The organism is Pseudomonas reactans, from assembly GCF_013387025.1.
Taxonomy (GTDB): Bacteria; Pseudomonadota; Gammaproteobacteria; order Pseudomonadales; family Pseudomonadaceae; genus Aquipseudomonas; species Aquipseudomonas reactans.
This window is the reverse complement of the sequence record NZ_JACAQP010000002.1, coordinates 68437-112480: the sequence shown is the minus strand read 5'-3', so window position 1 is coordinate 112480 and position 44044 is coordinate 68437. Positions and strand designations below refer to the sequence as shown.

The following is a 44044-nucleotide window of genomic DNA, read 5'->3' as shown; positions in this document are numbered from 1 at the left end:
GCGGGCTTGCTCGCGAAGACGGAGTGTCAGTCAACAATGCTGTGACTGATCAACCGCTTTCGCGAGCAAGCCCGCTCCCACATTTATCTGTGCACTCTCATAAATGGGAAACTATTTGACATATTTGATTTGTGATCACATATTGAGGCCATAAGAACGACAACACAGGTTTTGCCTCATGACAGATGGTCCGCTCCTCCTGCCTACCCTGCGCCAGGTGTCCCGCGATACCTTGCAAGACCAGGTCTACCGCCAGATCCGCGAAGCCTTGATGAGTGGCCGTTTCCAGCCTGGCCAGAAACTCACCATCCGCGGCCTCGCCGAAGCCCTCGGTTCCAGCCCCATGCCGGTGCGCGAAGCGCTGCAACGCCTCAGCGCTGAAAACGCCTTTGAAGTCACCGAAACCTCCCGCCTGCGTGTGCGCCTGATGACGGTCGAGCGCCTGCGCGAAATCCGTGATGCGCGGGTCGCTCTTGAAGGCTTGCTCGCCGAAAAGGCGGTGTTGCTCCTGCAGAAAGCCGACCTCGATGAAATCACCGATCTCTGCCAACAGATGCAACACGCCGCCGACGAAGTCGACGTGTCCCGCTACCTGTGGACCAACTTCGCCTTTCACCGGCGCATTTACGCCGTGGCCCAGGCCGAGTTGACCATGGCCGCCGTGGAAAATTTCTGGCTGCACATGGGCCCGTGCTTTGCGCTGGTCGCCCCGGATAAAGCTCACCTGCAACGCTCGATGGAAGCGCACACGCGCATTGTCGAAGCCCTGGCTGCCCGCGATGGCGCCGGCGCACGCGCAGCGGTGACCGATGACATCATGCAGGCCGCCGACTCCCTGGCGCGCCTGCTCGTCAAGAACGACCGTTCGCGGTCGTCTGCTTCAGGAGGTAAACGTGCATGAGTGTCCTACAGCGGCTGCAGCCCTATCCTGGGTTACGTGTGTTGATTTCCGGCGGGGCTGCCGGCATTGGTGAAGTGCTTGCGGCGGCGTATCTGGAAGCCGGTGCACAGGTGCATGTGTGTGATGTGAGCGAGCCGGCCCTGGCCGCGTTCCGCGACAAATACCCAGGCACCGTCGCCACCCGCGCGGATGTCAGTGATGCCGCGCAGATCGAGGCGGTGTTCAAGGTGCAGCGCGAGCGTTTCAGCGGCCTCGATGTGTTGGTCAACAACGCCGGGATCGCCGGGCCTACCGGCGGCATCGATGCGATCAGCGACGCCGAGTGGCAAGCCACCATCAATATCAATCTCACCGCGCAATACCGGTTTGCCCACCACGCCGTGCCGATGCTCAAGGAATCGTCCCACGGCCATATGCTGCATATCGCCTCGGTGGCGGGGCGCTTGGGTTACGCGTGGCGCACGCCCTATGCGGCGACCAAATGGGCGATCGTCGGCTTGATGAAATCCCTGGCCTCGGAGCTGGGCGAGAGTGATATCCGCGTCAACGCCTTGCTGCCCGGTATCGTCGAAGGCCCGCGCATGGACGGCGTGATCCGCGCGCGTGCGGAGCAGGTCGGCGTGCCCGAAGCCGAGATGCGCCAGGAATACCTCAACAAGATTTCCCTCAAACGCATGGTCACCGCCGAAGACGTGGCCGCCATGGCGTTGTTCCTCTGTTCGCCCGCCGCACGCAACGTGACCGGCCAGGCGATCAGCGTCGACGGTAACGTCGAGTACCTGTAAGCCACGGAAGAACACATCGCGCTGTACCCAGGATTTTTTTCATAAGAATAAAAGTCGGAGATTCGTCATGTCCAAAAATCGTCCTGTCATCATTACGTGCGCCGTTACCGGTGCGATTCATACGCCGTCGATGTCACCGCATTTGCCGATCACCGCCCAGGAAATTGCTGACGCCGCCATCGGTGCCGCCGAGGCTGGCGCTGCGATTGTGCACCTGCATGCCCGTGACCCCAACGACGGTCGCCCCAGCCAGGACCCGGCGTTGTTCGCCGAGTTCCTGCCGCAGATCAAGGCCGCCAGCGACGTGGTGATCAACATCACCACCGGCGGCGCGCCGACCATGGGCGTGGAAGAACGCCTGCAGCCAGTGATGCAGTTCAAGCCGGAACTGGCTTCGCTGAACATGGGCTCGATGAACTTCGGCCTGTACGAAATGCTCAACCGCTTTACCGACTTCAAGCACGACTGGGAGCGGCCGTACCTGGAGGAAAGTGATGACCGGATCTTCCGCAACACCTTCCGCGACATCACCCACATTCTCAATTCCTGCGCCGAAAACCGCACCCGTTTCGAGATCGAGTGCTACGACATCGGCCACCTCTACACCGCCGCGCATTTCCTGGAACGCGGCCTGCTCAAGCCGCCGTTGTTTATCCAGTCGGTGTTCGGCTTGCGCGGCGGCATCGGCGGGCACCCGGAAGATTTGGCACACATGCGCCGTACCGCTGACCGTCTGTTTGGCGACGACTACGTGTGGTCGATCCTCGGCGCCGGGCGTGGGCAGATTCCGCTGGCGACCATGGGCCTGTCCATGGGCAGCAACGCGCGCGTGGGGCTTGAGGATTCGCTGTGGGACGGGCCGGGCAAACTGGCGGCGTCGAATGCCGATCAGGTCCGGCGCATTCGCACGGTGATCGAAGCGCTCGGGCACCGCGTCGCCACGCCGGATGAAGCGCGGGAAATTCTCGGGCTCAAGGGGCGCGATCAGGTCAACTTCTAACCCACAACTGAGGTCGCGTCCTGGGTGTATTCACCGATCCACTGTAGGAGCGAGCTTGCTCGCGAAAAACTCCAAGACATCGCATTACACCAGGCAGCACGCGTTATCGTTGATGTTTTTCGCGAGCAAGCTCGCTCCTACAAGGGGATATCCCATCAGGGCGCGGCCGTCATCCCGCACAACAACAATAAGGGGATCACCATGCGTATCGAAGTGCTTGTCGACGTCAAGACCACCCTGGGCGAAGGCCCGGTGTGGGACGTCGAGCAACAACGCTTGTATTGGATCGACAGCGCCGACGGCCGCATCTTGCGATGCACCGACGACGGTCGCGAGCTGCGTGCCTGGGAGGTGGGCCAGAAAATCGGCTCCATGGCCCTGCGCCACGACGGTGAGTCGGCTATCGTCGCCCTGCAAAACGGCGTGCACACCCTCGACCTCAAGAGCGGTGAACTCAACCTTGTCATCGACCCGGAACCGCACCTGCCGAACAACCGCCTCAACGACGGCAAGGTCGACCGCCAAGGCCGTTTTATCTTCGGCTCCATGGACACGTTGGAAGACAGCGCCAGCGCCAAGCTTTACCGCCTGGACGCCAACCTGAGCCTGCACACCCTGGACGAAGGCATCATCGTGTCCAACGGCCCGTGCTGGAGCCCGTCGGGTGACACCTTCTACTTCTGCGACACCTGGTCCGGCGAGATCTGGGCCTACGACTATGGCCTGGCCACCGGCAACGTCAGCCACCGTCGCACCTTCGCCAAGGTCGATACCTCCGGCGGTGGCGCCGCCGATGGTTGCACCGTGGATGCCGAAGGCTGCCTGTGGCAGGCGCTGGTCTACGCCGGGAAACTGGTGCGCTACACCCCCGACGGCCACGTCGATCGCATCATTCAGATGCCGGTGAAAAAGGTCACCAGCCTGACCTTTGGCGGGCCGAACCTGGACACTCTGTTTGTGACCTCCATGGCCAAGCCGCCGCTGCCGCGTTTTCCGGCAGACGGCCAGCAGCGCGGAGCGCTGTTCGCCATTACCGGGTTGGGCGTGCAAGGAATAGCCGAGCGACGGTTCGCCAGCTAGCGCGTGTGTGTGACAAGGCATATTCCTTCGCAACCTTGTGTCAGTGCGCGCCCTCGCGCGCCTGGAGAGGCCCATGGCAACTATCAAAAAAGCGTCCCTGCGCAGTATTCACCGGCATTCCTGGGTGTCGCTGCTGGTCTGCTGGATGATCTGGATCCTCAACGCCTACGACCGTGAGATCGTGCTGCGCCTGGGGCCGACCATCTCCAAGCATTTCGACTTATCCGCCGACCAATGGGGCACCGTGGCCACGGTGGTGATGCTGGCCCTGGCGCTGCTGGATATTCCCGGTTCGATGTGGAGCGACCGTTACGGCGGCGGCTGGAAACGTGCGCGCTTCCAGGTGCCGCTGGTGCTGGGCTACACCGCGATCTCGTTTCTGTCCGGCTTCAAGGCGCTGAGCGGCAACCTCGCCACCTTCATTGCCCTGCGCGTCGGCGTCAACCTCGGCGCTGGCTGGGGCGAGCCGGTGGGCGTGAGCAACACCGCCGAATGGTGGCCGGTTGAGCGTCGCGGTTTTGCCCTGGGCGCGCACCATACGGGTTACCCGATTGGCGCGATGCTCAGCGGTATCGTCGCGAGTTTTGTCATCACCGTGTTTGGTGAAGAGAACTGGCGCTATGTGTTCTTCTTCGCGTTCGTGGTGGCGTTGCCGTTGATGATCTTCTGGGCGCGCTATTCCACCGCCGAGCGCATCACTGCACTGTACGTCGACATCGCCGCCAAAGGCATGACCCCGCCGGACAACGCGCCGGCCAGCCAAGTCAAAGGCGAGGCCTGGCGTACATTCCTTGCCACCTTGCGCAACCGCAATATCGCCCTCACGGCCGGCAATACGATGCTCACCCAAGTGGTGTATATGGGCGTCAACATCGTGCTGCCGGCCTACCTCTACAACATCGCCGGATTGTCCCTGGCCGAGTCGGCGGGGATGAGCGTGGTGTTCACCCTCACCGGCATCCTCGGGCAATTGGTGTGGCCGTCGCTGTCGGACATCATCGGCCGGCGCACCACCCTGATCATCTGCGGTGTGTGGATGGCGGCGAGTGTCGGCGCGTTCTACTTCGCCAACACCCTGACGTTGATCATCGTCGTGCAACTGCTGTTCGGCCTGGTGGCCAATGCGGTGTGGCCGATCTACTACGCCGTGGCCTGCGACTCGGCCGAACCGTCAGCGACGTCCACCGCCAACGGCATCATCACCACCGCGATGTTCATCGGTGGCGGCCTGGCGCCGGTGCTGATGGGCAGCCTGATCGCCATGGGCGGCGGCTGGACCACGTTGCACGGCTACACCGTGTGTTTCTTTGTGATGGCTGGTTGCGCCCTGGGCGGCGCACTGCTGCAACTGTTTTCCCATCGCCCCCAGGCGTTGGCTATGCAACTCGACTCCTAGAACAACACCGATGCGCCCCCCAGCCCGGCTGGCGGGGCGCCAAGAGGAATTGCCGATGACTACCGCGACTTCCGCCCGCACCCCGCAGGCGCTGAACAAACTGATGTTCGTCAAGTTGATGCCCTTGCTGATCATCGCCTACATCCTGAGCTTCCTGGACCGCACCAACATCGCCCTGGCCAAGCATCATCTGGACGTCGACCTGGGCATTTCCGCCGCGGCGTACGGGTTGGGCGCGGGGCTGTTTTTCCTGACGTATGCGCTGTCGGAAATCCCCAGTAACCTGATCATGCACAAGGTCGGCGCGCGATTCTGGATTGCGCGGATCATGGTGACCTGGGGCCTGATCTCGGCGGCCATGGCCTTTGTGCAGGGCGAGACCTCGTTCTACGTGCTGCGCCTGTTGCTGGGCATTGCCGAAGCCGGACTCTTCCCCGGCGTCATGCTCTACCTCACCTACTGGTTCAACCGCGAACAGCGGGCACGCGCCACCGGTTATTTCCTGCTCGGTGTGTGCTTTGCCAACATCATCGGCGGCCCGGTGGGCGCGGCCTTGATGCGCATGGACGGGATGCTCGGTTGGCACGGCTGGCAGTGGATGTTCATGCTCGAAGGCCTGCCAGCGGTGGCGTTTGCCTGGGTGGTCTGGCGCAAATTGCCGGACCGTCCGAGCAAGGCGCCGTGGTTGTCGGCCGAGGAAGCGCGCGGCATCGAACAGCGCATTGCCCAAGAAACCGAAGAGGGCGCGGGCGAGGGTGGTCACTCGTTGAAAAACTGGCTGACCCCGCAAATCCTGCTGGCGATCTTTGTGTACTTCTGTCACCAGATCACCATCTACACGGTGATCTTTTTCCTGCCGAGCATCATCAGCAAGTATGGCGAACTGAGCACCATGAGCGTCGGCCTGCTGACCTCGTTGCCATGGATCGCGGCGGCACTCGGAGCCTTGCTGATTCCGCGTTTTGCCACCACGCCCGGGCGTTGCCGGCGGTTGCTGATCACGGGGCTGTTGACCATGGCGTTGGGCCTGGGCATCGCGTCGATATCGGGGCCGGTGTTCAGCCTGCTCGGTTTTTGCCTGTCGGCGGTGATGTTCTTTGTGGTGCAGTCGATCATCTTTCTGTACCCGGCTTCGCGCCTCAAGGGCGTTGCGCTGGCGGGCGGGCTGGGTTTCGTCAACGCCTGCGGGCTGCTCGGCGGGTTTGTCGGCCCCTCGGTGATGGGCGTGATCGAGCAAAGCACCGGCAATGCGATGAACGGCCTGAAGGTGATTGCGCTGGTATTGGTGGTGGCGGCTATTGCGGCGCTGCGGTTGCGCATGGGGCACGAGCCTGAGCGTGGCGCACAGGCCAGCGAAGCGTCCTACACGTAGACGCCGGCAACGCGGCTTTCTACACTGCGGCTTGTCTTGGGGAAAGGGGCAGGCGCCGATGAATCGCAATGAATTACGCAAGGCCGACATCAACCTGATGGTGGTGTTCGAAGCGCTGATGCTGGAGCGCAACGTGACGCGGGTGGCGGAGAAGTTGTTTCTCGGCCAGCCGACCATCAGCTCGGCCCTCAACCGCTTGCGTACTTTGTTTAATGACCCGCTGTTCATTCGCGTCGGCCACCGCATGGAACCCACGGCGCGGGCCGAGGAAATCATCCAGCACCTGTCGCCGGCGCTGGACTCGCTATCCTCGGCCTTGAGCCTGACCCACGATTTCGACCCGTCCATCAGCACCATGACCTTTCGCATCGGCCTGTCCGATGATGTCGAGTTCGGCCTGTTGCCACCGTTGCTGCGTTCCCTGCGCCAGGAAGCGCCGCAAGTGGTGTTTGTGGTGCAACATGTGGACTACTGGCGCATCCCGGATCTACTGGCCTCTGGCGATATCACCGTCGGCATCACCCAGACCCGTGGCCTGCCGGCAAATGCCAAGCGCAAGCTGCTACGCCATATCCGCCCGCGCATCCTGCGTGCCGATGCCTCGGAAACACCGCTGACCCTCGACGAATACTGCTCACGCCCTCACGTGCTGGTGTCCCACACCGCCAACGTGGCAGGGTTCGCCGATGAGTGGCTGGCGGAAATCGGCCGCAAGCGCCACGTGGTGTTGTCGGTGCCGCAATACAGCGCACTGCCGGCGTTGCTCGCCGGCACCGACCTGATCGCCAGCCTGCCGGACTACACCGCCGAGGCCATGGCCGTGTCGGGCCACTTGTTCTGCGAGCCGTTCCCGTTTGAGACGCCAACCCTGGATTTGTCCATGGTCTGGCTCAGCCACGTGGACACCGACCCCGCCGAGCGCTGGGTACGCTCGCGACTGGAAGCGTTCATGAGTGATCGAGGGTTGGCGACCAAGGCCTGACTCCGTGGTATATCTAGGCATCTTCCTACGAAAGACTCGGAGCCCTCCATGCCACACCTGCACCTGGAATACACCGCCAACCTGACAGGCCTTGCTGTCGAGAAAACCCTGTTGCGGCTCAACAATGTGCTGATGGCGTCCGGGCAGTTCGGTTCCGAATTCGATATCAAAAGCCGTGCGGTCAAGGTCGAGACGTTCCAGGTGGGCACCTCCCTCGACCCTCGCGGTTTTATCGCGGTGAAGTTGTCACTGCTCAGCGGACGGTCGCCGCAGGTCAAGAAACAGTTGTCGGAAAGCCTGCTGGCGGTCTTGCAGGACTTGGGCGACTGGCCGGCGGGCGTGCAGGTTCAACTGAGTGTTTTGTTGGTCGATATGGACCGCGATTCCTACAGCAAAGTCGCGATTGGCTAAGCCCTACAACAAGCCCTGATCCGCACACACCTTCACCACCTGCTCACGAAACCAGGTATTGGCACTGTCCTGTTCACTGGTTTCGTTCCACTGCATCTCCAAGGTGAACCCCGGCAAACCGTTCGGCGCTTCGCAATGGCCGAACACCGTGGACGGCGCCAGCAACTTTTGCACGCGGCGCGGCAGAGTGACGATGAAATCGGTGCCGGTGATCATCTTCAAGGCCGCGCTGTAGCTGTTGGCGCGGGCGATCACCTGGCGCTTGTGGGCCTGGCGCGCGAGCCAGCCGTCGATCATGTTGGTGTCGGAGGTCCACGGCGTAGGGAACACGTGGCGGCGTTCGACGAAGGACTGCAGGCTGAAGGCCGGTTCCCGGGGCGCCGAGCGTTTGTCGAACACGCACACAAGGTCGTCCTCCAGCAGCATCTGGGTGCGGAAATCTTTGTGGGCGCGGTGGAAGTTGGGGCCGAAGCAAATCACCAGGTCGAGGCGACCTTCGCGCAGGTCGTCGGCGGGGATGTCGGTTTCCAGCTTCTGCACATTGACGATCACCGGCAGGTCGGCGCGGTCGAAGTTTTTCAACAGGCGCGGCAGGATCAACTGTTCGAAATACTCCGGCGCACACACGCTGAAGGTCACGGCCTGCTGCGTCGGGTCGAACGCCTGGCCACCGGCGTGGCACAGGTTGATGCTTTCGAGGATTTTCTGCACATGGCCATACATGGTGGTGGCCTTGTACGTCGGCCGCATGCCGGCGCGCGTGTTGATAAACAGCTCGTCTTCAAAACTGGTGCGCAACTTCTTCAGGCTGTAGCTCACGGTGGACTGGCTGACAAACAGCGTTTCAGACACCTCGGTAACACTGCTCTGGTCATAGACGGCGATAAACACCATCAAGTCCTGCATATCGAGCTTTCTGAGCAAGTTACTGTTTAGCATCGGTTTCGTCCGTAAACCCTTTGTACCGAATTCAGTACAAGACAGCACAAAAGCTTAACGGAACGAGCGTGCCAATAGAATGCTCTGTAGGGCGTTTCTATGTTTGGTGTGAGACAAATACTGTTTACAACACGACCTCAGCGGATATGTCGTGCGTAATGCTTTGGGTTGAAGCGCGTGACGATCAACAGCATCACTACGATCACTGCCGTGAGCGACCACCAGGCCCATTCGAAGCTGCCCAGTTGATCGCGGATCATCCCGGCGATCAGCGGCGACAGCCCGGCAATCAGGTAGCCGATGCCTTGCACAAACGCGGTGAGGCCACCGGCGCGGCGCGGGTTGTCCAGATGGTCGAGGGACAGGATCAGGCTCATCGGGAACAGGCCGCCGATGCCCAGGCCGAGCAGGCAAGGCCACAGCAGGCTCAGGTGTTGCGGGCTCAGGATCAGGCCGCAGAAACCGAGGATGATCAGCACCAGCAACACCGCAACGACGCCGCGTTTATCCTGGCGACGGTTGGCGATGGCGGGGGTGATCAGGCCGGACACGACTTCCATGGCCGTCAGGAAACCCAGCAGCAAACCGGCGTTCTGTTCACTCCAACCTTGCTCCACGTAGTACGGCGCCAGCCAGGCGAGTACGCAGGTGTAGGACGCGGTACCGAGGCCGAAGAATACCGCGAGCAACCACGCGCGACCGTTGCCGAAAAATGATTCTTGAGGGCCCGCTCCGGCTTGGGGCAGTGGCGGCAACACCGAGCGCTGCGCGTACCAGAACACCAAGGCCAACAGCGCCAGCACCGCCCAGATCGCCAGGCCGATGCGCCAACTGCCGGTCTGCACCTGCACGAACGGTGCAAACGATGCGGCGAGCGCCGCGCCGCCCATGATCGCGGTGACGTACAGGCCCATGAACAGCGAAACATTGTCACTGAACCGCGACTTGATCAGCGCCGGCATCAGCGCCTGGATCAGCGCAATCCCCAAACCGGCGGCGATGGCGCTGACAATCAATTCCAGTGCTGAATCGAGGAACAGCCTCGACAACGTCGCCACGCCAATCACCAGCAGCGACACCACGATGCTGCGGTGCTCGCCAAATCGCTTGGCCACGCCCATGCCAAAAAACATCGCCAAGCCCATGGCCATCACCGGCAACATGGTCAGCAACGCAGCACTGCTGAAACTCAAGGGCACCTCGCCACGAATTGAGGACAACAGGGGGCCGACAGCGGCCATTGAGGGGCGCAGGTTGAGGGCGACCAGCACGACACTGATCATCAGCCAGACGGCGGTGGTGGGTTTGGTTTGGATGGTTTCCATGGGACGGCCTTGAGTGAACAGGGGCGAATCAGGCCACGGGCGGGAAGAGGGGGCAAATGAGAAAGTCGCAGGGGCTATCTAAAAATTGCGGATGCCTTTGTGGCGAGGGAGCTTGCTCCCGCTGGGGCGCGAAGCGCCCCCCAGATTTTAGGGCCGCTACGCAGCCCAGCGGGAGCAAGCTCTTTCGCCACAAAAGATCGTTATCGGCTAAAGGGACCGGATCACATGCTTGATCTCCTGAAACGCCGCCAACCCCCACGGCCCCAACTCACGGCCAATGCTGCTCTGCTTGTAACCGCCCCACGCGGCCTGCGGGAAGATCACCTGCGGTGCGTTGATCCACACCAGCCCGGCCTGCAAGGCATTCGCCACACGCTCGGCCGTTTCATGGCTGGCGCTGACCACACTCGCCACCAGGCCGAAATCGCTGTCGTTGGCCAGGGCAATGGCCTCGGCTTCGGAGGTGAAGCGTCGTACACAGAGCACCGGGCCGAAGATCTCTTCGTTCCACAACGCGCTGTCCAGCGGTACGTCGGTGAACACGGTCGGGCGGATGAAAAAGCCCTTCGGCAAATCTGCCGGGCGATCGCCGCCGCACAGCAAGCGTGCGCCATCTTCAACACCGCGCTGGATATGCCCGAGCACGCGCTGATATTGCACGCGGTTGATCAACGCGCCCATTTCCACGTCATCGGCAAATGGGTCAGCCACGCGAATGCCTTCAGCCCGTGCCTGCACACGTTGCAGGAATTCATCCGCCAGGCTGTCAGCTACCAGCACGCGACTGGTGGCGGAACACATCTGCCCAGCGTTGAAAAATCCACCGCCACAGGCCAGCTCCACTGCCAGGTCCAGATCGGCATCGGCCAACACCAGCAGGGAAGATTTGCCGCCCAGTTCCAGGCTCACGCCCTTGATGGTTTCGGCCGCGCGCTGCATCACCTGCACGCCGACGGCGTTGCTGCCGGTGAAGGAAATCTTCGCCACGCGGTGATCCGCCGCCAGCGGCGCACCCACTTCCAGGCCCGTGCCGCACACCAGGTTGAACACCCCGGCCGGCAAGCCTGCCTCGGCGATAATCCGCGCCAGTTGCAACTCCGCCAACGGCGTCACTTCCGATGGCTTGAGTACCACACAGCAACCGGCCGCCAGCGCCGGGGCGAGTTTCCACGCGGTGGTGACCATCGGGAAATTCCACGGCACGATCAGCCCGACCACACCGCACGGCTCACGACGCAGGCGTGCGCTGAAGTCCGCGCTGGGCAATGCCACCGGGCTATCCTGGCTGGCATCCATCGCTTCGGCCACGCTGGCGTAATAGTCGAAGGTGGCGATCACATCGTCCACATCCATCGCGGCTTCAAACAGCGGTTTGCCGTTGTTGCTCGATTGCAGGTGCATCAGCTGTTCGCGCTGCTCGCTGACGCCTTGGGCGATCTTGCGCAACAGCATGGCGCGGTCGCGGCCGGTGCTTTTCGACCAGTCGATGAACGCGGCGCTGGCGGCGTCGACCGCCTGGGTGACCGTGCTCGCATCGCCGACGCTGACGTGGGCCAGCACGGCTTCAGTCGCAGGGTTGATCACCTCAAGCGAGGCCAGTCCGGCACGCCATGCCCCATTGATATACACACCGTTCAATACCGCGCTCATTCCGCCACCGCCTTCATCCACAGCCCCTGTTCGATTTCAATCAGCGTCGGCCCTTGGCGATCAGCCGCAGCGCGTAGTGCCGCACGCAGCGACTCAACCCCTTGAATGCTGTCGGCGGCGCAACCGAGTGCCTTGGCCACCCCGATAAAGTCCGGCGTGTAGATGTCCACGCCGACCGGTTCGATGGCGCGGTTGACCATGTATTTCTTGATCTCTTCATAGCCCTGGTTATTCCACAGCAGCACGATCACCGGCGTGCGCGCTTCCACGGCGCTGGCCAGTTCCGGCAGGGAGAATTGCAGGCCGCCGTCGCCGATCAGGCACACCACCGGCTGCCCATCGTCACGCCCCAGCCAGGCGCCAATGGCGGCAGGCAAGGCATAGCCCAAGGTGCCGTAGCCGGTGGACGAGTTGAACCAGCGGCGCGGGTGGTCGAGGTTCAGGGTCAGGTTGCCGCTGTACACCGGTTGGGTGGAGTCGCCCACCAGTACGGCGTTGGGCAATTCTTCGAGGACCGTATTGAGGAACAGGGTTTGCGCGCGGGTGGCGGCGTCCCAGCTCGGGGTCAGTTCTGCCCACAGGCGCGCTACGCGTTCAGTGCCCCACGCGTTGTTACGCGGTGGCAAGGGTTTGCTGCTCAGTTCGGCCAGCAAGGCCTCTGCGGCGATTTGGGCATCGGCCACCAGCGCCACTTGCGGTGAATAGTTACGCACGGTTTGGTCGGGGTCGATATCGATGCGCAGCAGCGCGCCGGGAATCTCGAAACCACCGGCGAAGGTCACGTCGTAGTCGGTTTCCGCCAGCTCGGTGCCGATGGCCAGCACCACGTCCGCTTCGGCCACCAGTGCGCGGGTGGCGACCAGGGTCTGGGTCGAGCCGATCAGCAGTGGGTGGTGGCCGGGCAGCATGCCTTTGGCGTTGATGGTCAGGGCCACCGGCGCGCCGAGGGCTTCGGCCAGTCGGGTCAGTTCCGGCGCTGCGTCGATGGCGCCGCCACCGGCCAGGATCAAGGGTTTCTTGGCGGCTGCTAGCAACTGGCTCATCTGCTTGACCGCCGAAGGCGCGGCACCGGCACGCGCCACGCTGATAGGCTCACTGCCCAGTAGCGCGTCGGCATTTTCCACCAGCACATCCAAGGGGATTTCGATGTGCACCGGGCGCGGTCGCCCGGCCTGGAACAACGCAAACGCCCGCGCCAACACGCCGGGCAGCTCCGCCGCCGACATCAGGGTATGGGAGAACGCCGCCACGCCGGCCATCATCGCGCCCTGGTTCGGCAGCTCATGCAGCTTGCCGCGCCCGCCGCCCAATTGGCTGCGCGACTGCACGCTGGAGATCACCAGCATCGGGATCGAGTCGGCATAAGCCTGGCCCATGGCGGTGGTGATATTGGTCATGCCGGGGCCGGTGATGATGAAGCACACGCCAGGTTTGCCGCTGGTGCGCGCGTAACCGTCGGCCATGAAGCCGGCGCCCTGTTCGTGGCGCGGGGTGACGTGACGGATGCTGGAACGGGCCAGGCCGCGGTACAACTCCACGGTGTGCACGCCGGGGATGCCAAACACCTGGTCCACGCCGTAGCCTTCCAGGAGGTTGACCAATACTTCGCCGCAGGTCGCCATACAGATCGCTCTTATTGTTGAGGTAAGGCGTTATTGGACCGGCTGGCCCGTAGCGGCAACAATCGATAAAAAGTCATACTAGCCATGTTCTCACGTCATGGCTGCGCCTCGATGAAACGCCTCCCACCGCTGCCCGCGTTGCACACCTTCTGGGTCACGGCCCAGTGCTGCAACTTCACCCGTGCTGCCGAGCAACTTCACATCACCCAAGGCGCGGTGAGCCGGCAGATTGCCGGGCTGGAAAGTCATTTGGGCTATGCGCTGTTCCAACGCCAGGCGCGGGGTTTGAGCCTGACCGACGAAGGCCGAGAATGGTCATTGCGCGCACAGCAGGTGTTTGGCCTGCTCGGCGAAGCGGTGGAGCAGATCGGCAGTCGCCGCCAGACCTTGCAACTCAAGGCGTCCACCTGTGTGATGCGCTGGCTGCTGCCGCGCCTGATGCAGTGGCAGAAGGAACGCCCGGACGTGCCGGTTGAACTCACCACCACCGTGGCCTACACCGTGGACTTTCGCCGCGAGCAATTTGACGCGGCGGTGATCTATGCGCCCATCGCCGAGCAATCGGCCGAGGCGCGGCATCTGTTCGATGAGCAGCTCACGCCGGTCTGCGCACCGGCACTGCTCGCGGGCTTGCACAAACCGCAAGATTTGCAACAACAGGTCTTGCTGCACCCCACGCGGGATGAACGGGATTGGGCGTTGTGGCTCAAGGCGGCGCAGACGCGACTGGGCAATTTGAGCCAGGGCCATCATTTTGAAACGCTGGACCTGGCGATGACGGTGGCGTCGCAAGGTTCCGGCGTGGCGATTGGCGACAGTGCGTTGATTGGCGAGGATTTGAAGGCGGGGCGGTTGGTTATGCCGTTTGAGTTAAGGGTGCCGACGGGGATGGGGTATTACTTGGTGTATCCGCCGGGGACCGAGCCTTCGGCTGGGCTTGAGGCCTTGATGAACTGGTTAGTGAGCCAAGCGCAACAGTCGTAACACCCGAGATCAAATGTGGGAGCTGGCTTGCCTGCGATAGCGGTCGATCAGTCAGTACATCATTGACTGACACACCGCTATCGCAGGCAAGCCAGCTCCCACAGTTTTTAACCGCGTTGCCTCAGTAACCTACGGTGAAACGCTGGCGTGAGTGTTTCGGCGATTCAACTTCGTCGATCAACGCAATCGCATAGTCAGCAAAACTGATCCAACTGCGACCTTCACTGCTCACCAACAAGTCATCCTGGCCCACCCGGAATTGACCGGTGCGCTCGGTCTCGACGAACTCCGCCGACGGCGACAGGAACGTCCAGTCCAGTTCCTTCTCCTGGCGCAGTGCGTCGAGAAACGCCGCACCTGCCGTGGCTTCGGCTTTGTACTCCTCAGGGAAACCCTCGCTGTCGATCACCCGACCGCCACCTGGCAGCAACAGTGAACCGGCACCGCCCACCACCAGCAGGCGTTTCGCCCCGGCTTTTTTCACCGGCTCGATCACGGCGCTGGCGGGCAGGGTGGCGAAGTGCGCCGCGCTGATCACCACGTCGCTGCCACTCACCGCCTGTTGCAGGGCGTTGGCATCCAGGGCGTCGACTTGCTTGACGGTGACGCCAGGGCGTACGGCCAGCGTGTCGGTATTGCGTGCGATGGCGGTGACGGTGTGCCCACGACGCAGCGCTTCTTCCAGCAGTTGGCTACCGGCACGGCCGGTGGCACCAATGATTGCAATCTTGCTCATGACGTTCTCCAGTACGTTAGGGTTTGAAACGGTTCACCACTTCATTTCGCCCTTGGCGACTTTGGCGCTCAGTTCCAGCGAGCTTTCGTCGGCGAGGGTGGGGTAACGCTTTTTCATGGCTGCGATCAGCGCGGCAGAATCCTTGGCCTTGGCGGTCTCGGCGTCGAAGGCCTTGATGTAGTCGGCGGTAAAGGCCACGGATTTCAGGGATGGCGTGCCCAGGTAGTGGCCAGGCACCACGGTGCGCGGCTTCAGCTGTTCGATGCGTTGCAGGGTGGCGAGCCAATCCTTGTGGGACTGCGCGCTCTGGGTATCGGCCATCCACAGGTGGATGTTTTCGGAGACGACTACGCCACCGACCACGGCCTTGATCGACGGGATCCACACAAAGCTGCGATCCGGCTGTGGGCCGTCCAGGCCGATGACCTGCAGTGGCTGGCCTTCCAGGCTCAGGCTGTGGCCTTCGAGGATCTGCGGCACGATGGTTTTAGACGGCTTGTCGGCGCCCATTTTCGGGCCCCAGAACTCCAGCTTGCCGGCCACGGTGGCCTTGATGTGGTCGACCACCGGTTGTGGCGCCAGCACCCTGGCGTCGGGGAAGGCGGCGGTGAGGGTGTCGAGGCCGAAGTAGTAGTCCGGGTCGCCATGGCTGATGTAGATGGTGGTGAGGTGCTTGCCGCTGGCGCGGATCTTCTGCACCAGTTGCTCGGCCTGGCCTTTGCCGAATTGGGCGTCCACCAGGATCGCGTCCTTGGCGCCGCTGACCAGCACCGAGCTGACCGGGAAGATCGCGGCTTCGCCTGGGTTGTACACATCCAGCTTCAGGTCGGCCGCAGCCGCATGGGCGGCGAAGGCCATGGCGGCGGTGGCCAGGGTCAAGCGCTTGAAGGTTGAGAACATCGGGCAGCTCCAGCAGCGGTAAAGGATGCACAGAGCTTAGTTGCACAAAACCAGACTAAAAATGCGATGCTGGGACATAGTTTGTTTCTGAAAGTGGACAGATCATGGATCGTCTTCAAGCAATGCGCGTGTTTGTCACGGTGGTGGACCTGGGCAGCCAGTCCGCCGCCGCCGATCATCTGGACCTGTCGCGGCCGGTGGTGTCGCGTTACCTGGCGGAGCTGGAAGACTGGGTGGGTGCGCGTTTGCTGCACCGCACCACGCGCAAGCTCAGCCTGACGGCGGCGGGCAGTGAAACCCTGCCACGCTGTCGGCAATTGCTGGAATTGTGTTGCGACATGCAAGCCGCCGTCAGCGAGCCCGATGAAGCGCCTCGTGGTTTGCTGCGCTTGAGCGTCAGCACCTCGTTCGGCCAGGCGCAATTGGCCCAGGCCATTGCCGAGTACGTCAAGCGCTACCCGCTGGTGACGGTCGACTTGCAGATGCTTGACCGCACGGTGAACCTGGTGGATGAGCGTATCGACCTGGCCATCCGCACCAGTAGCGACCTGGACCCCAACCTCATTGCCCGGCGCCTCACGGTGTGCCGCTCGGTGGTGTGTGCCTCGCCGGCCTACCTTATGGAGCATCCGGCGCCGCAGAAGGTCGAAGACTTGGCGCGGCATAACTGCGTGACTCATGCGTATTTCGGCAAAAGCCTGTGGCATTTCGAAGAGGCCGGTGAGCCTGTCTCGGTGCCGGTGCACGGCAATATCACTGGCAATGAGTCCAGCACCTTGTTGCGCGTGACGCTGGCCGGGGCAGGGGTGTCGTTGCTGCCCAGCTACGAGGCCGGTGATTACATCCGGCGCGGTGAACTGGTGCGCCTGCTGCCCGACGCCGAGCCACGGCAGATGAACATCTACGCGGTGTACGCCTCGCGCAAACACATGCCGTCGGCGTTGCGCAGCCTGTTGGATTTCCTGGTGCTGCGGTTCCCGGAAGAGCCGGCGTGGGATGTCGGGCTCTAGGCGGGGATCAACCTGTTGAATGTCGTCCGATAATGGCAACTTGGGCTGGTTGACCTATGCTTTAGACAGCACCCTGTAGATCCGCAGAGGTCTGTGCCATGAGCATTAAAACCAGAAAGTACCTGATGATTTTCAGCCTGTGCGCCATTGCCAGCGCACTTTACGGGACCGCCGCCTACCGTGTGGAGCAGACCCGTATGCAGCCGACCTTTGCGATCAGCTGCCATCAGGATCAATGTGTTCCCCACACCGGTAGTTTCAGCGCGCTCAGGTAGCCGATTGTTCGGCTTTCAACTGCTCGCGAAACGCCTTGGGTGAGAACCCGACCCGTCGGCGAAACAGTCGAGAGAAGTTGGTGGGATCGGAAAAACCCAATACCTCCGACATTTCATTGATGGTCATGCTGGTGTACGTCAGCAGGCGTTTGGCTTCCAGCAATTGGCGGTCATGCATGATCTGCAGCGCAGGCTGCCCACCCAACTCCCGACACGTGCCGTTAAGGTGTGAGACCGAGATGCCCAGCTTGTGGGCAAGATCCTCGATCTTCGGGTGTTCGCGGTAATGCTGCTCGACCAACTGGGTAAAGCGCCGGAAGTATTCACGCCCCCGTGGCGCCCGTGGGTGACGGCGCTGGATGGCCTGGCGGCTGATCCATACCAGCAACACGCTGACCAACGCGTGCATCATCATGTCCCGTGCCGGTTGTTCATCGGCGTATTCATCCTGCAAGCGGGCAAACTGGCTGTTCAGGTAATCACTGTCTTTGCCCGCCGGATAACTGCCGAGTGTCTGCAAACCGTCCACGGTGGTGCCCAGCTGGGTTTGCAGGTGGCTGACCAACGGCGCCGACAGCGTCACTACGTAGCCTTCGACGTCCTCAGGAAAACGGAACCCGTGCACGCACAAGGGGGGCAGGACTTGCAGGGTCGCTTCGTTCAGGGTGGTGCGCTGGCCTTCGATTTCCAACTGTGCCTGGCCTTTGTGCACGTAGAGCAACTGGCACAGATCCGCGTGCCGGTGGGGTTGGATTTCCCACTGGTATTCCCGACTGCGCCGGGAAATGGTTTCGCAGTGCAACAAATCGGGGGTGGGCCATTGCTGGTGTTCCCCGTAAAGCTTGAAGACCGGAATTGCGGTTTTGGTCATGGTTTCAACCCGATACTCGGAAGAGTGGTGCGGTAATCGCCCCGATTGGCAAAAAGCGCAGGCTTTGGCGCAGTTTTCACCTTCTTATGCCGCTCACTCAAGTGAAAAATGTCAGCAACAAGACCAATGACAACTCTTTCACCCGATCCGTTCGAGTGGAACTTGCGGGCCATAAAAATAATGAAAGCGCTGAAAACCCAAGTCGCCATTATCGGCGCCGGTCCTTCCGGGCTGCTGCTCGGCCAGCTTCTGCATCAGGCAGGGATCGAGACCCTTATCCTAGAGCGCCAGAGCGCCGATTACGTGCAAGGCCGCATCCGTGCCGGGGTGCTGGAACAAGGCATGGTCGACCTGCTGCGGCAGGCGGGTGTCAGTCAGAGAATGGATAGCGAAGGCCTGGTGCATGATGGTTTCGAGTTGGCGCTGAACGGCCAGTTGACCCACATCGACCTCAAGGGCCTGACCGGCGGTCAATCGGTGATGATCTACGGCCAGACCGAGGTCACCCGCGACCTCATGGCCGCCCGTGCCGCTGCCGGTGCCACCACCCTGTATGAAGCGCGCAACGTGCAGCCTCACGATCTCAAAACTGATCGACCCTGGCTGACCTTTGAACATCAGGGCGAATCCTTTCGCCTGGAGTGCGATTACATCGCCGGTTGCGACGGTTACCACGGCGTCGCGCGCCAATCGATCCCGGCTGAATCGCTCAAAGTCTTCGAACGGGTCTACCCGTTCGGCTGGCTGGGCATCCTCGCCGACACACCGCCCGTTCACCCTGAGTTGGTCTACGCCAAACACCCGCGTGGTTTCGCGCTGTGCAGCATGCGTTCGCCAACGCGCAGCCGTTACTACCTGCAGGTGCCGGTGGAGGAACCGATTGACGAATGGTCCGACGCCCGCTTCTGGGATGAACTGAAAACCCGCCTGCCCAGCCACCTTGCAGAACACCTGGTCACCGGTCCATCGATCGAAAAAAGCATCGCACCGCTGCGCAGTTTTGTGGTGGAACCCATGCAGTACGGGCGCCTGTTCCTGCTCGGCGATGCGGCGCATATCGTGCCGCCCACCGGCGCCAAGGGCTTGAACCTGGCGGCCAGTGATGTGAGCACCCTGTACCGGATCTTGCTCAAGGTCTACGGCGAAGGGCGCGTGGATCTTCTGGAGCGTTACTCCGCCATCTGCCTGCGGCGGGTGTGGAAGGCCGAGCGGTTTTCCTGGTGGATGACCTCGATGTTGCACCAGTTTCCCGAGGCGGATGGTTTCAGCCAGCGCATCGCCGAGAGTGAACTTGACTACTTCATCCACTCCGAGGCGGGGCGCAAGACCATCGCAGAAAATTACGTCGGGCTTCCTTACGAAGCTATCGAATAGCCTGCTATCGTATCGAGCATTGCCGTGGGCCGCCTTTTCCCACGGGCCTTGCTCGAAGGTCTTGCCGTGACGCACCTCAATCAGCCTGCTCCGCCACTGCCCGCTGTGCGCAGTATTCTCGCCTCATTGATGATGGCGATCTTCCTGGGGGCGCTGGACCAGACCATTGTCGCCGTGTCCATGCCCGCTATTTCCGCCCAGTTCCACGACGTCAACCTGTTGGCCTGGGTCATCTCCGGCTACATGGTGGCGATGACCGTGGCGGTGCCGATCTACGGCAAGCTCGGCGACCTGTACGGGCGGCGGCCGATGATGCTGATTGGCATGGGCCTGTTCACCCTGGCCTCGCTGTTCTGCGGCATGGCGCAAAGCATGGAGCAACTGGTACTGGCGCGGATCCTCCAGGGCATCGGCGCTGGCGGCATGATTTCGGTGAGCCAGGCGATCATCGGCGACATCATCCCGCCCCGCGAACGCGGCCGCTACCAAGGCTATTTCAGCAGTATGTACGCGGTGGCCAGCGTGGCCGGGCCGGTACTGGGCGGCTACATGACCGAGTACCTGTCGTGGCGCTGGGTGTTCCTGATCAACCTGCCCTTGGGCGCCGGCGCCTGGTACGTGGCCCATCGCACGCTGGTGGGGCTGCCGGTGCCGCAGCGCAAGCCGATCATCGATTACCTCGGCACTGTGCTGATGATCATCGGCTTGACCGCCTTGCTGCTGGGCATCACTGAAATCGGCCAGGGCCATCACTGGCGTGACAATCAGGTGCTGGGCCTGTTGGCCTGTGCGCTGGTGGCGTTGACGGTGTTTGTCTGGCACGAGCGCCGGGCGCGGGAGCCGTTGTTGCCGATGCATTTGTTTGCCAACCGCAGTGCGGTGTTGTGCTGGTGCACGATCTTTTTCACCAGCTTCCAGGCGATTTCCCTGACGGTGCTGATGCCGCTGCGGTATCAGACGGTGACCGGTTCGGGTGCGGACAGCGCGGCGTTGCACCTGTTGCCGTTGGCCATGGGCTTGCCGATGGGGGCTTATTTTGCCGGGCGCATGACTTCGGTGACCGGGCGTTATAAACCGATGATCCTCAGCGGCGCATTGCTGAGCCCCTTCGCGATTCTCGGCATGGCCTTGAGCGCGCCCCAGGCGGTGGGGCTGACGGCGCTGTTCATGCTGCTGTGTGGAATCGCCGCTGGCATGCAATTCCCGACGTCCCTGGTGGGCACGCAAAACTCGGTGGAACAGCGCGATATCGGCGTCGCCACCAGCACCACCAACCTGTTCCGTTCCCTGGGTGGGGCGGTGGGGGTGGCGTGCATGTCGGCGCTGTTGCTGGCGCTGTTGCAGGATTCCAGCTTCGCCCACCTAGCCAGCGGCGCGTTGGTGGCCGAAGGCAGTTCCGGCAACGTGCTGCTCGACGGCCTCAACGCCGCCCCCGGCCCGGCGCAGGATGCCCTGCGCGGGGAGTTGGCGGTGACGTTCCGGCATTTGTTGATGGTCAGTGCGACGGTGTCACTGCTGGGGCTGGCGGCGGCAATCGCGATGCCCAATCGGGTGCTGCGTGGCCGTGAAGACAAGGCCAAGTAGTCTCAAGGGCTGTAATAACCCACCGCCACCATGAAATGCCCGGCCTTGCGCACATACGCATGCTTGTTCTCGACCTTGTCGGTCAACGGGTTTTTCCAGCGGTATTTGTATTCGCCCTGATCCTGCTCGGCCATCAACTTGAGGATCGGCTCGCCCACCGGCTTGCCGTCCGGGTCCTTGATCTTGCTGAAGTCGGTGTTGACCAGTCGCAGGTTGGTGCCATGGGCTACATAGCGCTGGGTATCGAGGTCCACCACGAATACATAAAGGTCATCCTGCAGGAAACCGCCCTGCAATGAGTTGATGGCCTTGAGTGTGCCGGTTTCATCCTTGAGCAAGGCGGTTGCCGCCTTGTTGCGCAGGGCCCGGGCCTGTTCCGGCGTGGCCCGTGGCAGGTAATAACCCACCGCGAGGATGCGTTCGCCCACACGCTGATAAAACACGTGCTTGTGTTCGACCTTGCCATCGTTCCAGTTCTGCCAACGATAGTCGGCCTGCTGGATGCCCTGGCCTTCCGGCACCTTGAGCGCATCCTTGAAGGACTGGCGCAAATCCGGCCCGAGGACTTCGGATACATCGCGGCCGATCAAGGCGGAAGAGGGGCCCCCGCTGGCCAGCAGCACGCCCTTTGTGTCGACCACAAACACATAGCGGTCGTGGTCGACGAATTCGCCCTGCCGGCTGAAGGCGGCAAACGCCTTGTCGCCGTTGCTCTGGTAGTAGGCCAAGGCTTTTTCCAGCAGCGCCTTGGCCGCCTGGGCGTCTTCATCCTGAGTCGTTGCAGCGTGCACCTGGCTGAAACACAACAGCAGCAGCCAGGTGAATCGGAGCAGTCCCTTCATTACCCGTCCCTCGTTCTTGTTGATGTGACAAGAGCGTAGACGGTCGCGGGCGACTCAGAAGGGTTTGGTCGGCAGGTACTTGCCGTCCAGGGTGATCACCGCGCGGGAGCCGCCGTCCGGGTCCTCGACCTTCTTGATGTCCAGCTTGAAGTTGATCGCACTGATGATGCCGTCGCCAAACTGCTCATGCACCAGCGCCTTGAGGGTGGTGCCATAGACCTGAAGCATTTCGTAGAAACGGTACATCGTCGGGTCGGTCGGTACGCCGCCGGGGAAGCAGCCGCGCAGGGGCACGCTTTGCAGCAGGCGGCTGGCGTCCTGGTCCAGGCCGAGCTTGTCGCACACCACATCTGCAGCGTCCTTGGGCAGTGGGTGCTGGCCGAGCAGGGCGGCAGTGACGAACGCCAGGCTGAGCCCGGTGCCGTCGGTGAGGTCCTGCCAGGACAGGTTCTTGCGGGCCTTGAGGTCGATAACGGTGTCGGCGAGGGCCAGGCGTGGGGTTTGGGAGAAGTTGGATTGCAACATGGTGATGTCCTCTGGGTTGGAAATGGGGTCAGGCCGCGTGGATCTGATCGAGCAGCGACACGAATCGCCCGCTGCGGCTGTCCAGGGCGTCGATAGCGCCGGTTTCGATGTCGTACACCCAGCCGTGCAACGTCAGCCGGCCTTGTTCCAGGGCCAGGGCGACGGAAGGGTGGGTCTTGAGATTGGCCAGTTGGGCGATCACGTTTTCGCGCACCAAGTCGCTCAAGCGGGCGGCATCGGATGTGTGTTGGCGGGCGGCGTTGATCACCTTGGCCGACTCGGCATGGCGCAACCAGTTGGCCACGGCGGGCAGGTGGTCCAGGCATTTGCAGGTTGAGATGGCAGTCATCGCCCCGCAGTCGGAATGGCCGCAGATCACAATGTCACTGACCCCCAGCACCGCCACCGCGTATTCGACGGTGGCCGACACGCCGCCTGGCTCCGGGCCGTAGGACGGCACGATGTTGCCGGCGTTGCGGATCACGAACAGGTCTCCCGGTTCCTGCTGGGTCAGCAGCTCGGGGACCACACGGCTGTCGGAACAGGACACAAACAGTGTGCCCGGGGTTTGCGTGGTCGCCAGGTGTTTGAACAGGTCGCTGCGTTGGGCAAAGGCTTCGGCCTGGAATTTGCGGAAGCCGTCGATGAGATGTTGCATGGGAGGTTCTCCTTGCGTCGCTGATGGGGCAAGGATGGAAGTTTTCAGCTATAGCGTCCAAGACCGGCTTATTATGGTTTCTATTGGTCATGCCTATAGTCGGGGGCTTCGATGCTGCTGCGCCATATCCGTTACCTGCTGGCGGTGGCTGAACACCGCAATTTCACCCGCGCCGCCGAGGCGCTGCATGTGTCGCAGCCGACCTTGTCGCAGCAGATCAAGCAGTTGGAGGACACCTTGGGTGCACCGCTGCTGGACCGTTCCGGGCGCAGCGTCAGCCTGACCGACGCCGGCGAGGCCTATGTGCGCTTTGCACGGCTGGCCTTGCAGGACTTGCAGGCCGGCACCCGCGCCATGCATGACGTGCAGGACTTGAGCCGGGGCAACCTGCGCCTGGCCATGACGCCGACTTTTACCGCGTATCTGATCGGGCCGTTGCTGGCGCAGTTCAACCAGCGCTATCCGGGCATTACCGTGAGCATCGAGGAGCTGACCCAGGACCGCATGGGAACCGCCTTGGCGGAAGACGCGCTGGATATCGGCATTGGTTTTACCGGCGAGCATCTGCCGGACATCGAGTGCGAAGGGCTGTTTGTTGAAACGCTGAGTGTGGTGGTCGGCGCCAACCATCCGGGGTTGCACAGTCGGCAGTGGCTGGCGCAACCCCTGGTGTTGTTGAACACCGGCTTTGCGACCCGCCGCTACATTGATGATTACTGCCGTGCCCAGGGGATAAGCCCTTTGATTGCGATGGAGGCCAACTCCATCAGCGCGATCATCGAAATCGTGCGCAACACGGCACTGGCGACCATCCTGCCCAGTGCAATTGCCGAGGCCCAGCCAGGTTTGAACGCGGTGGCGATCAGCCCGGCATTGCCGCAACGCACCGTGGCACTGCTGAGCCGCAAGGGCGCCTATCGCAGTGCCGCGTGTCGCGCCTTCGTGGCGTTGATCAAGGCGCGGCCAGCCACTGGCTGACGATAGCGTCATAGGCCCCCGTGGCCTGGCTCAGGTGCAGCCATTGATCGACGTAGCTTTTCCAGGCCACATCATCACGGGGCAACAGGAAGGCTTTTTCGCTGTACTGCATCTGCCGCTCGGGGTTCACCGCACACAGCCCCGGCTTGAGCTTCTGCTGGTAACGCGCTTCGCTGGCGTCGGTGATCATTACATCGGCCTTGCCGGCCAGCAGTTCGTCGAAGATGGTCACGTTGTCGTGCAGGCGAATCTGCGCCTGGCCCAAGTGGGCACGGGCGAATACTTCGTTGGTGCCGCCGGCCGGTTCGATTACGCGTACCTGGGGCTGGTTGATCTGTTCGACGGTCTGGTAGCGCTGCACATCGGCACAGCGCACCAATGGGATTTTGCCGTCAACGCCCAGGGATTGGCTGAAGAAGGCCTTTTTCTGGCGCTCCAGCGACACCGAAATCCCGCCCACGGCAATGTCACAGCGCTGGGCCAGGAAGTCGGGCATCAGGGTTTTCCAGGTGGTGGGCACCCATTGGATCTTTGCGTTGAGGCTCTTGGCCAGGGACTCGGCCATGGCGATGTCAATGCCTTCGTAGCGGCCGTCGGCGCGCAGCGATGTGTAGGGCTTGTAGTCGCCGGTGGTGCAGACCGTCAGCGTGCCGCGTTGCAACACTTGGTCAAGGCGCGAAGGCGCGGTGTCGGCCAGGGCGCTGGTTGCCAGACTTGCCAGTACACAGAGGGCGAAAGGAGCTTTCATGCGGTCGAGTCCTCGGGGCAGGGGGCTATTGTTTTTGTAGGAGCGAGCTTGCTCGCGAAAAAATCAAGCCGCCGAGTTTATCCTGACGGCCAGCGTTATCGTTAGCGACCTTCGCGAGCAAGCTCGCTCCTACAGAGGCAGAAGGAGTGTGGATGCGGCGAATGTTTAGCCAAGTCGCAACCAAACTCCGTCAACCCTGAATTTAATCACCTGTGCAGGCGTGTGACGCTGGCGGTTACCTCTAGCACTGTGATTCCCGCATGGACGGCTCTTCCGACACCCACCCCGCGACACTGCCGTCCGATCTCGCGTTCTGGGCCCTGTTCCACTGCCGACACGCACGCCCACCAGATACAGCATTCCTACGTTGATCCATCCCCTGGATGGCGCGCACCTGCGCGCCTGCCTGACCCACACGTATGAGAATGCCCATGAGTGTCTTTGCCTGCCTGCACGAAGCCCAGTCCTTCCTTGAACAGAACCCGGACATTGAGATGTTCGAGCTGTTTATCCTCGATAACAATGGCGTGCCACGCGGCAAGTTGCTGCACCGCGATGAGTTGCTGGCGGTGTATGAAAGCGGCCGGCCGTTGCCCAGTACCATTCTTGGCCTGACCATCAATGGCGACGACGTGGAAAACTCCGGACTGGTGTGGGAGGTGGGTGATATCGATTGCCGCGCCTACCCGATCAGCGGCAGTTTGCAGCGCATGCCGTGGCGCCTGATTCCGACGGCGGCCGTGCAAGTCAGCATGCACCCCACCGAAGGCCTGCCCGCGACCGTCGCCGATCCCCGGCATTTGCTGGCCAAGGTGATCGACGGGCTCAAGGCTGACGGTTACTACCCGGTGATGGCGGCGGAGCTGGAGTTCTACCTGCTCGACCAGAAACCCGATAGCAACGGCCGCCCGCAGCCGGCGCGGGATGTGGACGGCGGGCGCCCGCGCTCGACTCAGGTCTACGGCCTGCGCGAGCTGGAGCAGATCGAACCCTTCCTCGCTGACCTTTACAGCGCCTGCAAACTGCAAGGCATCCCGGCGCGCACGGCCATCTCTGAATATGCGCCGGGCCAGGTGGAAATCACCTTGGAACATCGCGCCGACGCCCTGCAAGCCATGGACGAGGCGGTGCGTTACAAACGCCTGGTCAAGGGTGTGGCGCATAAACACGGGATGACGGCTTGCTTCATGGCCAAGCCGTTCGACGACCTGGCCGGCACCGGCATGCACATGCACGTGAGCCTGGCGGATGCCGAGGGCAATAACTTGTTCGCCAGCGAAGCCACCGACGGCACGCCGCTGTTGCGCCAGGCGGTGGGCGGCATGCTCAGCACCTTGCTCGATTCCTTGCTGATGTTCTGCCCCAATGCCAATTCCTACCGCCGCTTTCAGACCAACAGCTACGCGCCGCTGGCCGCCACTTGGGGCGTGGACAACCGCACCGTCAGCCTGCGCGTGCCGGGCGGGCCTGCGAACTCCCGGCATATCGAGCACCGAATCTGCGGTGCCGACGCCAACCCTTACCTGGCTGCTGCCGCGATTCTGGCCGGCATCCATCGCGGCATCCGCGAACAGCGTGACCCCGGCGCCCCGGTAGAAGGCAATGGCTACGCCCAGGCCAAGGAGTTGCTGCCTACCGACTGGTTGACCACGCTACGTGCCCTGGAAGGTTCGAGCTGGGCGCGGGACGCGTTCGGCAGTGAATTCCTCGACGTGTACCTGGCGGTCAAGCGCGCCGAATATCGCCAGTTCATGGGCGAAGTGGGCGAGCAGGATTGGCGCTGGTATTTGCATCAGGCGTGATCGGCGTTTCGGTGGTGAACGTTTCGACCTTTTTTTGACATTGCACTGGTTAAGCTGCGAATCAAGGTCGTTCACTGCCGTTCCACCCACATGAGCCCGCGATGTCGCCACAACCACCATCCTCCATCGAGATCGAATACGCCGAGCGCTGTGACCGCGAGCACGCCAGGGTCTGCGGCGATACACGCCCGCCAGGGCTGCGGCAGCGACTGGCGTCGTGGCGCGACGAGTGGATGGTGCGCCAGGCGCTGAAAGTCGCCGGTGAACCTGGGTTGGTGTTGGACCTGGCCTGTGGCTCGGGGCGCTTCTGGCCAGTGCTGGCCGAACACGTCAACCGGGTGATCCTGGCGTCGGACAACTCCCAGGACATGCTCGACCATGCCCGCACCCATCACCCGGCGTCCTTGCTCAAACGCGTCAAGACCTTCCAGGGCTCGGCGTTCTCCATCAGCTTGTCGGCGAATGCGGTGGATTGCATTTTCTGCCTGGAATTGTTTCGCCATGTGCCCAGCAGCGAAGGGCGATTCGCATTGCTGCGTGAGTTCCACCGGGTCAGCCGCGACACGGTGATTGTCTCGGTCAACTCTCGTACGGCCGTCGAAGATGAGTTCCGCCAGGCGGGCTTCAAGGTCCTGCATCATCAGGAATTCATTCCGGGCTCAAGCCAGTGGCGGGTCTACGTGCTGCGTAAGAGAGGATAAGTCCACCCTGTAGGACTATTCTTCAACTCCTGTCTGAGTTTTCATGGTTGCCTGTGCACTGCGGATGCTCGCTAGCCCCTTTCGCGATATATACTGCGCGCCATTCTTCAAGGGAGAGCCGTGTGGCCATCGATATTCACTGGATCTGCGACAACGATAGCCTCGGCCAGCATTGCGCCGAATGGCAGCAGTTGCCATTCGTCGCCCTCGACACCGAATTCATGCGGGTCGACACCTTTTATCCCATTGCCGGGCTGATCCAGATTGGTGATGGCGTGCGCGCTTACCTGATCGATCCCCTGACCATCGACAACTGGCAACCCCTGGCCGCCTTGCTGGAGAACCCGGCGGTGATCAAGGTGGTGCATGCCTGCAGCGAAGACCTCGAAGTGTTGCTGCGCTTGACCGGCAGCCTGCCAGTGCCGTTGTTCGACACCCAATTGGCCGCCGCTTACCTGAACCTTGGTTTCTCCATGGGCTACTCGCGCCTGGTGCAAGCCGTGCTGGATATCGAGCTGCCCAAGGGCGAGACCCGTTCGGACTGGCTGCAGCGGCCCTTGTCCGAGACGCAAGTCAGCTACGCCGCCGAAGACGCGGTGCACTTGGCCGAGGTTTACACCCGCCTGCGTCCGCAGCTGTCGGACGACAAGTACGCCTGGGTGCTGGAAGACGGTGCGGAGTTGGTCGCCAACCTGCGCCGTGAAGTCGATCCGTACGAGGTGTACCGCGACGCCAAGCTGGCCTGGAAGCTGTCCCGCGCCCAGCTCGCTGTGCTGCGTGAACTGTGCGCGTGGCGCGAGCAGCAGGCCCGCGCCCGTGACCTGCCGCGCAACCGCATCATTCGCGAACACTCGTTGTGGCCCCTGGCCAAATCCCAGCCGGATAACCTCGCCGCACTGGGCAAGATCGAAGACATGCACCCGCGCACCGTGCGTCAGGACGGCCAGTTCCTGCTGGACCTGATCAAGCGTGCCGGCAGCGTGCCGATGGACCAATGGCCGCCTGCCGTTGCCGAACCTCTGCCGGTGGATGCTGCCGCGCTGATCAAGCAACTGCGCGCCCTTGGCCAGACCGAAGCCGAACGCCTGGAAATGGCGCCGGAACTGATGCTGCGCAAGAAAACCCTCGAAGCCCTGGTCAAAAGTGGCTACCCCGATGGGCCTTATAAATTGCCAGACTCGCTGCGTGGCTGGCGCCGCGAGTTGATGGGCCAGGCGCTGCTCGACAGCCTGGCTACCGCCGGAGAACAGCCTTGAAACGTATCTGCTCCATCTACCGCAGCCCTAAACGCGCCGGCATGTACCTTTACGTCCTGAAAAGCGATGCCCTCGAGCGCGTGCCAGAAGGCCTGCTCAGCGTATTCGGCAAGCCGGTACATGCGTTCAACCTGGTGCTGACGCCTGAACGCAAACTGCAACAGGAAGACATCGTGCAGGTGCTGGAAAACCTCGACAAACAGGGTTACCACCTGCAAATGCCGCCGCCCGAGGACGAGTACATCGAACACTTGCCCGAAGAGCTGCTGCGTCGCAACGACCCGATGTGATCGACCCGTGCTCCGTCCGGGGCACTTGCTTCAATGGAATCGTATAAGTGGGCGGTGGCCGTAAGGATGCGGGCAGCCGTCCGTACTGTTTTGAAAGGTTTTATGCATGCGTGTTCTGATTGCTGAACAGGATCACCCGCTCTACGCCCAATTGCTCGGCGAAGCGGCACCGGACCTTGAAGTGCTGACCAGCGGCGACTCGGCAGAACTGTCGCGCCTGGCCGCCGATTGCCCGGTCTGGCTGGGCCAGCCGGACTTGCTGGCGACGCTGCTGCGCCAAGGCCATCAGCCGCAATGGCTGCAATCGACCTGGGCCGGCATTACGCCGCTGCTGGCTGAAGGCTTGCCCCGCGACTATCGCCTGACGCGTGCGGTGGGCATTTATGGCCAGGTCATGGCCGAATTTGTCCTCACCTATATGCTCGGCCATGAACGCGAAGTACTGGCGCGCCTGGTCAGCCAGGTCGAGCGCAAATGGGACAACCGCATGGGCCAGAGCCTGGCGGGGCGCAAGGTACTGATCGTCGGCACCGGCGACATCGGCCAGAGCGTTGCCGAGTTCCTGGTGCCGTTCGGCGTGAAGCTGTACGGCATCGCCAGTTCCGCCCGGGAACAGGCGCCGTTTATCGAAGTGGCCGGGCTTGAAGCCCTGGGTCGCCTGGTGGGTGAGGTGGACTACGTGATCAACCTGCTGCCCAACACGCCAAGTACCCATGACCTGTACGACGCGGCGCTGTTCAAGCAATTCAAGCCGACCGGGTTGTTTATCAACGTCGGGCGTGGTGTGTCGGTAGTGGATGCGGACTTGGTCGAGGCCTTGAAAGAAGGGCATCTGGCCGGTGCGGTGATTGATGTATGCCGCCAGGAGCCACTGCCGCAACGTCATCCGTTCTGGACCGCCTGGGGGCTGTTACTGACTGGCCACAGCTCGGCGCCGACGTCGCCGGCATTGATGGTGGAACTGTTCGTACAAAATGTGCGGGCGTATCAGGCCAAGCAAGACTTGCGCGGGAACGTGGATTTCGAGCGCGGTTACTGATAGCAGAGGAGCCGGCATGCCGGCTCCTCTTGGCATTACAGGCTGAAATCACCTTCTGAGACCAACTCGCTCAACGGACGACGCGGGCTTGGCGCCTCACGACCTTGCAGGTACTCCGGCAAGCTCGACTTGTCCCCCAGCTTGCCAACCGCAACAGCGGCATGCAGGGCATAACCTTCCGGGATTTTCAGCTCTTTGCGGGTCAGTTCCTGATCGAAACCGGCCATGCCGTGGGTGTGCCAGCCGCTGAGGCTGGCTTGCAGCGCCAAGTGGCCCCAGGCCGAGCCGGTGTCGAAGGTGTGCCACAGGGCCGGGGTTTCTTCCGTAGCGCCGGGGGCGGTGAAGTCGGTTTTCGAGGCGATGATCACCAAGGCCGACGCATGCTGCGCCCAGTTGCGGTTGAATTCATTCAGCAAACCCAGGAAACGCTCCCAGTCCGGCGTATCGCGGCGCGCGTAGAGAAAGCGCCATGGCTGCGAGTTGTAGGCGGACGGCGCCCAGCGCGCGGCTTCGAAGAAGCTCAGCAGGGTTTCCTGGTCAATGCTCTCGCCGGTGAAGGCGCGGGGCGACCAACGGTCGGTGAACTGGGTGTGGATCGGATAATCGGCAACACGTGTCATGGAGCAGTTCCTGATCGTCAATTCGGCGCTCAAAACTACTGCGCGGCCACTAGACTGACAAGTGTTGTTACACCGCCAGTCGTAAGCGCTTGGCCCCAGGGGCCTTGGGCACTAGACTGGCGGCCTTTTCACCTACCGATACTGATGTAGAGCCATGGCCGCCAAAGTCGAACCTTTCTGGATACGCAAAACCCTTGAGCACCTCGACCAGGAGGAATGGGAGTCGTTGTGCGACGGCTGTGGCCTGTGCTGCCTGCAAAAGCTTGAGGACGAAGACGACAACAGCGTCTATTACACGCGGATCGCCTGCAAACTGCTCGACCTGAAAACCTGCCAGTGCACCGACTACCCGAACCGTCGTGCGTCGGTGCCGGACTGCATCCAGCTCACGCCGGGTCAGGCCGACCAGTTCAAATGGTTGCCACCCACCTGCGGCTATCGCCTGGTCAGCGAACGCAAGGACCTGCCGCTGTGGCACCACTTGGTCTGCGGCGACCGCGATGCCGTGCACCACGAACGCATTTCCCAGTCCGGGCGCATGCTCAGCGAAGGCAGCGTGCCTGAGGATGACTGGGAGGATTACCTGATTTTCCGCGCGGGCTGACAAGGAGTGGGTATGAGGGGGGCAATCAAGCTGGCGGCATCTGTGGTGTTGCTGGCGCTGAGTACATCCGCGTGGTGCGCGAAGAAAGTCGACCTGGATTATCACGTCAAACTGTTGCCCCAGAGTGATCAGGCCGAGGTGCGGCTGAGCCTGTCCCAAGGCTCGGTGGTGCGCAGCCTGAACTTCGACCTTGGCCCCGACGGTGACTACAGCGACTTCAAGGCCGACGGCCAATGGAGCATCACCGAGCATCGTGGCCTGTGGCAACCCAGCGCCAACAAAGCCAGCCTGACCTACCGCGTACGCCTCACTCATGCACGCAAGGCCGGTCTCTATGAAGCGCGGATGACGCCGAGCTGGGCGTTGTTTCGCGGCGAAGACCTGGTGCCGACCGCGCGGCTCGACCAGCAGGACGGCGTCGAGTTGGTCTCACGCCTGGTGTTCGAACTGCCAGCCGGCTGGAAAAGCGTCGAAACCGCTTGGCCGCGCATCGGCAAGAACAAATTCCGCATCGACAACGTCTCCCGCCTGTTCGACCGGCCCACCGGTTGGATGCTCGCCGGCAACCTCGGCAGCCGCCGTGTGCGCCTGGGCGAGACGGAAGTCACCGTGGCTTCACCCAAGGGCCAGGCCATGCGTCGCATGGATGTGCTGACATTGCTGACCTTCGTCTGGCCCCAAGTGGAAGCGGCCTTCCCACGCCATCCGGCCAAGCTGCTGGTGGTGGGCGCCAGCGACCCGATGCGCCGTGGCGCGTTCTCGGCGCGGGATTCGATCTACCTCAACAGTCGTACGCCGCTGGTCAGCGAAAACGGCGGCAGCCCGTTGATACGCGAAGTGGTGCAGGCGATCGGACGCTTCAATGACCACGATACCAGTGACTGGATCAGCGAAGGCCTGGCCGAGTACTACGGCATTGAACTGGTACGTCGGGCCGGTGGCATCACTGACGAGCGGTATCAGGCGATACAGGCGCGGTTGGCCAAGGAAGGCAAGGACGTGACCAGCCTGCGCGGCGAGCAGGTCAGCGGCGCAACGGTGTCACGGGCGGTGGTGGTGTTGCAGGAGCTGGACCGCGAGATCCGCGTAAAGACCCACAACAAACGCTCGCTGGATGACCTCGCGCAGGCGGTGATGCGTGCCAACAGCATCACCACCGCGGAGTTTGTGAAGCTGGCTGAGAGCATCATCGGCGAGTCGTCGGTGGTGCTGGACAACAAGCTGCTGCGTTAGCCGGTAGTTTTGGTGGCCTTCTCGGCCGCCACTTCAGCCTTGGTCTTCAGATTCTTCAGCTCGGCCCCGGCGCGCTCGATCTTCGTGCGCACCGTGTTCATTTCGTGGCGGCCCTGTTCCAGCTTGTCCTTGAGCGAGCTGTGCCCGGTAAAACCACGGGCCAGCGCCACGCCGCCGATCGCTACCTGGATCAAACCGAAAATTCCGCCACGGCGCAGGCCTTTGCCGACCATCATCACGCCACCGGCCACCGAGCCGATGCGTTCCCAGCCGTGTACGTTCTGTGTGGGCTGGGTCTCGAAAGGCGCGTGTTCGATGATAGGTCGCAAGGTTTTGCTGTCGCTCATGATCTGTCTCCAACGAGGGCTATTGATAAGTAGCTGACTGCCCGCAGGCGCCGGATGTTCCCGAAAGATCAGTACTTGGGGCCCGAACGGGTGTTGTTGCCCTTGGCCAGACGGTCGTAGAGCACCACGTTGACGGTAGCGGCAAGGTTCATGCAGCCGGTGGTCGGGATGTAGACCACGTCTTCGCACCAATCGCGGATCTCTTTATCCAGCGACCCGTCTTCCGGGCCGAAGATGTACAGCGCGCGGTCGGGGTGGGTGTATTCGGGCAGGGGGCGAGCGCCTTCCACCAGTTCCACGGCGACAGGAATGCAGCCCAAGGGCAGGATCTTTTTCAGGTCATCGATGCCGATCAGCGGAATGTCGTGGTGAACTTTCTTGGTGTCGGTGATGAAGTCCCGCGCGCGCTCGTAACGCACGCCGGTGTAGAACACCGAGGCCACGCCGTAGCAGCCGGCGGCACGCATGACCGAACCGACGTTTTCGGGGGATTTGGGGTTGTACAAACCGATGCAGCTGTAGCGTTTATTGCCCACGGGGAAGGGTGCCTTGGCGAAAAAGACCGCAGTATAACTGTAGGAGCGAGCTTGCTCGCGAAGAACTCGAGATCACCGCGTTCATACTGAATGCACGCGTTATCGTTGACGATCTTCGCGAGCAAGCTCGCTCCTACAGAGAGGGAGGGTCAGCTGTCTTTCTTCATCAACCCCGCCAACGCCGCAAACGGGTTATGCGTGGCCTTGGCAATCGTCGGGCTGCTGGTGGAGCCGTCGCCAAAGTATTGCTGGTCGGTATACCGAGAGTGTTCGTTGTCGTGGCAGTACAGGCACAGCAACTCCCAGTTCGAACCGTCCTGGGGATTGTCATCATGATTGTGGTTTCGATGGTGTACGGTCAGCTCACTCAGGCGTTTGCCAGCGAACTCACGGGCGCAGCGGCCACACACGTGGGGGTACATTTTCAAGGCTTTGTCACGGTAGCCCATTTCCCGGTCGCGCTGGGCATCGGCAAGGATGCGATCCAGCTTGGCGGTGTGGGAGGGCGGGTTGGTCGAGCTCATCATGGCTCCTGGCTATTTTGGGGTTCACGGATAGGGTTGATTCTAGCCGCTCGCGCTGCAAATAACCGCTTCACTTTACTCATAAGGACTGAAACTCATGCGTCTGCATTCATGGACTGTTGCACTGTTGTTGTGTGGGCTCACGGCCCAAGCCCAAGCGTTTTCTACACCCCAACCCGGCCAGGTGATCGAGGTGGCCCTCGACCAGTTGCACCCGACCCAGGCCGTGGTGGGTTTCGACCAGATCTACTACAGCCTCGGCCTGTTCGCTGACAAACCTGCCAAGGTCTTCGATGAATACTGCGAAACCAACGGCCAGGGCGAGGCCGACAACGTGCCCAAGGGCGCGGACCTGCACAAGCCGACGAGTTTCACCTGCAAGGACCCGGTCGGCACCCATCCCGACGATATGAAAACCGTGGTAGTCGGCCCCGGCGGCCAGTTGTACCTGACCGACGGTCACCACAGCTTCACCACCTTGTGGGAAGTGCCCGGCGGTGGGCCTCGCCTGAACATGTGGGTCAAGGTCACCGATGACTTCAGCAACAGCCCGACCCTGGCCAACTTCTGGCAGCGCATGCAGGCCGCGCGCAAGGTGTGGCTCAAGGACAATCAAGGCCAGACCCTACCGCCCGAGCAACTGCCGGCGCACCTGGGCTTCAAGAACCTGCAGGACGACACGTTCCGCAGCCTGGTGTATTTCACCCGCAAGGCCGCGTATGGCAAGCCCGAGGCTGGCGAGATCGCGCCGGAATTCCTGGAGTTCTACTGGGGCAATTGGCTGCGCACTCAAATTGACCTGGGCAAGTACAACCTGAACAAGAAGGGTGGCTACAAGGACGCCATTGAGGCCGTGGCCAAGCGCATGATCAGCCTGGCGCCGGGCTCACAGGTCGGCGACAGCGGTTTCACCGCCCATCAACTGGGCGGTATGACCAAACTCGACCGCAGTGAGCTGGAAAAGACCTTCGACAAAAAAGTCCCGTATGTGATCGATTACCGCAATTCCCTGCGCTAACCGATCACACCTTCTGCGCAATCCAGATGGTGTGCCGGGTGCCTTTGTTGCCATGGGCAAACACCTGCACTTCCTCGGCCTTGAAACCGGCCTTGCGCAGTTTGTCGCTGAACAGCTTGTCCGCGCTGGCCGACCACACGGCCAGCACGCCTTTGGGGCGCAGGGCCTTGGCGCAGGCCGCCAGGCCTCCGGCGGAATAGAGCCAGCTGTTGGCCTTTTGCGTGAGGCCTTCGGGGCCGTTGTCCACATCCAGCATGATCGCGTCAAAGCCCTGGGGCTCGGCTTGCAGCACCTTGGCCACGTCTTCCAGGCGGATCACCGTGCGCGGGTCCAGCAGCGGGCGGCCGGATTTTTCGCCCAGCGGCCCACGGTTCCATTCCACGACGCCCGGCACCAGTTCCGCCACGACCACTTCGGCAGTCTTGCCCAGGTGCTTGAGGGCTGACGCCAGGGTAAACCCCATGCCCAAGCCACCGATCAACACCCGTGAATCCGCACGCCCGGCGACTTTGCGGCAAGGGATTTCCGCCAAGGCGTCTTCAGAACCGTGCATGCGCGTGTTCATCAACTGGCCGCCGTCACCGCCCTGGATCTTGATGACGAAATCTTCACCGTATTCGAACAGGCACAAGGCACCGCCGTTGTCGGGGATCGGGGTGGTGTCCAGCAGAACGAAACGTTTCATGGAAATCTCATTGGGAAGGGCATTCTTGCGCGGTTGGGAGTAGCCTTACGACATTCCGGTCAGGCCATGGAGCCATCGATGAAGTGCAGCATTCTAACGGTCATTGTGTTGAGCGCGCTCGCCTCTGGTGCGGCGCAGGCTCAGGAGTTGCAAACCGTACCGGTCGCGCCCGCCCCAACGCCAGGCGCACCGGGCACCCCGACGCCGACGTTGTACCCGCAAGTCACCCCACCGGCCGTGCCCAAGACCAACGGCTCGCCGCCCTTGGTGCCCATCGTGCTGCCCACGCCACCCAAGGACCAGACGGTGCCGGGCCTGCTGCAGAATGACAGCAAGCCGAAGACGCCGGGCGGCTAAAACTGTTGCGAGAGTAATTGCCCGTCGGCCATGCGCAGGCGCTTGGACAGGGCGATGGCAATCGCGCGGATGATCTTGGCGGCGACCCTGGGCGCTTCGTTGAGCATCTTTTCCAGGGAATCCTTGCCCAGGTTCAACAGCACGCAGTCACTGGCCGCCATGCAACTGGCCGAGCGTCGCTCGCCGTCGAGTACCGCCATTTCGCCAAAGGCCCGGCCGCTGCGCAGGGTGGCGATGGTCAGGCGTTGGCCGTCGTGGTTGGTTTTTTGCACCGCCACCTGGCCGCTGTGGAGGATGCACATGAAGGTGCCGGCATCGCCCTCGAGGAAAATCACCTCATCGCGGGCAATGCTGCTGATATTGAAATAGCCGGCGGCGACGTGAAAGTCTTCCGGCAACAGCGGGTCAAACAGGCCGCAATCCATGAGCATGTCGCGGATTTCGGTATTCATTAATGTGGGTAGTGCCATGGCTGCAATCTTGGTCCATCAATCAGTAGGCGGTCCTGTGTTCAGACAGGACCGCCGTACGAAGTTCCTTAAACCAACCCCAGTGCCTTGAACACAAAGCCATATTCGAGTGCTACGTCACGTAATCCCTGGTAACGACCGCTCATGCCACCGTGGCCGGCACCCAGTTCGGTCTTGAGCAGCAGCAGGTTGTCGTCGGTCTTGGTGTCGCGCAGCTTGGCGACCCACTTGGCGGCTTCCCAATACTGCACGCGGCTGTCGTTGTAGCCGGCAATCACCAGCAGGTGCGGGTAGGCCTGGGCGCGAACGTTTTCGTAGGGCGCATAGGCCTTGATGCGCTCGTAGACGTCCGGTTCTTCCGGGTTGCCCCACTCGTCGTACTCGGTGATGGTCAGCGGCAGCTCCGGGTCGAGCATGGTGTTGAGCACGTCGACGAACGGCACTTCGGCAATCGCTGCCTGGAACAGCTCCGGGCGCTGGTTGAGCACTGCGCCGATCAACAGGCCGCCAGCACTGCCGCCGCTGATGGCCAGTTGTTTGGAGGTGGTCAGGCCCTCGGCGATCAAGTGTTCGGCGCAGGCGATAAAGTCGCTGAAGGTGTTCTGCTTGTGTTCCTGCTTGCCGTTGCGGTACCAGGCCTCACCCAGCTCGCCGCCGCCGCGCACATGGGCGATGGCAAACGCCACGCCTCGGTCCAGCAGGCTCAGGCGTGCATGGGAGAACCACGGGTCCAGGCTCGAACCATAGGCGCCGTAGCCGTACAGGTACAGGGGCGTTGTTTTACCAAGCTGGTTGCGCTTGACCACCAGGCTGATCGGCACCTGGGTGCCATCCGCCGAGGTGGCCCACAGGCGCTGGCTCACGTAATCGTCGGCATTGAACACGCCGAGTACCGGGGTTTCCTTGAGCACCTGTTGCGCGCCACTGGCCAGTTCCAGCTGACGCACCTGGGCCGGACGGTTCAGGGCTTCGTAACGCAGGCGGATCTTGTCGCTGACAAATTCCAGGCTGTTCTGTACGTAGAGGCTGTAGGCGGCGTCAGGCAATTCCACGCGATAGGCGGGCAAGCCCTGCGGGTGCACTTCGATCACCGGCAGGCCACCGATGCGCAGGCTCAGGGTCATGGCATGGGTGTTCAGGCTCACGCCGTCGAGCATCACCTCATCGCTGTGGGGGATCAGGTTCTGCCATTCAGCTTGTGTCGGCACGTCGCCAATGTCGGTCGCCACGAACAGGGCGTAATTGATGCCATCGCGGTTGCTGCGGATGAACCAGGTCCACGCCCCATTCAACTGGCCGTGGTCGACATCGTATTCATGGTCTTCGACCCGTGGCGCCAGGCAGGTGAAGTCCAGGTGTGGCTGGTCGGCGTCCAAGGCCCAGACTTCACTGGTGGTCTTGCTGCCGAGCGACAGCAGCAACTGGCGCTCGGAGCTGGAACGGTAGCAATGCAGGAAGAAACGGCCGTCGGGCTCATGGAACACTTCCTGCGCCGCGGTGCCGTCCAGGCGATAGCGATACAGTTTGTGCGGGCGGTGGGTGTCGTCCAGTTCGCCGAAGAACAGGGTCAGGCTGTCGTTGGCCCAGGTCATGCTGCCGTCGCAGTTTTCAAACGCCAGTTCGCTGACTTTGCCGGTGGCCAATTCCTTCACGTACAGGGTGTAGATCTCTTCACCGCTGGTATCGAGGCTGTAGGCCAGGCGCTGGTGGTCGGGGCTGATGCTGAACGCGCCGAGGGAGAAGAAACCGCCATTGGTCAGCACGTTCGGGTCCAGCAACAACTCTTCGCTGCTGTCATCCACCTGGTTGCTGTCGTCGGCCGGGCGACGGCAGCGGTAGTGGCGGGCGTATTCGTCACCGGCGGTGGTGCGGGTGTAATACAGATACGGGCCCCATGGCGACGGCAGCGACAGATCGGTTTCGAGAATGCGGCCCTTGATCTCCTCGAACAGGGTTTCGCGCAGCGCTGCCTGGTCGGCGAGTTGCGCTTCCTGCCAGGCGTTTTCGGCCTTGAGGTAATCGAGCACCTCAGTGCTGTCGCGCTCTTGCAGCCAGGCGTACGGATCTGGACCTTGGGCCTTGCGGGCAATCGGAGCGGTCGATGTAGGCATGGGATTATTCTCTATCGGGCGGACGGTGGCAGGCTTTGCAGCCGCGACACGCAAAAGCCGTTATCATAGCCGCCTGTTTGCCAACCTTGCCATGGACACCATGACCGAGAACGACTATCTGACCGCTTGGGGCCTTTACGCCTTCGCCGCTTTGGGCTGCCTGTTGGTGTGGTGGCGCATGACCCGCTGGATCTGGCGCTGGCTGCGCGAGCCGCTGCAATTGCTGATGGCGGTGCTGCTGTTCAGCCCGACCATCGTCGATCCGGTCAAGACCCAGTTCGCGCCGGCCGTGGCCATCACCGCCCTGGACCTGGTGCTCAAGGTCGGCAATAACGCCTGGCGGGCCATTTCCGATCTGTTCATGTACAGCATGATCGCCTTTGGCGTGTACCTGGTGTTTGTGCTGATCCGCTGGCCCATCGAGCGCGCCGCCAAGGCCCGCCGTGAGCGCAAGGCCGCCGCGGATGCCGCCCTGGCTGCCGAACCGGATCAAGACGACGATGACGTGCCTTTCCGCCGTCCTGCAACTGTGAGCGGTCTGCGCGTCGAGCCGCGTCTTTAACGTTGTCCGCCCTGCTGCGAGAGCCCTGGCATGTGTGAATTATTGGGCATGAGTGCCAACGTCCCCACCGATATCGTGTTCAGCTTCACCGGGCTGATGCAGCGCGGTGGGCGCACCGGTCCCCACCGTGACGGTTGGGGCATCGCGTTCTATGAAGGCCGTGGCCTGCGTCTGTTCCAGGACCCGGCGGCCAGCAGCGAATCGGAAGTCGCGCTGCTGGTGCAACGTTACCCGATCAAGAGCGAAGTGGTGATCGGTCATATCCGCCAGGCCAACGTCGGCAAGGTCAGCCTGGCCAATACTCACCCGTTCGTTCGCGAACTGTGGGGCCGCAACTGGTGCTTTGCGCATAACGGCCAGTTGGCCGACTTCAACCCACGCGCCACCTTCTACCGCCCGGTGGGTGATACCGATAGCGAAGCGGCCTTTTGCGATCTGCTCAACCGCGTGCGCGAAGCCTTCCCAGAGCCGGTGGACATTGAAAAAGTCCTGCCGGACCTGATCGCCGCCTGCTCCGAATACCGCAGCAAAGGCGTGTTCAACTGCCTGCTCAGCGACGGCGACTGGCTGTTTTGCTATTGCTCGACCAAGCTGGCGCAAATCACCCGTCGCGCCCCGTTTGGCCCGGCACGCTTGAAAGATGTTGACGTGATCGTCGATTTTCAGGCCGAAACCACGCCCAACGACGTGGTGACCGTGATCGCCACCGAGCCTTTGACCGACAACGAAAACTGGACCCGCTACGAACCGGGCCAATGGAGCCTGTGGCGACGCGGCGAATGCGTCAGCCAAGGCATCACCGAGTAAGGATATCGACCATGTTGCTCAGTTATCTGCGGTTGGTGCTGTTTGCCATTGGCCTGTTGGTCGGCGTGCAAGTGCCGGGGTTCATCAACGACTACGCCAAGCGCGTCGAGGCTCATCTGATCGAGGCCCAGACCGGCCTCAGCGGGTTTGAAAACACTGCGCGGCAGTTCTTCAACGGTGACTTGAAGGCGTTGGTCGCGCATTACCGCGCCAGTGATGACCCGGTGTTCCAGAGCGACGCCAACAGCCTGGGCGCCATGCTTGACCGCCAGGTGGCGTTGGACAAGCAATTCCAGGCCATGCAAGGCCCGTGGTACATCCGCGCCCTGCAAGTGGCGGTGGCGGCGGACCCGGATATTCGCCAGGAAACCTGGAACGGCTACAGCTACCAGATACTGCTGACGCCCGAGGCCATGGGCTGGGGGCTGGGCGGGGCGATGTTGTTGTCGTTCGGCCTGGAATGCCTGTTCCGTCTGATCGACTGGGTAGTGTTGGGCGGCAAGCGCCTGCGCCAGAGCCGGCCGATCGAAGAGCGGGACCTGAAGGGGCTTTAAAAGCTCAACTCGGTCTAATGTGGGAGCTGGCTTGCCTGCGATAGCAGTGGGTCAGCCAGCACATCTTTTACTGATGCACCGCTATCGCAGGCAAGCCAGCTCCCACAGGTTTAATCGGTCTTTGTCAGTTGCATCCTGTCTTCACCGACTTCTTGGGCATACCGCGCCACGACCTTCTGGCACAACCCGACAATCTCTTCCACCAGCTCCACGCCCACGCGCCACGACACCACCACCTGCAAGTTCGGCAGTTTCTGCGCCATCGGCAACATCACCAATTCCCCGCGCGCCAGTTCTTCGCTGACCAGCACCGGCGGCAGTGCGCCAATGCCAAAACCATCGCGCAGCAAACGGGTGATGGCCGACACCGAATTCACACAGTTCATGCGTGGCGCGGCCACGCCGTTGGCCTGCATCAGGCTGATCACGTCCTGGTGTGGATGGGAGTTTTTCGAGTAGGTGATGATGCGCTCCTGGGCCAGTTCGGCGAGGGAGGCGTAGTCACGGTTGTAGATCGACTGGCTGGCGACGATCCAGGCCATGGGGTGGCTGCACAGCTCCAGGCTGCGCACGGTTTCGAGACGCAGCAGGTCGGTTTGCAGGATCAGGTCGAGGAAGCCTTTTTGCAGCTGATCGCTGAGGTTCAGCGCGGTATCGGCGACCAGTTCGATTTCTACCAGCGGGAAATGGTCCATCAGTTCCGCCACCAACGGGCTGAGCCAGGTGTGGATCACCGTGTCCATCGCGCCAATGCGGATGCGCCCGACTTTGCTGCTGGTGGTCTCCAGGGACTGCTTCAAGCCCTGTATGGTCACCATCATTTGCTCGGCGTAATCGAGCACCTTCAAACCTTCCGGGGTCAGGCTCACGCCGCGTGAGTCGCGCAGAAACAGCTTCACCCCCAACTCGCTTTCCAGCACGGCGATGCGGCTGGAGATCGACGCCTGGGTGGTGAACAACTTCTCGGCGGTCAGGCGGAAACTCTTGAGCTTGGCCACCCAGACGAAGGTTTCGAGGAACTTCAAATTCATGGGATCAACTTTTTCTTATGCATGGATCGGTTTTTATTAGTTGGACGCCGCACCGGGCCAGCGCCAAAAATCGAGCTATTCCACGATAAGCGTCGTAGGGGGGTCAGGACAAGTTGCGAGTTCTGCGTAAAAAATCCCACACTACAAAAAAATAAAGCCTACAGGAGCACCTACCGTGAGCCGCCTTCTTCTGAATTGCGACATCGGCGAAAGCTTCGGCAACTGGACTATGGGTCTGGACGCCGAGGTCATGCCGTTCATTGATTGCGCCAACGTGGCGTGCGGCTTCCATGCCGGCGACCCGAGCATCATGCGCAAGACCGTCAGCCTGGCGCTCAAGCATGGCGTGCAAGTCGGCGCACACCCGGCGTACCAGGACCTGCAAGGTTTCGGCCGTCGCTCCATGGCCTACACGCCCCAGGAAATCCAGGACCTGCTGCACTATCAGATCGGCGCCCTCGACGGCATCTGCCGGGCGCAAGGTGGGCGGGTCAGCTACGTGAAGCCCCACGGCGCGATGTACAACGACATGATGGCCAAGCCCGCGCAATTGCTCGCGGTGATCCAGGCCGTGGCGGCTTACGGCGACCTGCCGCTGATGTTGCTGGCAACCCGCGACAACAGCGCCGCGCAGGCCTTGGGCGATGAATATGGCGTCACCTTGTGGTTCGAAGCCTTTGCCGACCGCGCCTACGACAATAAGGGCCACCTGGTCTCGCGGCAGTTGCCCGGCGCCGTGCACCACGATGCCGACACCATCCTGCAGCAAGCCCTGACCATTTCCAGGGGGGAAGCGCTGACCGCCAGCGACGGCAGCTCGCTGGTCCTGCAAGCCAACACCCTGTGCGTACACGGCGACAACGCCAGCTCGGTCGCCGCCGTGCAGCGTATCCGCGAGGCATTGAAGTCAGCATGAAGCCTCGGATTGAAGTGGTGGCCATCGACTGCCTGATGGTGCGTCTGTTTGATGCAATCGCCGAAGCCAACATGCCGTGGATGCTCGCCGCCACCCAGCGCCTGCGCAGCGGTTTCGGCGCGGCGTTGGTCGACCTGGTGCCGTCCTACACCACCTTGATGGTGCATTACGACCTCGGCGCATTGAACCCAGCCCAGGCACGGGAATTGATTGACCAGGCCCTGACAGACCTGCAACCGCAGACCCAGGGCAGCGGCCAGTGCCATGTGCTGCCGGTGTGGTACGACCTGAGCGTCGGTCCCGAATTGAGCCTGCTCAGCCAGCGCAGCGGCCTGGCCATCGACGAAGTGATCCGCCGCCACAGCGCCCACGAATACCAAGTGTTCGCCCTCGGCTTCGCCCCCGGTTTTGCCTTTATGGGCCTGGTGGATGAAATCCTCGCTGCGCCACGCCTCAACACCCCGCGTAAACGCGTGGCGGCGGGCAGTGTCGGCATCGCCGAACGGCAAACCGCCGCTTATCCGGTGGTCTCGCCGGGCGGCTGGAACCTGATAGGCCGCACGCCGGCCAAACTCTTCGATCGTGAGCGAGACGGCTACAGCCTGATGCAACCGGGTGACACGGTGCGCTTCGAATCGGTCGATCACGCCGAATTCATCACACTGGGTGGCGATGACACGCCGTTGGAGGCGCAGGCATGAGCCGCTTGATCATCGAGGCCAGCACACCGCTGTGCCTGTTGCAGGACGCCGGCCGCTTTGGCGTGCGTCACCTGGGCGTAACCCAGGGCGGCGCGCTGGATTGGGTGTCGATGTCCTGGGCCAACTGGCTGCTGGGCAATGCGCTGGACGTGCCGGTGGTGGAAATCACCCTGGGCGGTTTTACCGTACAGGCGGAGGAATATTGCCTGCTGGCCCTGGCCGGTGCTGACTTGGGCGCGTACATCGACGAACGCGCCATCAGCCCCGGACGCAGTTTTATCCTGCAAAAGGGCCAGCGTTTGCGTTTCACCCAGCCATTCAATGGCGCACGGGCTTACTTGGCCGCGCCGGGCGGGTTCGATGCGCCGGACGTGTTGGGCAGTTGCGCCACCGTTGTGCGTGAAGAACTGGGCGGCGTGGACGGTTTCGGCAAGGCACTGGTCGAAGGCGGGCGCTTGGCGTATTCCGGCGTCGGCGGCGCAATGAAAGTGCTGAATGATCCCGGCCTGGTCAAGGCTGCATTGGACGTGATCGTCGGTGCCCAGATCGGCCAGTTCAGCGGGCAAAGCCTGTTCGATGCGTTCAACACCGAATGGACCCTGGACAGCCGCGCCGACCGCATGGGCATGCGCCTGTTGGGCACGTCGTTGCAGTATCAGGGGCCGTCGCTGATCTCCGAGGGGATTCCGCTGGGTGCGATCCAGGTGCCGCCGGATGGGCAGCCGATTGTGTTACTCAATGACCGGCAGACCATTGGCGGTTATCCGCGCTTGGGCGCGTTGACGCCATTGGCGCTGGCGCGGCTGGCGCAGTGTTTGCCGGGGGAGAAGGTGCGGCTGGCGCCGGTGGTGCAGGAGACTGCGCATCGCCAGCACGTCGACTTTTTGCAGCGCTTTTTGAACAGCTAAAAGCATCGCAGGCAAGCCAGCTCC

The 44044-nt window shown here is 62.1% G+C and carries 48 protein-coding genes; 29 read left to right on the top strand and 19 right to left on the bottom strand.

Translation table 11 applies throughout. The features are described from left to right. Positions 1–178 precede the first annotated feature (178 nt). From HX793_RS01995 to HX793_RS01960, 8 genes are all read left to right on the top strand, one after another. Positions 179–901, top strand: coding sequence for a GntR family transcriptional regulator (locus tag HX793_RS01995; RefSeq protein WP_016975198.1), 723 nt, complete (start codon positions 179–181; stop codon positions 899–901). Further along, on the top strand, positions 898–1686 hold the full coding sequence (locus HX793_RS01990) for an SDR family oxidoreductase (protein WP_177051021.1): 789 nt from the start codon (positions 898–900) through the stop codon (positions 1684–1686). Before HX793_RS01995 ends, HX793_RS01990 begins: the two co-directional genes overlap by 4 nt. Positions 1687–1753: 67 nt before the next feature. After that, positions 1754–2686 (top strand): 3,5-dioxohexanoate:acetyl-CoA acetone transferase, encoded by a 933-nt coding sequence (gene kce / locus HX793_RS01985; RefSeq protein WP_016975200.1) that lies wholly within the window; start codon positions 1754–1756, stop codon positions 2684–2686. A 201-nt stretch (positions 2687–2887) separates the two neighbouring features. After that, positions 2888–3766 (top strand): SMP-30/gluconolactonase/LRE family protein, encoded by an 879-nt coding sequence (locus HX793_RS01980; RefSeq protein ID WP_177095989.1) that lies wholly within the window; start codon positions 2888–2890, stop codon positions 3764–3766. 73 nt (positions 3767–3839) lie between these two features. Next, positions 3840–5162, top strand: a complete 1323-nt coding sequence (locus HX793_RS01975; RefSeq protein WP_177095987.1) for an MFS transporter — start codon at positions 3840–3842, stop codon at positions 5160–5162. 55 nt (positions 5163–5217) lie between these two features. Beyond that, positions 5218–6534, top strand: coding sequence for an MFS transporter (locus tag HX793_RS01970; protein ID WP_133074307.1), 1317 nt, complete (start codon positions 5218–5220; stop codon positions 6532–6534). A 58-nt stretch (positions 6535–6592) separates the two neighbouring features. Continuing rightward, positions 6593–7516, top strand: a complete 924-nt coding sequence (locus tag HX793_RS01965) for a LysR substrate-binding domain-containing protein (RefSeq protein ID WP_016975204.1) — start codon at positions 6593–6595, stop codon at positions 7514–7516. Positions 7517–7564: 48 nt separating this feature from the next. Beyond that, complete coding sequence (locus HX793_RS01960) at positions 7565–7927, top strand: 5-carboxymethyl-2-hydroxymuconate Delta-isomerase (protein WP_016975205.1); 363 nt, start codon at positions 7565–7567, stop codon at positions 7925–7927. Positions 7928–7930: 3 nt separating this feature from the next. Here the strand turns inward: HX793_RS01960 and HX793_RS01955 are convergent, their stop codons facing one another. The 4 genes from HX793_RS01955 to HX793_RS01940 form a co-directional block, all read right to left on the bottom strand. Continuing rightward, entirely contained in the window at positions 7931–8866 is a 936-nt protein-coding gene (locus HX793_RS01955) for a LysR family transcriptional regulator (RefSeq protein WP_016975206.1), read from the bottom strand. Positions 8867–9003: 137 nt separating this feature from the next. Beyond that, positions 9004–10191 (bottom strand): cyanate transporter, encoded by a 1188-nt coding sequence (locus tag HX793_RS01950; RefSeq protein ID WP_177095985.1) that lies wholly within the window; start codon positions 10189–10191, stop codon positions 9004–9006. A gap of 207 nt (positions 10192–10398) precedes the next feature. Continuing rightward, positions 10399–11841, bottom strand: coding sequence for an aldehyde dehydrogenase family protein (locus HX793_RS01945; RefSeq protein ID WP_177095983.1), 1443 nt, complete (start codon positions 11839–11841; stop codon positions 10399–10401). Next, positions 11838–13463, bottom strand: a complete 1626-nt coding sequence (locus HX793_RS01940) for a 5-guanidino-2-oxopentanoate decarboxylase (protein ID WP_177051027.1) — start codon at positions 13461–13463, stop codon at positions 11838–11840. The genes HX793_RS01945 and HX793_RS01940 overlap by 4 nt, the downstream gene beginning before the upstream one ends. A gap of 111 nt (positions 13464–13574) precedes the next feature. Here HX793_RS01940 and HX793_RS01935 point away from each other — a divergent pair, with 111 nt between their 5' ends. Further along, positions 13575–14447, top strand: coding sequence for a LysR substrate-binding domain-containing protein (locus HX793_RS01935; RefSeq protein WP_177051029.1), 873 nt, complete (start codon positions 13575–13577; stop codon positions 14445–14447). Between the two features lie 121 nt (positions 14448–14568). On the opposite strand, the gene HX793_RS01930 is transcribed toward HX793_RS01935, so the two are convergent. Continuing rightward, entirely contained in the window at positions 14569–15183 is a 615-nt protein-coding gene (locus HX793_RS01930; protein ID WP_177051031.1) for an NAD(P)-dependent oxidoreductase, read from the bottom strand. A gap of 33 nt (positions 15184–15216) precedes the next feature. Continuing rightward, entirely contained in the window at positions 15217–16083 is an 867-nt protein-coding gene (locus HX793_RS01925; RefSeq protein ID WP_177051033.1) for an MBL fold metallo-hydrolase, read from the bottom strand. 104 nt (positions 16084–16187) lie between these two features. Between HX793_RS01925 and HX793_RS01920 the strand changes: the two genes are divergently transcribed. Further along, positions 16188–17093: a LysR family transcriptional regulator gene (locus HX793_RS01920; protein WP_016975213.1), complete on the top strand. Its 906-nt coding sequence runs from the start codon at positions 16188–16190 to the stop codon at positions 17091–17093. A gap of 98 nt (positions 17094–17191) precedes the next feature. After that, positions 17192–17368 carry a hypothetical protein gene (locus HX793_RS01915; RefSeq protein WP_012722801.1) on the top strand — a complete coding sequence of 59 codons (177 nt, stop codon included), beginning with the start codon at positions 17192–17194 and terminating at the stop codon, positions 17366–17368. Here HX793_RS01915 and HX793_RS01910 read toward each other — a convergent pair. Then, positions 17361–18239 carry a helix-turn-helix domain-containing protein gene (locus tag HX793_RS01910; protein WP_177051035.1) on the bottom strand — a complete coding sequence of 293 codons (879 nt, stop codon included), beginning with the start codon at positions 18237–18239 and terminating at the stop codon, positions 17361–17363. The two genes, HX793_RS01915 and HX793_RS01910, sit on opposite strands and share 8 nt — an antisense overlap. A 189-nt stretch (positions 18240–18428) precedes the next feature. On the opposite strand from HX793_RS01910, the gene pobA reads away from it, so the two are divergent. Next, entirely contained in the window at positions 18429–19613 is a 1185-nt protein-coding gene (gene pobA, locus HX793_RS01905; RefSeq protein WP_177051390.1) for a 4-hydroxybenzoate 3-monooxygenase, read from the top strand. Positions 19614–19679: 66 nt separating this feature from the next. Next, entirely contained in the window at positions 19680–21197 is a 1518-nt protein-coding gene (locus HX793_RS01900) for an MDR family MFS transporter (RefSeq protein WP_177051393.1), read from the top strand. Between the two features lie 2 nt (positions 21198–21199). Here the strand turns inward: HX793_RS01900 and HX793_RS01895 are convergent, their stop codons facing one another. From HX793_RS01895 to HX793_RS01885, 3 genes are read right to left on the bottom strand one after another with little or no spacing between them, the layout of a single operon-like run. After that, entirely contained in the window at positions 21200–22039 is an 840-nt protein-coding gene (locus tag HX793_RS01895) for a cache domain-containing protein (RefSeq protein WP_177051037.1), read from the bottom strand. A 54-nt stretch (positions 22040–22093) separates the two neighbouring features. Beyond that, the gene (cynS, locus tag HX793_RS01890; protein ID WP_016975219.1) at positions 22094–22564 is read right to left on the bottom strand and encodes a cyanase; all 471 of its coding nucleotides are present in this window, start codon (positions 22562–22564) and stop codon (positions 22094–22096) included. A gap of 28 nt (positions 22565–22592) precedes the next feature. After that, the gene (locus tag HX793_RS01885) at positions 22593–23222 is read right to left on the bottom strand and encodes a carbonic anhydrase (protein ID WP_016975220.1); all 630 of its coding nucleotides are present in this window, start codon (positions 23220–23222) and stop codon (positions 22593–22595) included. Between the two features lie 111 nt (positions 23223–23333). On the opposite strand from HX793_RS01885, the gene cynR reads away from it, so the two are divergent. Next, positions 23334–24200, top strand: a complete 867-nt coding sequence (cynR, locus tag HX793_RS01880; protein WP_177051039.1) for a transcriptional regulator CynR — start codon at positions 23334–23336, stop codon at positions 24198–24200. On the opposite strand, the gene HX793_RS01875 is transcribed toward cynR, so the two are convergent. Next, positions 24175–24948 (bottom strand): transporter substrate-binding domain-containing protein, encoded by a 774-nt coding sequence (locus HX793_RS01875; protein ID WP_177051041.1) that lies wholly within the window; start codon positions 24946–24948, stop codon positions 24175–24177. The two genes, cynR and HX793_RS01875, sit on opposite strands and share 26 nt — an antisense overlap. A 431-nt stretch (positions 24949–25379) precedes the next feature. Here HX793_RS01875 and HX793_RS01870 point away from each other — a divergent pair, with 431 nt between their 5' ends. The 5 genes from HX793_RS01870 (at position 25380) to HX793_RS01850 (ending at position 30036) form a co-directional block, all read left to right on the top strand. Then, positions 25380–26750, top strand: coding sequence for a glutamine synthetase family protein (locus HX793_RS01870; protein ID WP_177051043.1), 1371 nt, complete (start codon positions 25380–25382; stop codon positions 26748–26750). 101 nt (positions 26751–26851) lie between these two features. Continuing rightward, positions 26852–27451 (top strand): class I SAM-dependent methyltransferase, encoded by a 600-nt coding sequence (locus HX793_RS01865; RefSeq protein WP_177051045.1) that lies wholly within the window; start codon positions 26852–26854, stop codon positions 27449–27451. A gap of 122 nt (positions 27452–27573) precedes the next feature. Further along, positions 27574–28707 carry a ribonuclease D gene (gene rnd / locus HX793_RS01860; protein WP_095015110.1) on the top strand — a complete coding sequence of 378 codons (1134 nt, stop codon included), beginning with the start codon at positions 27574–27576 and terminating at the stop codon, positions 28705–28707. Beyond that, positions 28704–28997, top strand: a complete 294-nt coding sequence (locus HX793_RS01855; RefSeq protein WP_010212133.1) for a YcgL domain-containing protein — start codon at positions 28704–28706, stop codon at positions 28995–28997. Before rnd ends, HX793_RS01855 begins: the two co-directional genes overlap by 4 nt. A gap of 106 nt (positions 28998–29103) precedes the next feature. Beyond that, complete coding sequence (locus HX793_RS01850) at positions 29104–30036, top strand: D-2-hydroxyacid dehydrogenase (protein WP_016975226.1); 933 nt, start codon at positions 29104–29106, stop codon at positions 30034–30036. A 35-nt stretch (positions 30037–30071) separates the two neighbouring features. On the opposite strand, the gene HX793_RS01845 is transcribed toward HX793_RS01850, so the two are convergent. Next, positions 30072–30656 (bottom strand): nitroreductase family protein, encoded by a 585-nt coding sequence (locus tag HX793_RS01845; protein WP_016975227.1) that lies wholly within the window; start codon positions 30654–30656, stop codon positions 30072–30074. 154 nt (positions 30657–30810) lie between these two features. Here HX793_RS01845 and HX793_RS01840 point away from each other — a divergent pair, with 154 nt between their 5' ends. Both HX793_RS01840 and HX793_RS01835 read left to right on the top strand, forming a co-directional pair. After that, positions 30811–31260: a YcgN family cysteine cluster protein gene (locus HX793_RS01840; protein WP_003172524.1), complete on the top strand. Its 450-nt coding sequence runs from the start codon at positions 30811–30813 to the stop codon at positions 31258–31260. Between the two features lie 12 nt (positions 31261–31272). After that, positions 31273–32493 carry a hypothetical protein gene (locus tag HX793_RS01835; RefSeq protein ID WP_177095981.1) on the top strand — a complete coding sequence of 407 codons (1221 nt, stop codon included), beginning with the start codon at positions 31273–31275 and terminating at the stop codon, positions 32491–32493. Here the strand turns inward: HX793_RS01835 and HX793_RS01830 are convergent. The 3 genes from HX793_RS01830 to HX793_RS01820 all read right to left on the bottom strand — a co-directional run bounded on the left by HX793_RS01830 (position 32490) and on the right by HX793_RS01820 (position 33900). After that, positions 32490–32840, bottom strand: coding sequence for a YgaP family membrane protein (locus HX793_RS01830; protein ID WP_177051049.1), 351 nt, complete (start codon positions 32838–32840; stop codon positions 32490–32492). The genes HX793_RS01835 and HX793_RS01830 overlap by 4 nt on opposite strands. Before the next feature lie 68 nt (positions 32841–32908). Continuing rightward, a complete protein-coding gene (locus tag HX793_RS01825) occupies positions 32909–33376 on the bottom strand; it encodes an RNA methyltransferase (RefSeq protein ID WP_003189607.1) in 468 nt (155 codons plus the stop codon). 149 nt (positions 33377–33525) lie between these two features. Then, positions 33526–33900: a YajD family HNH nuclease gene (locus HX793_RS01820; RefSeq protein ID WP_016975230.1), complete on the bottom strand. Its 375-nt coding sequence runs from the start codon at positions 33898–33900 to the stop codon at positions 33526–33528. Positions 33901–33997: 97 nt separating this feature from the next. Here HX793_RS01820 and HX793_RS01815 point away from each other — a divergent pair, with 97 nt between their 5' ends. Beyond that, on the top strand, positions 33998–34918 hold the full coding sequence (locus HX793_RS01815; protein ID WP_177051051.1) for a ParB/Srx family N-terminal domain-containing protein: 921 nt from the start codon (positions 33998–34000) through the stop codon (positions 34916–34918). Positions 34919–34922: 4 nt separating this feature from the next. Here the strand turns inward: HX793_RS01815 and HX793_RS01810 are convergent, their stop codons facing one another. Then, on the bottom strand, positions 34923–35603 hold the full coding sequence (locus HX793_RS01810) for a spermidine synthase (protein ID WP_028619395.1): 681 nt from the start codon (positions 35601–35603) through the stop codon (positions 34923–34925). A gap of 78 nt (positions 35604–35681) precedes the next feature. Here HX793_RS01810 and HX793_RS01805 point away from each other — a divergent pair, with 78 nt between their 5' ends. Beyond that, positions 35682–35960 (top strand): hypothetical protein, encoded by a 279-nt coding sequence (locus HX793_RS01805; RefSeq protein WP_025999649.1) that lies wholly within the window; start codon positions 35682–35684, stop codon positions 35958–35960. Here HX793_RS01805 and HX793_RS01800 read toward each other — a convergent pair. Then, positions 35957–36430 carry a cyclic nucleotide-binding domain-containing protein gene (locus HX793_RS01800; protein ID WP_016975234.1) on the bottom strand — a complete coding sequence of 158 codons (474 nt, stop codon included), beginning with the start codon at positions 36428–36430 and terminating at the stop codon, positions 35957–35959. The genes HX793_RS01805 and HX793_RS01800 overlap by 4 nt on opposite strands. 68 nt (positions 36431–36498) lie before the next feature. Further along, a complete protein-coding gene (locus HX793_RS01795) occupies positions 36499–38541 on the bottom strand; it encodes a S9 family peptidase (RefSeq protein WP_177051053.1) in 2043 nt (680 codons plus the stop codon). A 25-nt stretch (positions 38542–38566) separates the two neighbouring features. Between HX793_RS01795 and HX793_RS01790 the strand changes: the two genes are divergently transcribed. The 3 genes from HX793_RS01790 to HX793_RS01780 are packed head-to-tail and all read left to right on the top strand — an operon-like array spanning position 38567 to position 40464. Continuing rightward, complete coding sequence (locus HX793_RS01790) at positions 38567–39103, top strand: MFS transporter (RefSeq protein ID WP_177051395.1); 537 nt, start codon at positions 38567–38569, stop codon at positions 39101–39103. Positions 39104–39133: 30 nt separating this feature from the next. Beyond that, on the top strand, positions 39134–39910 hold the full coding sequence (locus HX793_RS01785; RefSeq protein ID WP_016975237.1) for a class II glutamine amidotransferase: 777 nt from the start codon (positions 39134–39136) through the stop codon (positions 39908–39910). 11 nt (positions 39911–39921) lie between these two features. Next, positions 39922–40464 (top strand): DUF2937 family protein, encoded by a 543-nt coding sequence (locus HX793_RS01780; protein WP_016975238.1) that lies wholly within the window; start codon positions 39922–39924, stop codon positions 40462–40464. Positions 40465–40574: 110 nt separating this feature from the next. On the opposite strand, the gene HX793_RS01775 is transcribed toward HX793_RS01780, so the two are convergent. Further along, on the bottom strand, positions 40575–41495 hold the full coding sequence (locus HX793_RS01775; protein WP_177051055.1) for a LysR family transcriptional regulator: 921 nt from the start codon (positions 41493–41495) through the stop codon (positions 40575–40577). Between the two features lie 175 nt (positions 41496–41670). Here HX793_RS01775 and HX793_RS01770 point away from each other — a divergent pair, with 175 nt between their 5' ends. The 3 genes from HX793_RS01770 to HX793_RS01760 are packed head-to-tail and all read left to right on the top strand — an operon-like array spanning position 41671 to position 44020. Further along, positions 41671–42411 (top strand): 5-oxoprolinase subunit PxpA, encoded by a 741-nt coding sequence (locus HX793_RS01770; RefSeq protein ID WP_177051057.1) that lies wholly within the window; start codon positions 41671–41673, stop codon positions 42409–42411. Then, positions 42408–43112 carry a 5-oxoprolinase subunit B family protein gene (locus HX793_RS01765; RefSeq protein WP_177051058.1) on the top strand — a complete coding sequence of 235 codons (705 nt, stop codon included), beginning with the start codon at positions 42408–42410 and terminating at the stop codon, positions 43110–43112. The genes HX793_RS01770 and HX793_RS01765 overlap by 4 nt, the downstream gene beginning before the upstream one ends. Further along, positions 43109–44020 carry a 5-oxoprolinase subunit C family protein gene (locus HX793_RS01760; RefSeq protein ID WP_177051060.1) on the top strand — a complete coding sequence of 304 codons (912 nt, stop codon included), beginning with the start codon at positions 43109–43111 and terminating at the stop codon, positions 44018–44020. The genes HX793_RS01765 and HX793_RS01760 overlap by 4 nt, the downstream gene beginning before the upstream one ends. The last annotated feature ends 24 nt before the right edge of the window (positions 44021–44044 follow it).

Coding starts and splice junctions, on each gene's coding strand:
- HX793_RS01995 (WP_016975198.1), top strand. CDS start 179: ATGACAGATGGTCCGCTCCTCCTGCCTACCCTGCGCCAGGTGTCCCGC.
- HX793_RS01990 (WP_177051021.1), top strand. CDS start 898: ATGAGTGTCCTACAGCGGCTGCAGCCCTATCCTGGGTTACGTGTGTTG.
- kce (WP_016975200.1), top strand. CDS start 1,754: ATGTCCAAAAATCGTCCTGTCATCATTACGTGCGCCGTTACCGGTGCG.
- HX793_RS01980 (WP_177095989.1), top strand. CDS start 2,888: ATGCGTATCGAAGTGCTTGTCGACGTCAAGACCACCCTGGGCGAAGGC.
- HX793_RS01975 (WP_177095987.1), top strand. CDS start 3,840: ATGGCAACTATCAAAAAAGCGTCCCTGCGCAGTATTCACCGGCATTCC.
- HX793_RS01970 (WP_133074307.1), top strand. CDS start 5,218: ATGACTACCGCGACTTCCGCCCGCACCCCGCAGGCGCTGAACAAACTG.
- HX793_RS01965 (WP_016975204.1), top strand. CDS start 6,593: ATGAATCGCAATGAATTACGCAAGGCCGACATCAACCTGATGGTGGTG.
- HX793_RS01960 (WP_016975205.1), top strand. CDS start 7,565: ATGCCACACCTGCACCTGGAATACACCGCCAACCTGACAGGCCTTGCT.
- HX793_RS01955 (WP_016975206.1), bottom strand. CDS start 8,866: ATGCTAAACAGTAACTTGCTCAGAAAGCTCGATATGCAGGACTTGATG.
- HX793_RS01950 (WP_177095985.1), bottom strand. CDS start 10,191: ATGGAAACCATCCAAACCAAACCCACCACCGCCGTCTGGCTGATGATC.
- HX793_RS01945 (WP_177095983.1), bottom strand. CDS start 11,841: ATGAGCGCGGTATTGAACGGTGTGTATATCAATGGGGCATGGCGTGCC.
- HX793_RS01940 (WP_177051027.1), bottom strand. CDS start 13,463: ATGGCGACCTGCGGCGAAGTATTGGTCAACCTCCTGGAAGGCTACGGC.
- HX793_RS01935 (WP_177051029.1), top strand. CDS start 13,575: ATGAAACGCCTCCCACCGCTGCCCGCGTTGCACACCTTCTGGGTCACG.
- HX793_RS01930 (WP_177051031.1), bottom strand. CDS start 15,183: ATGAGCAAGATTGCAATCATTGGTGCCACCGGCCGTGCCGGTAGCCAA.
- HX793_RS01925 (WP_177051033.1), bottom strand. CDS start 16,083: ATGTTCTCAACCTTCAAGCGCTTGACCCTGGCCACCGCCGCCATGGCC.
- HX793_RS01920 (WP_016975213.1), top strand. CDS start 16,188: ATGGATCGTCTTCAAGCAATGCGCGTGTTTGTCACGGTGGTGGACCTG.
- HX793_RS01915 (WP_012722801.1), top strand. CDS start 17,192: ATGAGCATTAAAACCAGAAAGTACCTGATGATTTTCAGCCTGTGCGCC.
- HX793_RS01910 (WP_177051035.1), bottom strand. CDS start 18,239: ATGACCAAAACCGCAATTCCGGTCTTCAAGCTTTACGGGGAACACCAG.
- HX793_RS01895 (WP_177051037.1), bottom strand. CDS start 22,039: ATGAAGGGACTGCTCCGATTCACCTGGCTGCTGCTGTTGTGTTTCAGC.
- cynS (WP_016975219.1), bottom strand. CDS start 22,564: ATGTTGCAATCCAACTTCTCCCAAACCCCACGCCTGGCCCTCGCCGAC.
- HX793_RS01885 (WP_016975220.1), bottom strand. CDS start 23,222: ATGCAACATCTCATCGACGGCTTCCGCAAATTCCAGGCCGAAGCCTTT.
- cynR (WP_177051039.1), top strand. CDS start 23,334: ATGCTGCTGCGCCATATCCGTTACCTGCTGGCGGTGGCTGAACACCGC.
- HX793_RS01875 (WP_177051041.1), bottom strand. CDS start 24,948: ATGAAAGCTCCTTTCGCCCTCTGTGTACTGGCAAGTCTGGCAACCAGC.
- HX793_RS01870 (WP_177051043.1), top strand. CDS start 25,380: ATGAGTGTCTTTGCCTGCCTGCACGAAGCCCAGTCCTTCCTTGAACAG.
- HX793_RS01865 (WP_177051045.1), top strand. CDS start 26,852: ATGTCGCCACAACCACCATCCTCCATCGAGATCGAATACGCCGAGCGC.
- HX793_RS01850 (WP_016975226.1), top strand. CDS start 29,104: ATGCGTGTTCTGATTGCTGAACAGGATCACCCGCTCTACGCCCAATTG.
- HX793_RS01845 (WP_016975227.1), bottom strand. CDS start 30,656: ATGACACGTGTTGCCGATTATCCGATCCACACCCAGTTCACCGACCGT.
- HX793_RS01840 (WP_003172524.1), top strand. CDS start 30,811: ATGGCCGCCAAAGTCGAACCTTTCTGGATACGCAAAACCCTTGAGCAC.
- HX793_RS01835 (WP_177095981.1), top strand. CDS start 31,273: ATGAGGGGGGCAATCAAGCTGGCGGCATCTGTGGTGTTGCTGGCGCTG.
- HX793_RS01830 (WP_177051049.1), bottom strand. CDS start 32,840: ATGAGCGACAGCAAAACCTTGCGACCTATCATCGAACACGCGCCTTTC.
- HX793_RS01820 (WP_016975230.1), bottom strand. CDS start 33,900: ATGAGCTCGACCAACCCGCCCTCCCACACCGCCAAGCTGGATCGCATC.
- HX793_RS01815 (WP_177051051.1), top strand. CDS start 33,998: ATGCGTCTGCATTCATGGACTGTTGCACTGTTGTTGTGTGGGCTCACG.
- HX793_RS01810 (WP_028619395.1), bottom strand. CDS start 35,603: ATGAAACGTTTCGTTCTGCTGGACACCACCCCGATCCCCGACAACGGC.
- HX793_RS01805 (WP_025999649.1), top strand. CDS start 35,682: ATGAAGTGCAGCATTCTAACGGTCATTGTGTTGAGCGCGCTCGCCTCT.
- HX793_RS01800 (WP_016975234.1), bottom strand. CDS start 36,430: ATGGCACTACCCACATTAATGAATACCGAAATCCGCGACATGCTCATG.
- HX793_RS01795 (WP_177051053.1), bottom strand. CDS start 38,541: ATGCCTACATCGACCGCTCCGATTGCCCGCAAGGCCCAAGGTCCAGAT.
- HX793_RS01785 (WP_016975237.1), top strand. CDS start 39,134: ATGTGTGAATTATTGGGCATGAGTGCCAACGTCCCCACCGATATCGTG.
- HX793_RS01780 (WP_016975238.1), top strand. CDS start 39,922: ATGTTGCTCAGTTATCTGCGGTTGGTGCTGTTTGCCATTGGCCTGTTG.
- HX793_RS01775 (WP_177051055.1), bottom strand. CDS start 41,495: ATGAATTTGAAGTTCCTCGAAACCTTCGTCTGGGTGGCCAAGCTCAAG.
- HX793_RS01765 (WP_177051058.1), top strand. CDS start 42,408: ATGAAGCCTCGGATTGAAGTGGTGGCCATCGACTGCCTGATGGTGCGT.
- HX793_RS01760 (WP_177051060.1), top strand. CDS start 43,109: ATGAGCCGCTTGATCATCGAGGCCAGCACACCGCTGTGCCTGTTGCAG.